The following is a 57,671-nucleotide window of genomic DNA, read 5'->3' as shown; positions in this document are numbered from 1 at the left end:
CGTCTCCGAGGTCGGCCGGGTGCTCTCCGCGGTCGCCGACGGCGATCTGGAGCAGCGCATGGAGCTGCGCGCGCAGGGGGCGGACGGCAGCGGCCATCCGCTGCGCGGCGAGTTCCTGAAGGTCGGGCGGACCGTCAACAACCTGGTCGACCAGCTCTCGACGTTCACCGACGAGGTCACGCGCGTGGCCAGCGAGGTGGGGACGGAGGGCAAGCTGGGCGGGCAGGCCCGGGTGCGCGGGATGTCGGGTTCGTGGAAGGACCTCACGGACTCCGTCAACACGATGGCGTACCGCCTGACCGCGCAGGTGCGGGACATCGCGCTGGTGACGACGGCGGTCGCGAAGGGCGACCTGTCGCGGAAGGTCACGGTGCACGTGGCCGGGGAGATGCTGGAGCTGAAGAACACCGTCAACACGATGGTGGACCAGCTGTCCTCGTTCTCCTCCGAGGTGACGCGCGTCGCGCGCGAGGTCGGCACGGAGGGCGAGCTGGGCGGGCAGGCCCGGGTGCCGGGCGTCGCGGGCGTGTGGAAGGACCTCACCGACTCGGTGAACCTGATGGCCGGGAACCTGACCGCGCAGGTGCGCGGCATCGCCCAGGTCACCACGGCCGTCGCCAACGGCGACCTGTCGCAGAAGGTGCGGGTGAGCGCGCGCGGCGAGATCGCCCAGCTCGCCGGGACCATCAACCAGATGACGGAGACGCTGCGGACGTTCGCCGACGAGGTGACGCGCGTCGCCAACGAGGTCGGCGCCGAGGGGCAGCTCGGCGGGCAGGCCAACGTGCCGGGCGCGGCCGGGACGTGGAAGGACCTCACGGACTCCGTCAACACGGTCTTCCGGAACCTGACGACGCAGGTGCGGGACATCGCGACGGTGACGACTGCGGTGGCCAACGGCGACCTGTCGCAGAAGGTCACCGTGGACGTCGCGGGCGAGATGCTGGAGCTGAAGAACACCGTCAACACGATGGTGGACCAGCTCTCGTCGTTCGGTGACGAGGTGACGCGGGTGGCCCGCGAGGTGGGGGCCGAGGGGCAGCTCGGCGGGCAGGCGCAGGTGCCGGGCGCGGCGGGCACCTGGAAGGACCTCACCGACTCGGTGAACACGGCCTTCCGCAACCTCACCGGCCAGGTCCGCAACATCGCCCAGGTGACGACGGCGGTGGCCAACGGCGACCTCTCGCAGAAGGTCACCGTCGACGTCTCCGGAGAGATGCTCCAGCTCAAGAACACCGTGAACACCATGGTGGACCAGCTCTCCTCCATGGCCGACCAGGTCACGCGGATGGCGCGGGACGTGGGCACGGAGGGGCGCCTGGGCGGCCAGGCGCGCGTGGACGGCGTGAGCGGTACGTGGAAGGAGCTGACGGACTCCGTCAACTTCATGGCGGGCAACCTGACGTCGCAGGTGCGTCAGATCGCCCAGGTGACCACGGCGGTGGCCCGCGGTGACCTCTCCCAGAAGATCGACGTGGACGCCCGCGGCGAGATCCTGGAGCTGAAGAACACCATCAACACCATGGTCGACCAGCTCTCGGCCTTCGCCGACCAGGTGACGCGCGTCGCCCGCGAGGTCGGCACCGAGGGCAGGCTCGGCGGTCAGGCGCAGGTGCCCGGGGTGGCCGGGGTGTGGCGCGACCTGACGGACTCCGTGAACGGCATGGCGGGGAACCTGACCACGCAGGTCCGCAACATCGCGCAGGTCGCGACGGCGGTGGCGCGCGGCGACCTGTCGCAGAAGATCGACGTGGACGCGCGCGGCGAGATCCTGGAGCTGAAGAACACCCTCAACACGATGGTGGACCAGCTCTCGGCGTTCGCCGAGCAGGTGACCCGGGTGGCCCGCGAGGTCGGCACCGACGGCATCCTGGGCGGCCAGGCCGAGGTGCAGGGCGTGTCGGGCACCTGGAAGGACCTGACGCAGTCGGTGAACGGCATGGCGAACAACCTGACCCTCCAGGTGCGCAACATCGCCGAGGTCACCACGGCCGTCGCCCGCGGCGACCTGTCCAAGAAGATCACCGTCGACGCCAAGGGCGAGATCCTCGAACTGGTCACCACGGTGAACACGATGGTCGACCAGCTGTCGTCGTTCGCCGAGCAGGTCACGCGGGTGGCCCGCGAGGTGGGTACGGAGGGCAAGCTGGGCGGTCAGGCCCGCGTCCCCGGCGTCACGGGCATCTGGAAGGACCTCAGCGACAACGTCAACCTGATGGCCAACAACCTGACCATGCAGGTGCGGAACATCTCGCAGGTCGCCGCGGCCGTGGCCAACGGCGACCTGACGAAGACGGTGACGATCGAGGCGCGCGGCGAGGTCGCGCAGCTCGCGGACACCTTCAACACCATGGTGAAGACGCTGAGTTCGTTCGCCGACCAGGTCACCAAGGTGGCCCGCGAGGTGGGCACGGACGGCATCCTCGGCGGCCAGGCCCGCGTCCCCGGAGTGTCGGGCACGTGGAAGGACCTCACCGAGTCCGTGAACGGGATGGCGTCCAATCTGACCGGTCAGGTCCGCAACATCGCGATGGTCACCACGGCGATCGCCAAGGGCGACCTCACCAAGAAGATCGACATCGACGCCCGGGGCGAGATCCTGGAGCTGAAGACGACGATCAACACGATGGTGGACCAGCTGTCGTCGTTCGCCGAGGAGGTCACCCGCGTCGCCCGCGAGGTGGGCACGGAGGGCCAGCTCGGCGGTCAGGCGCGGGTGCGGGACATCGACGGCACCTGGCGGGACCTGACGGAGTCCGTGAACGAGATGGCCGGGAACCTGACCCGGCAGGTGCGCGCGATCGCCGCCGTGGCCACCGCGGTGACCCGCGGCGACCTCAACCTGAAGATCGACGTGGACGCGGCGGGCGAGATCCAGGTCCTCCAGGACAACATCAACACGATGATCGCGAACCTGCGCGACACCACCCTCGCCAACAAGGAGCAGGACTGGCTCAAGGGCAACCTGGCCCGGATCTCCGGCATGATGCAGGGCCGCCGCGACCTGGAGGCCGTCGCCTCGCTGATCATGAGCGAGCTGACGCCGGTCGTCTCGGCCCAGCACGGCGCGTTCTTCCTCGCCGTGCCCACGGACGACGCGACCGACCTCTCGGGCGCGGACGACGCGTACGAACTGCGCATGCTCGGCAGCTACGGCTACTCGATGGGCTCGATGCCGACGTCGTTCCGGCCCGGGGAGACGCTCATCGGCACGGCCGCCAAGGAGCGGCGCACGATCCTCGTGGACAACGCGCCGTCCGGCTATCTGCGGATCGCCTCCGGGCTCGGCGAGGCGCCCCCGGCGCAGGTCATCGTGTTGCCGGTGCTCTTCGAGGACAACGTGCTCGGGGTGATCGAGCTGGCGTCGTTCCAGCCGTTCACACAGATCCAGAAGGACTTCCTGAGCCAGATCGCCGAGATGATCGCCACCAGCGTCAACACGATCAGCGTCAACTCCAAGACGGAGATGCTGCTCAAGCAGTCGCAGGAGCTGACCGAGCAACTGCGCGAGCGCTCCGCGGAGTTGGAGAACCGGCAGAAGGCGCTCCAGGAGTCCAACGCCGAGCTGGAGGAGAAGGCCGCGCTGCTCGCCCAGCAGAACCGCGACATCGAGGTGAAGAACACCGAGATCGAGGAGGCCCGGCAGGTCCTGGAGGAGCGCGCCGAGCAGCTCGCGGTGTCGATGCGCTACAAGTCCGAGTTCCTCGCCAACATGTCGCACGAGCTGCGTACGCCGCTGAACTCGCTGCTCATCCTGGCCAAGCTGCTCGCCGACAACGCCGACGCGAACCTCACCCCCAAGCAGGTGGAGTTCGCCGAGACGATCCACGGCGCGGGCTCGGACCTGCTCCAGCTCATCAACGATATCCTCGACCTGTCGAAGGTCGAGGCGGGCAAGATGGACGTCAGCCCGACGCGCATCGCGCTCGTCCAGCTCGTGGACTACGTGGAGGCCACCTTCCGTCCACTCACCGCCGAGAAGGGGCTGGACTTCTCCGTACGCGTTTCGCCGGAGCTGCCCGCGACGCTGCACACGGACGAGCAGCGGCTGCTCCAGGTGCTGCGCAACCTCCTCGCCAACGCGGTGAAGTTCACCGACAGCGGGGCGGTGGAGCTGGTCATCCGGCTCGCCAGCAACGACGTGCCCCACGCGATCCGGGAGCAGCTCCTGGAGGCCGGGTCGCTGCGCGAGGCGGACGCCGACCTGATCGCGTTCTCGGTGGCCGACACGGGCATCGGCATCGCGGCCAGCAAGATGCGGGTGATCTTCGAGGCGTTCAAGCAGGCCGACGGGACCACCAGCCGCAAGTACGGCGGCACCGGCCTCGGCCTGTCCATCAGCCGGGAGATCGCGCGGCTGCTCGGCGGTGAGATCCACGCGGCGAGCGAACCGGGCCGCGGCTCCACCTTCACGCTGTATTTGCCGCTTCAGCCCAGCGAACTCCCGCCGCAGGGCTACCCGCAGCTCCCGGCGCCGCCCGCGGCACCGGAGCTGTCCGGCCACCCGGCGCCCGAGGGCGGCGCGGAGGCCGGCACGGGGGCGCTGGGCGGCTCCGTGGGCCCCGCGGGCGGCGGGTCGGCCTCCGGGGGCGGCGCGCTGTTCCGGCGCCGTCGGCGCGGGGCGTCCGCGTCCGCCGCCGCGACGCCCGCTCCGGAGGCGGCCGACGCGCTGCCGGGGCAGCCCACGGCCGCGGGGGGCGCTTCGGAGCAGTGGCAGGACGGCGCGGGGCAGGAGGCGCCGCCCGCCCGCGCGAAGTTCCGGTTCGGCGGCGAGAAGGTGCTCATCGTCGACGACGACATCCGCAACGTGTTCGCGCTCACCAGCGTCCTGGAGCAGCACGGCCTGTCCGTGCTGTACGCGGAGAACGGCCGCGAGGGCATCGAGGTCCTGGAGCAGCACGACGACGTCACGGTCGTCCTGATGGACATCATGATGCCGGAGATGGACGGCTACGCCACGACGACGGCGATCCGCCGGATGCCGCAGTTCGCCGGTCTGCCGATCATCGCGCTCACCGCGAAGGCGATGAAGGGCGACCGGGAGAAGGCCATCGACTCCGGAGCGTCGGACTACGTGACGAAGCCGGTCGATCCCGATCACCTGCTGTCGGTGATGGACCAGTGGATGCGCGCGCGGTGACGCGCCGCCGCGTCGGCCGCCGGGCCGCTCCCTAGTGGCGGGACGCGCGTCCCGCCACTACGCGGAGTTGCTGACGGAGTGTGGCCGACGCCGTGTAGAACCGCGGTAATCGGGGAACCTTCTGGTCCGCCACTGCGTTTCTGCTACGTGCACAGTGACATCGCGGTGACAGGGTGTGGCGACAGGCGGGGTGCGGCTACCATGACCGGCACAACGACGGACGGCGCAAGGGAGTCGTCCCCTGGGGCGGCGCCCGGTGTACCGCCGGGGCGAGGAGGGCGGGCCATGGTGCAGAAGGCCAAGATCCTCCTGGTCGATGACCGGCCGGAGAATCTGCTGGCGCTGGAGGCCATCCTCTCTGCGCTCGATCAGACACTGGTGCGGGCATCGTCCGGGGAGGAAGCGCTCAAAGCGCTGCTGACGGACGACTTCGCGGTCATTCTGCTGGACGTCCAGATGCCGGGCATGGACGGCTTCGAGACCGCCGCGCACATCAAGCGGCGGGAGCGGACCCGGGACATCCCGATCATCTTCCTCACCGCCATCAACCACGGCCCGCACCACACCTTCCGCGGCTACGCGGCGGGCGCCGTGGACTACATCTCCAAGCCCTTCGACCCCTGGGTCCTGCGCGCCAAGGTCTCGGTGTTCGTCGAGCTGTACATGAAGAACTGCCAACTGCGCGAGCAGGCGGCCCTGCTGCGGCTGCAACTGGAGAGCGGCGCCAAGGCCGCCGCCACGGACACCAAGGAGCCCGCGGGCCTCCTCGCCGAACTGTCCGCGCGCCTCGCGGCCGTTGAGGAGCAGGCCGAGGCGCTGTCCAAGCAGCTCGACGACGACTCGGCGGACGCCGCGGCCGTCGCCACGGCCGCCCATCTCGAACGCAAACTGACGGGTTTGCGCAGGGCCCTTGACGCCCTGGAGCCGGGCACCGGCAGCGGCGCCCCCTCGGTGCCGTCGCAGAACTGACGGCGCCCTGGCAGAACTGACGGTGCCCTGGCAGAACTGACCGGCCGACAGCTCCCGGCCGCCGGGAGCTGTCGCGGGAAGCGGTTGCCGTGAGGGGCGCGGCGAGCGGTCGCGGCGCGCCCCGGTGAGCGGCCGTCAGTTCGCCGCCCCGACAAGGGCGACACAAACGGGTGAAGCGGTAGGCACACGTGTCCACCGCCGCCTCCCCCGGTAATCTCACACCCATGGCCTCACGTCCCGCAGCCAAGAAGACGCCCGCGAAGAAGGCGGCCGCGCCGACCAAGGCTCCGGCGAAGAAGGCCGCTGCGAAGAAACCACCCGCGAAGAAGGCCCCGGCCAAGAAGGCGCCCGCCAAGAAGGCCGCGGCCAAGAAGCCCGCCCCCAAGCCCGCGCCCAGCTCCGGCAACCCCCTGTACCGCTTCGTGCGGGCCCTGTGGATGGGCCTCGCGCACGGCGTGGGCGCCGTGTTCCGCGGCGTGGGCCGCGGCGCCAAGGGCCTCGATCCCGCGCACCGCAAGGACGGCCTCGCGCTGCTCATGCTCGGCCTCGCGCTGATCGTCGCCGCGGGCACCTGGTCCAATCTGCACGGCCCCGTCGGCGACCTCGTCGAGATGCTGGTGACCGGCGCCTTCGGGCGCCTCGACCTGCTCGTACCGATACTGCTCGCGGTCATCGCCGCGCGCCTGATCCGGCACCCGGAGAAGGTCGACGCCAACGGCCGCATCGTCATCGGCCTGTCGGCGCTCGTCGTCGGCGTACTCGGACAGGTCCACATCGCCTGCGGGTCGCCCGCGCGGTCGGACGGCATGCAGCAGATAAGGGACGCGGGCGGCCTCATCGGCTGGGGCGCCTCGACACCGCTGACCAAGGCGATGGGCGAGGTCCTCGCCGTGCCCATGCTGGTCCTCCTGACGGTCTTCGGGCTGCTCGTGGTCACGGCGACGCCGGTCAACGCCATCCCGCAGCGGCTGCGGGCCCTGGGCGTGCGGCTCGGCGTCATCGAGGCGGTCCCGGAGCACGACGAGTACGGCGCGTACGAGGAGTACTCGGCCGACGACGAGCGGTACGAGGAGCAGTGGCGCGAGGCGCTGCCCGCCCGCTCCCGGGGGCGCAGGGCGTCCGCCGCGGGGGCGCAGGCGGCGTCTCCGGAGCAGGCCGAGGAAGAGGCCCTGTCCAAGCGGCGCAGGCCGCGACGCGGCTCCACGGCACCCGACCCGGACCGGCCCATGGACGCCGTCGACGTGGCCGCGGCGGCCGCCGCCGCGCTCGACGGGGCCGTCCTGCACGGCATGCCGCCCTCCCCGCTGGTCGCCGACCTCACGCAGGGCGTCGCGGGGGAGCGCGCCCCCGAGGAGACGTCCGCGCCGGTGCCGTCGGCGCGCGCCACCGGCGTCACGCCCGGCAAGAAGCGGCCCACCGCCAAGGAGCCCGCGGGCGCCAGCGTCCCCGACCTGACGAAGGCCGCCCCGGACGAGCCCCGCGACCTGCCCCCGCGCGCGGAGCAGCTCCAGCTCTCCGGAGACATCACCTACTCCCTGCCGTCGCTCGACCTGCTGGAGCGCGGCGGCCCCGGCAAGGCCCGCAGCGCCGCCAACGACGCCGTCGTGGAGTCGCTGTCCAACGTCTTCACGGAGTTCAAGGTCGACGCCGTCGTCACCGGCTTCACGCGCGGCCCGACGGTCACGCGCTACGAGGTCGAGCTGGGCCCCGCCGTGAAGGTCGAGAAGATCACGGCGCTCGCCAAGAACATCGCGTACGCCGTCGCGTCCCCGGACGTGCGGATCATCTCGCCCATCCCCGGCAAGTCCGCCGTCGGCATCGAGATCCCGAACACCGACCGGGAGATGGTCAAGGTCGGCGACGTGCTCAGGCTCGCGGACGCCGCCGAGGACGACCACCCGATGCTGGTCGCGCTCGGCAAGGACGTCGAGGGCGGCTACGTGATGGCCAACATGGCGAAGATGCCGCACATCCTGGTGGCCGGTGCCACGGGGTCCGGCAAGTCGTCCTGCATCAACTGCCTGATCACCTCGATCATGATAAGAGCGACCCCCGAGGACGTCCGGATGGTCCTCGTCGACCCCAAACGGGTCGAGCTGACCGCGTACGAGGGCATCCCGCACCTGATCACGCCGATCATCACCAACCCCAAGCGGGCCGCCGAGGCCCTCCAGTGGGTGGTGCGCGAGATGGACCTGCGCTACGACGACCTCGCGGCGTACGGCTTCCGGCACATCGACGACTTCAACGAGGCCGTGCGCGCGGGCAAGGTCAGCCCTCCCGAGGGCAGCGAGCGCGAGCTGCAGCCCTACCCGTACCTGCTGGTGATCGTCGACGAGCTGGCCGACCTGATGATGGTCGCGCCGCGCGACGTCGAGGACTCGATCGTGCGCATCACGCAGCTGGCCCGCGCGGCGGGCATCCACCTGGTGCTCGCCACGCAGCGCCCGTCCGTGGACGTCGTCACCGGCCTGATCAAGGCGAACGTGCCCTCGCGGCTCGCGTTCGCCACCTCCTCGCTCGCCGACAGCCGCGTCATCCTCGACCAGCCCGGTGCCGAGAAGCTGATCGGCAAGGGCGACGGCCTGTTCCTGCCGATGGGCGCGAACAAGCCGATCCGCATGCAGGGCGCCTTCGTGACCGAGGACGAGGTCGCGGCGGTGGTCAAGCACTGCAAGGACCAGATGGCGCCCGTCTTCCGCGACGACGTCACCGTCGGCACCAAGCAGAAGAAGGAGATCGACGAGGACATCGGCGACGACCTCGACCTGCTGTGCCAGGCCGCCGAGCTGGTCGTCTCCACCCAGTTCGGGTCCACGTCGATGCTCCAGCGCAAGCTGCGCGTCGGCTTCGCCAAGGCCGGACGCCTGATGGACCTCATGGAGTCGCGGAACATCGTGGGCCCCAGCGAGGGATCCAAGGCACGTGACGTTCTGGTGAAACCTGACGAGCTGGACGGTGTGCTCGCCGTCATCCGCGGGGAGGCCGACTGAGGCGACGGGCCGACCGGGCGCGCGGCTGTCCGAAACGGGGCTCGTCCGAACGGGGCACGGTTTCACCCGCGCGCGAGGCGCCCACCTGTACGAAGGCGGGCTCACCCGTACGGGAACGCAGGCAACCGTTTCTCTTCGGCGCACGTCAAGTTGAGGGGAAGAACAGCACGATGTCCCACCATCAGGATGTCCGGCCATTCTGATGGCGTACAAAGTCCGTCCGCCCGGTTGCCCCACCCTTTCTCAGCCCCCCTAGACTGAATGTCCGGCAGGTGGCTACACGCTCGAAAGGCGCACCCGTGTCCATCGGCAACTCTCCTGAAGACGACCACCCTTCAGACGACCGCCTCGCACAACACCGCCCGGCACCGGACGGCCCCGCCCAGGAGCGCCCGGCGGACGACCGCCCCTCGATCGGCCACGTCCTGCGCCAGGCGCGGATCGACGCCGGTCTGAGCGTCGACGAGATCAGCACGTCCACCCGGGTGCGCGTCCCGATCGTGCAGGCCATCGAGCAGGACGACTTCTCGCGCTGCGGCGGCGACGTGTACGCGCGCGGGCACATCCGCACGCTCGCCCGCGCCGTCGGCGTCGACCCGGCCCCGCTGCTCGCCCAGTACGACGAGGGCCGCGGCGGGCGGCCCCCGGCGCCCACCCCGGCCGCGCCGCTGTTCGAGGCCGAGCGCATCCGCTCCGACCCCCGGCGGCCGAACTGGACCGCCGCCATGGTCGCCGCGATCGTCGCCGTCATCGGCTTCGTCGCGTACACGGCGTTCAGCGGCGACGACGGCGACGGCGGTCGGCAGCAGGTCGCCGAGGACACCCCGCCCGCCAGCGGCAAGCCCGCGCCGAAGCCGAGCGCCCCCAAGCCCGCCGACCCCAAGCCGGACCCCTCGGACAGCGCGATCGCCGGGGTGCCCCGGGACAAGGTCACGGTCAAGGTGGACGCGACCGACGGCCGCAGCTGGATCTCGGCCAAGGACCACAACGGCCGACTGCTCTTCGACGGGCTGCTCCAGCAGGGCGAGTCCAAGACGTTCCAGGACAAGCAGAAGATCGACCTCGTGCTCGGCGACGCCGGTGCCATCCAGCTCTTCGTCAACGGCAAGCAGGTCGAGAACGAATTCGAGCCGGGCCAGGTCGAGCGCCTCACGTACACGAAGGGCGACCCGGAAGTCGGCTGACCGGCACCGCCCCGCGCGCCCGTCGCGAGCGCCCGTCGCGAGCGCCAGGAACCCTGGCGGCGGGCGCCGACGCATGGACGAAGTAGTCTTGAGACCATGCCCGAACGCCGCACCGTCGCCCTTGTCACGCTTGGCTGCGCCCGTAACGAGGTGGACTCGGAGGAGCTCGCAGGCCGCTTGGAGGCGGACGGCTGGGACCTCGTCGAGGACGCCGAGAACGCGGACGTCGCCGTCGTCAACACCTGTGGCTTCGTCGAAGCCGCCAAGAAGGACTCCGTCGACGCCCTCCTGGAGGCCAATGACCTCAAGGGTCACGGCCGCACCCAGGCCGTCGTCGCCGTCGGCTGCATGGCCGAGCGCTACGGCAAGGAGCTGGCCGACGCCCTCCCCGAAGCCGACGGCGTCCTCGGCTTCGACGACTACGCCGACATCTCCAGCCGCCTCCAGGTCATCCTGAGCGGCGGCAGCGTCGAGGCGCACACCCCGCGCGACCGCCGCAAGCTCCTGCCGATCAGCCCGGCCGAGCGCCAGGACGCCCAGACGGAGGTCGCGCTGCCCGGCCACGCGCCCGTCGACCTGCCGGAGGGCGTCGCGCCCGCCTCCGGGCCCCGCGCGCCGCTGCGCCGCCGCCTCGGGAGCAGCCCCGTCGCCTCGGTGAAGCTCGCCTCCGGCTGCGACCGCCGCTGCTCGTTCTGCGCCATCCCGTCCTTCCGCGGCTCGTTCATCTCGCGGCGGCCCTCGGACGTCCTGGGCGAGACGCGCTGGCTGGCCGAGCAGGGCGTCAAGGAGATCATGCTGGTCTCCGAGAACAACACCTCGTACGGCAAGGACCTCGGCGACATCCGCCTCCTGGAGACGCTGCTGCCCGAGCTGGCCGCCGTCGACGGCATCGAGCGGGTGCGGGTCAGCTACCTCCAGCCCGCCGAGATGCGCCCCGGCCTGATCGACGTGCTCACGTCCACGGAGAAGGTCGCCCCGTACTTCGACCTGTCCTTCCAGCACTCCGCGCCGGGCGTCCTGCGCGCCATGCGGCGCTTCGGAGACACCGACCGGTTCCTGGAGCTGCTCGACACCATCCGGTCCAAGGCGCCGCAGGCGGGCGTCCGGTCCAACTTCATCGTCGGCTTCCCCGGGGAGACCGAGGACGACGTGGCCGAGCTGGAGCGCTTCCTCACGGGAGCGCGGCTGGATGCCATCGGCGTCTTCGGGTACTCGGACGAGGAGGGCACCGAAGCCGCCACCTACGAGCACAAGCTCGACCAGGACGTCGTCGACGAGCGGCTCGCGCGCGTGTCCCGGCTCGCCGAGGAGCTGACCTCGCAGCGCGCCGAGGAACGCGTGGGCGAGCGGGTCGAGGTCCTCGTCGAGGCCGTCGACGAGGACGAGGGCGTGCTCGGCAGGGCCGCGCACCAGGCGCCCGAGACGGACGGCCAGATCCGGTTCGCGGACGCCACGCCTGGGGACGATCTGCTGGTCGGCCGTATGGTCGTGGCAGAGGTCGTCGGTACGGAGGGCGTGGATCTGGTGGTGAGCACGAGCCTGGGCGGGACGCCCGTCGGAGCCGGCGGGCCGCATGGCGTCGGTGAAGGGACGGTCAGATGACCCAGGTCCCGGCATCCGCGGCGGGCGGCTCCGGCGCGCCGGGCGCGAAGCCGGTGCGGGGCGGCAAGCTGGGCGCCGCCGCGATGGACCAGGCCAGTCTGTGGAACGTCGCCAACCTGCTGACCATGATCCGGCTGCTGCTCGTGCCCGGCTTCGTGATGCTGCTCCTGGGCAACGGCGGGTACGACCCGGCCTGGCGCTCCTTCGCGTGGGCCGCCTTCGCCATCGCCATGATCACCGACTTGTTCGACGGCCACCTGGCGCGCACGTACAACCTGGTCACGGACTTCGGGAAGATCGCCGACCCGATCGCCGACAAGGCGATCATGGGCGCCGCCCTGATCTGTCTGTCCTGGCTCGACGACCTGCCGTGGTGGGTGACGATCGTGATCCTGGGGCGCGAGCTGGGCATCACGCTGCTGCGGTTCTGGGTGATCCGGTACGGCGTCATCCCGGCCAGCCGCGGCGGCAAGATGAAGACCCTCGCGCAGGGCGTGGCCGTGGGCATGTACGTCCTGGCGCTGACCGGCCCGCTCGCGACGCTGCGGTTCTGGGTGATGGCGGTCGCGGTCGTGCTGACCGTGGTGACGGGGCTCGACTATGTGAAGCAGGCCGTGGTGCTGCGGCGGCGGGGGATGGTCGCGGAGACGGGTTCTGGCGGGGGCGCCTCGGACGGGGGGGCCTCGGACGGGGGCGCGTCGGACGGGGGTGTCCTGGACGCGGGCGTCCCGGGTGACGGGGTCGCTGGTGGTGCCGTTTCGGGTGAGGCCGTCCCCGGTGAGGCCGTTTCGGGTGGTGCCGTTTCGGGCGGGGCCGCTTCCGCTGCTGGGTCCCGGGCCGAGGGGACCGGCTCCGCTGCCGGGAAGGAGACGGCGCCGTGACGCCGTCGGTGCCGTCCGGGGCTCAGGAGGCCGGTGCGACCTTCGAGGCGGACGCGAACGGGGAGGCCGGTGCGGGTGTCAAGGCCGCCGCGGAGGCGCTGCGGCTGCTGCGGGAGCGCGGTCAGACGCTCGCGGTCGCCGAGTCCCTGACCGGGGGCCTGGTGGCCGCCGACCTGACGGCCGCGCCCGGCTCGTCCCACGCCTTCCGCGGCTCGGTGACCGCGTACGCCACGGAGCTGAAGCAGCGGGTCCTCGGAGTCGACGGGGCGCTGCTCGCCGCCCGAGGGGCCGTGGACGCCGACGTCGCCCTCCAGATGGCGGCGGGGGTGCGGACGCTGCTCGGGGCGGACTGGGGCGTGGCGACGACGGGTGTCGCCGGGCCGGAACCGCAGGACGGGCAGCCGGTCGGCACCGTCTTCGTGGCAGTGGTGGGCCCCGGGCAGGGGCCCGAATCGGGCGCGGGGCCTGATGCGCAGGGGCCGGATTCTGACGTCGCGGGGCCGGAATCCGGCGCCGGGGGGCCGGAATCGGATGCTCTGCGGCCGGATGCGGATGCTCCGGCGACGGAATTGCCGGGTCCGGCGTCGCTTTCCGGTGAAGCGGGGTATGGTTCCCCACTTCGCTGTGAGGGGAAAGTGGCCGCACTGCGGTTGAACGGAAACCGTACGGAAATCCGTATGGAGAGCGTACGCAGCGTGCTGGAACTGCTCGTCGAGCGGCTCACCGGCGAACGGGCCGGGAATGGGCGGGCACAGGATACGGAACAGAACGGGGGGACTTGATGTTTGCAGCCCTGAGTGAACACGACATCGCTCCCCGCACGGCCGCCGCGCGAGGCGGTACGGTGGGGCGTGAAGGATGCGGCTACGCGGTCCGAGGAGGGAGCCACCGATGATTCTGCTCCGTCGCCTGCTGGGTGACGTGCTGCGTCGGCAGCGCCAGCGCCAGGGCCGTACTCTGCGCGAAGTCTCCTCGTCCGCCCGAGTCTCGCTCGGCTATCTCTCCGAGGTGGAGCGGGGCAGAAGGAGGCTTCCTCCGAGCTGCTTTCCGCGATCTGCGACGCGCTTGACGTACGGATGTCCGAGCTCATGCGGGAAGTGAGCGACGAGCTCTCGCTCGCCGAGCTGGCCGAGTCGGCAGCGGCCACGGAACCGGTGCGCGGCGCACCGGTCCGCCCGATGCTCAATTCCATCTCGGTGACCGGCGTGCCACCGGAACGGGTGACGATCAAGGCGCCCGCGGAGGCGGTCGACGTCGTCGCCGCGTGAGGCTCGGGCGACCGATTGTGCGTACGGGAGGGTCCCGGCTGGTTCAGCCGGGGCCCTTGCTGTTTGTGGGCTGTCGTTTTGGGGCCGTGGGGGGGCGGTGGCGGCGGTGAGGGGCGGGGCGGTCGTGGTGGCTCCGTCGCGGCCCCCTCGTGGCTCTCGTGATCTGTCGTCGCCCCCATGGCGGTAGTGATCGGGCCGTCACCGCCCGAAGTGGCCGTAATGGTGCCGGTGAGCGATGGTTGATGGGGGTTTTGCGTTGGGACGGGTGGGCACCCGCATCCCATACCCCTGGGGTCATGTCACTGAACGACCATCCCTGGACGACACCCGATACCCCGATACGCGGAGGTTGCCGATGAACGTCGTGAAGAGCCCGCTGGCCGATGATGCCCTGAAGACGGTGGCCGAGGCCCTGCAAGGGGCCCTCGTGGACCTGGTCGACCTGTCCCTGGTCGCCAAGCAGATCCACTGGAACGTGGTCGGCCCCCGCTTCCGCTCCATCCACCTCCAGCTCGACGAGGTCGTGGACACCGCGCGCCAGCACTCCGACACGGTGGCGGAGCGGGCCTCCACACTGGGCGTCTCACCCGACGGGCGTGCCGCCACGGTGTCCGCGAGCAGCGGCATCGGCTCGGTCCCCGAAGGCTGGGTGAAGGACGTGGACGCGGTGGGGACGCTCGTGACCGCTCTCGGCGCGGTGATCACGCGGATGCGTGAGCGCGTCGACGCCACCGGCGAGGCCGATCCGGTGAGCCAGGACATCTTCATCGGGATCACGGCGGACCTGGAGAAGCATCACTGGATGTTCCAGGCCGAGAACGGGTAGCGCGGCGCGCGACGCGACGCGGGGCGGGACGCGGTGAGCAGGGGGCCGGGGTGTTGTACCCGGCCCCCTGGCCCGTTCTCAGGCCCCGGGTGGCCCCCTGGACCACGGCCGGTGGAGCGGCGTCGGTCCGCTGCTGATGCGGCTCGTGGTGGCGCGGGGGAGACTCGGAAGCCTGTGGCCTGGCGGCGGCCTAGCGGCGGCGGCCCGGCAGTGGTTCCCGGCGGGAGGTGACGGCCGTGGCGGTCCTGCGGTGGGCGGCCGCTCTGGGGCTCGCCTCGCTGTGGTGGTGGGCGGTGCTGCGCCTCGCGCTGGCGCCGGACGCGGGGGCCGTCGAGGGGGCGGTCGCGGCCGGGGGATGGGGGCTGAGCCTGCTGCCGGTGCACTGCGTGCCCAAGGCGCGGGCCGCGGGGGTGGCTCGGGGGTGGCGGCGCGGGGGTGGGGTGGTGCCGGGGGTGCGGCGGGGGCCGCGCGACGGTATGCGCGGGCGCGGGTGGGGCATCACGGGGCGTGGGCGTGAGCGGGGCGCCGTGGAGCGCGGGCGGGAGCGGGCTGACGCGGTGCGCGGGCCGGACGTCGAGGCGCGGGGCCGCGGTGTTCGCGCTCTTGGGCGGGGCCGCCGTGCCAGGTTCACCACGGCATGGCGACGCCGCCGTTCGGGCGGAGGATCTGGCCCGTGGTGAACGACGACGCGTCCGACGCCAGATAGAGCACGGCGTGCGCGACCTCCTCCGGCGCGCCGACCCGGCCCAGGGGCGCCCGGCGCGCCATGAACTCCTCGGTGTGCGCCTGCGCGGCAGCGTCATGGCGGTCCGTCATCGGCGTACGGATCCAGCCCGGTGCCACCGCGTTGACCCTGATGCCGTGGGCGCCGACCTCCGTCGCGAGCGTCTTGGTGAGCTGCACCACCGCGGCCTTCGCCGCGCCGTAGCAGAGCAGGCCCGGGCCACCGGTGTCGACGGCGCCGGACGCCATGGTGACGATGCTGCCGCCCGAGGCCGCGGCCAGCATGACGCGGGCCGCCGCCTGGCACGCGTACAGCACCCCCTTGAAGTTCACCCCCAGGACCCGGTCCAGGTCCTCGTCGCGGGTCTCCAGGACCGGGCTGCTGTGCATGATCCCGGCGACCGCGGCCACCACCTCCAGGCGGCCCGTCGCGGCGGCCGCCTCGGTGACCGCCTGGTCCACCTGCTCCCTGTCCGTCACGTCCAGCTTGTGCGGGTGCGCGGCGGTGCCGCTCGCCCGGATGGCGGCCACCGTCCCGTCGAGCCCGCGCGCGTCGCGGTCGGCGCAGTGCACGGTGGCTCCCGCCTGCGCGAGGAGGACGGCGGTGGCGCGGCCGATGCCGCTCGCGGCCCCGGTGACGAACGCGGTGCGGCCGGTGAGGTCGTACGCCGTGACGGGCATGGACGGACCGTACGAACAATCTGACGGGCCGTCAATTGGTCGGGGTGGGGCAGGCGGGGCTGGGCTGCGCTGGGATGTGGTGTGGTGTGGTGCTCCGCGGGGCTCTACGACGCAGGGTGCTACGGCGTGGGGCCCTGCGGAGTGGGGCCCTGCTGGCAGGTCGGGCACCAGTACGTGGGGCGCTGGCGGGAGCCGTCGCCCTGGTCCCCCGCGCGCACGGGGGTGCCGCAGCGCAGGCAGGGGCGGGGCGCGCGGCCGTACACGTAGAGGCGCTGGCCCGGGCGGGTGCTGCCCGTGGTGGTGCGGGCCGGGCGGTCGCGGTTGGCTTCCAGGAGCTTCTTGGCCAGCGCGGGCAGGCGGGCCGCCGTCTCGGCGGGCAGTTCGCCCGCGGGGAGCCATGGGGTGGCGCCGAGCAGGAAGCAGAGCTCGCTCTTGTAGATGTTGCCGATGCCCGCGAGGTTGCGCTGGTCGAGGAGGGCCTCGCCGAGGGGGCGCTCGGGCTTGGCGAGGATGTTGCGGAGCGCCTGGTCGGGGTCCCAGTCCGGGCCGAGCAGATCGGGGCCCAGATGGCCGACGGCGCGGTCCTCGTCGGTGGTGCGGAGCAGCTCCAGGACCGGGAGGCGGTAGCCGACGGCCGTGTGCTCGGCGGTGCCCAGGATGGCGCGGATCTGGTGGCCGGGGCCGCCGCGCCAGCGCTCGTGCGGGGCGTACACCCGCCAGGCGCCGTCCATGCGCAGGTGCGAGTGGAGCGTGAGGCCGCCCTCCACGCGGGTGAGGAGGTGCTTGCCGCGGGGGGTGACGTCCAGGACGGTGCGGCCCGTGAGGTCGACTGTGGCCAGCTTCGGTACGCGCAGGTCGGAGCGGGTGAGGGGGTGGTGGGCCAGCGCCTGGTGCAGGCGGCGGGCCGTTTGGTGGACGGTGTCTCCTTCGGGCATGGGGCCAGGGTGGCACTTGGCGGGGCGTTCTGCCGGGGGTCTCCTGCCGGGGGTCTCGCCGGGGGTCTCCTGCTGGCGGTGCCTCTCCTGGTGGGGGCGCCGTACGCGTCGGGGGGGGGCTCGCCTTACGGGCTTACCCCTGGGCCACGGGCTTCGCTATCGCCTTCGCTACGGAGAGCGCTGGTGTCCTAGGGGCGCAGGCGCAGTCCCTTCGGTGTCGCGTGGAAGCCCGCTGTCTCCAGGAGGAGGGCGTACGGGGAGGTCAGGGCCGCCTGGCCGTTGATGCGCTCCACGGTGATCGTGCCGAGGGCCCCTGCCCTGGCTGCGGTGGCCAGGGCCTCGGCGGCTGCGTGCAGGCGCGGGTCCTGGGGCGGGGCGTGATCGCCAGGAGCGGGCTCGTCGGTGCTGGGCCAGGCCAGGAGCGTCTTGCCGCCGCGCTCCATGTACAGCGTCAGCTCGCCGCTCACCAGGACGACCAGGGAGCCCGCCTTGCGGCCCGGCTTGTGGCCCGCGTTGGCGGGCGGGTCGGGCCAGGGCAGCGCGGCCCCGTAGGCGTTGGCCGGATCCGCGGCGGCCAGCACGACCGCCTGGGCGTCCGCCGACGGCGAGTCGCCCGCCCGCTCGCGGGCGTTGGCCGCCGCCCGCAGCCGGTCCACGGCGCCGTCCATGGCGAACTGCGCTGCGCCGAGGCCCTCGATCACGTACCCCCGGCGGGCCTGGCCGCTGTCCTCGAACGCCGACAGGACGCGGTACGCCGCCGAGAAGCCGCCCTCGACGCCCTCGGCCGCGACCGCGCCCCGGGTCACCACGCCGTGCCGGTCGAGCAGGGTGCGGGCCAGGGCGTGGGCGCGCAGCGTCGGGTCCGGCTCGCGGGCGGGCAGCAGCGACCAGCGGCCCGCGACCGTCGGCGGGCCGGTGCGGGAGGTGGGGCGGGCGGCGGCCGTCAGCGTGCCGTACCGGCCGCGTGGGACCGCGCGCTTGGCGCGGTGGGCCGTGGACCCCGCGGTGCGGCCCGAGCCGAGGAGGGAGCGCAGCGGCGCCAGCGTGTCGTTCGTGAGGCGGCCCGACCAGGCCAGGTCCCAGACCACGTCGGCCAGTTGCGGATCGGAGGCTTCGGGGTGGGTCGTGGCGCGGACTTGCTCGGCGATCTGCCGGAAGAACAGGCCGTAGCCTCCGGAGAGGGCGTCCAGGACCGACTGGTGCAGCGCGGTCAGCTCCAGGGGGTGCGGGGGCGGCAGCAGGAGGGGCGCGGCGTCCGCCAGGTAGAGGGAGATCCAGCCGTCCTTGCCGGGCAGGGACCCGGCGCCCGCCCAGACGACTTCTCCGGCAGCGGTCAGCTCGTCCAGCATCGCGGGCACGTACCCGGTGACGCGGCCCGGCAGGACCAGCTTCTCCAGAGCGGAGGCGGGCACGGACGCGCCCTGGAGCTGCTCGACGGCGCGCACCAGGCCGTCGACGCCGCGCAGGCCGTGACCGCTCAGGTGCTGCCACTGCGGCAGGAACTGGGCCAGGGCCGCCGGGGGCACCGGCTCCAGCTCCTGGCGGAGCGCGGCGAGGGAGCGGCGGCGCAGACGGCGCAGGACCGCCGCGTCGCACCACTCCTGGCCGATGCCCGCCGGATGGAACTCGCCCTGCACGACGCGGCCGCTCGCCGCGAGGCGCTGGAGCGCGCCCTCCGTGACGGCGGTGCCGAGGCCGAAGCGGGCGGCGGCCGCGGCGGACGTGAACGGGCCGTGCGTGCGCGCGTACCGGGAGAGGAGGTCGCCCAGCGGGTCCTTGACCGGCTCCGTGAACGCCTCCGGGACGCCGACCGGCAGGGCGGTCCCCAGGGCGTCGCGGAGGCGGCCCGCGTCCTCGATCGACGCCCAGTGGTCGGCCCCGGCGACGCGGACCCGGATGGCGCGGCGGGCGCTCGCCAGCTCCTCGGCCCAGCCGGGGGCGGCGCCGCGCTCGGCCAACTCGGCGTCCGTGAGCGGGCCGAGCAGCCGCAGCAGGTCGGCGACGCCCTCGGCGTCCTTGACGCGGCGGTCGTCGGTGCGCCACTGCAACTCCTGCTCCAGGCCCGCGAGGACGTCCGCGTCCAGCAGCTCGCGCAGCTCGGCCTGGCCCAACAGCTCGGCCAGGAGGCGGGAGTCCAGGGACAGGGCGGCGGCGCGCCGCTCGGCGAGCGGTGAGTCGCCCTCGTACAGGAACTGCGCCACGTACCCGAACAGGAGCGAGCGGGCGAAGGGCGACGGCTCCGGAGTGGTGACCTCGACCAGGCGGACGCGGCGGGACTCGATGTCACCCATCAGCTCCGTCAGGCCCGGTACGTCGAAGACGTCCTGGAGGCACTCCCTGACCGCCTCCAGGATGATCGGGAAGGAGCCGAACTCGCTGGTCACCTCAAGGAGCTGGGCGGCGCGCTGACGCTGCTGCCACAGGGGCGTGCGCTTGCCGGGGTTGCGGCGCGGCAGCAGCAGCGCGCGGGCGGCGCACTCGCGGAACCGGGAGGCGAACAGGGCGGAGCCGCCCACCTGGTCGGTGACGATCTGGCTGACCTCGCCCTTGTCGAAGGTCACGTCGCCCGCGCCCACGGGGGCCTGCTCCGGGTCGAACGCCGCGTCCACGGTGACGTCCACCGGCGCCTGGTCGAGCAGGTCGAGGCCCATCAGGTCGGCGTCCGGGAGGCGGAGCACGATGCCGTCGTCGGCGTGCATCACCTGGGCGTCCATGCCGTACCGCTCGGTGAGGCGGGCGCCGAGGGCCAGCGCCCAGGGGGCGTGCACCTGCGCGCCGAACGGGGAGTGCACCACGACGCGCCAGTCGCCCAACTCGTCGCGGAAGCGCTCGACCACGATCGTGCGGTCGTCCGGGATGTGGCCGCAGGCCTCGCGCTGCTCGGTCAGATACGCCAGGACGTTGTCGGCGGCCCAGGGGTCGAGGCCCGCGGCCCGCAGGCGGTCGCGGGCCTCCTCCTGCGGCAGGGAGCCGATCTCGCGGAGGAACGCGCCCAGGGCGCGCCCCAGTTCGAGCGGGCGGCCCAGCTGGTCGCCCTTCCAGAACGGCAGCCGCCCCGGGACGCCGGGGGCCGGGGAGACCAGCACGCGGTCGCGGGTGATGTCCTCGATCCGCCAGGAGCTGGTGCCCAGGGTGAACACATCGCCCACCCGGGACTCGTAGACCATCTCCTCGTCCAGCTCGCCGACGCGGCCGCCGCCCTTCTTCGGGTCGGTGCCCGCGAGGAAGACGCCGAACAGGCCGCGGTCGGGAATCGTGCCCCCGAGGTGACCGCGAGCCGCTGCGCTCCGGGGCGGCCGGTGACCGTGCCCGCGACGCGGTCCCACACCACGCGCGGGCGCAGCTCCGCGAAGGCGTCCGACGGATAGCGCCCGGCGAGCATGTCCAGGACCGACGTGAACGCCGACTCCGGAAGGGAGGCGAACGGCGCGGCACGGCGCACCAGGGAGAGCAGGTCGTCCACCTGCCAGGTGTCCAGGGAGACCATCGCCACCAGCTGCTGGGCGAGCACGTCCAGGGGGTTCGCCGGGACGCGCAGCGACTCGATGGCGCCCTGGCGCATCCGCTCCGTGACGACGGCGGCCTGGACCAGGTCGCCGCGGTACTTCGGGAAGACGACGCCGGTGGAGACCGCGCCCACCTGGTGCCCCGCGCGGCCCACCCGCTGGAGGCCGGAGGCCACGGACGGCGGCGACTCGACCTGCACCACCAGGTCGACGGCGCCCATGTCGATGCCCAGCTCCAGACTGGACGTGGCGACCACGGCGGGCAGGCGGCCCGCCTTCAGGTCCTCCTCGACCTGGGCGCGCTGCTCCTTGGACACGGATCCGTGGTGGGCGCGCGCCAGGAGCGGCGGGGCCCCCTTGGCCGCGCCCGACTCGGCCATCACCTCGGCCGGGGTGTGGTCCTCGGGCAGGGGCTCGCCCGTGGCGCGCTCGTAGGCGATCTCGTTCAGGCGGTTGCACAGGCGCTCCGCCAGGCGGCGGGAGTTGGCGAAGACGATCGTGGAGCGATGGGCCTGGACGAGGTCGGCGATGCGCTCCTCGACGTGCGGCCAGATCGAGGGGCGCTCCGCCGCCTCGTCCGAGTCCGCCACCGGGGAGCCGCCCAGCTCGCCCAGGTCCTCGACGGGCACCACCACCGACAGGTCGAACTCCTTGCCCGACTCCGGCTGGACGATCTCCACCTTGCGCTGCGGTGAGAGATAGCGGGCCACCTCGTCCACCGGGCGGACCGTGGCGGACAGGCCGATGCGGCGGGCCGGGCGCTTCAGGAGGGCGTCGAGCCGCTCCAGGGACAGCGCCAGATGAGCGCCGCGCTTGGTGCCCGCGACCGCGTGCACCTCGTCCAGGATGACCGTCTCGATGCCCGTCAGGGCGTCCCTGGTCGCCGAGGTGAGCATCAGGAACAGCGACTCGGGGGTCGTGATCAGGATGTCCGGCGGGCGCGTGGCCAGGGCGCGGCGCTCGGCCGCCGGGGTGTCCCCGGAGCGGATGCCCACCCGCACCTCGGGCTCGGGCAGGCCGAGGCGCACGGACTCCTGCCGGATGCCCGTCAGGGGGCTGCGCAGATTCCGCTCCACGTCGACCGCGAGGGCCTTCAGCGGCGACACGTACAACACGCGGCAGCGCTGCTTCGGGTCGGCCGGGGGCGGCGTCGAGGCCAGCTGGTCCAGGGCGGCGAGGAACGCGGCCAGGGTCTTACCGGAGCCCGTCGGCGCGACCACCAGCACGTCCGAGCCCTCCGCGATCGCCCGCCACGCCCCGGCCTGCGCGGACGTGGGCGCGGAGAAGGCCCCCGTGAACCAGCCGCGGGTCGCGGGGGAGAAGTCGTCGAGGGCGTCGCGGTGACTGCGTGCGGACCTGACCATGACCCCATCGTGCACCCCGCCACTGACAATGGCCGTGACCTGCGCGAACGCCAGATGATCGGCGGATGGGCCGACTGGCGCAGAATGGGGGCATGACAGGTTCGGCCGAGCGGGCGCGCCACTGGACCTACGCCGAGCTGCCGGGCGTCGACCTGCTGCGGGCCCGCTACATCCGCAAGACCTTCGTACGGCACACCCACGAGAACTACGTGATGGCCGCGGTCACCGAGGGCGTCGACGTCTTCCACCACACCGGCCACGACCGCCACGCGGGGCCGGGGACCATCGCCGTGATCAACCCGGACACCCCGCACACCGGTCGCGCCGGGGACGCCGAGGGCTGGCGGTACGGCGCCGTCTACCCGGCACCGGACGTCGTCGCCGCCATCGCCGCGGAGACGACCGCCCTGCGCGGGACCCCCGGGTTCGTCCGGCCGGTCATCGAGGACTCGTACTCGTCGGCCCTGGTCCACCAGGTGCTGCGCGCCGCGGACGAGGGCAACGCCCTCGCCGCCGACACGTTTCTGCGGGCCGCCGTGACCCGCCTCCTGCGGTTGAACGGCGGCCTCGTGCCGCGGCGCGCCGTGCGGTCCGCGGGGGAGCGTGTCGCCGCGCGGGCGCGGGCCGTCCTGGAGGAGCGCCTGACCGACCCGCCGAGCCTGGAGCGGCTCGCCACGGACCTCGGGGTCGGCCCCTTCGCCCTGCTGCGCGCCTTCCGCGACACGTACGGCATGCCGCCGCACACCTGGCTCACCGACGCCCGCGTCCGCCGCGCCCGGCACCTCCTGGACGCCGGAGTCAGCCCGGCCGAGGCGGCCGTCGCCGTCGGCTTCACCGACCAGCCGCACCTCAACCGCCACTTCACCCGCATCGTCGGTGTGCCTCCGGGCGCCTACCAGCGCGAGCGCAAGAACGTACAAGACCACGCGCACCGGCTCCTCGTAGCGTCCCGGACGTGGCAGAACGAACAACACCCGCAGAGCGAGCACCCGGGGAGCGAACCTCCGGGGAGCGGACCCCCGGGGAGCGACCCCCTGGGGAGCGGACAACGCCCGCGGACATATCCCGGACGGCAGCGGACGGGCACCCAGTAGACGCGTCTCCCGCCGTCGACGGCGGCGGCGCTCCGGGACCGGACAGGAGTGCTCCAGAGACGGACCGGAGCGCCTCAAGGACGGACCGGAGCGCCCCAGGCCCGGACCGGGTCACCCCGGAGGGCCGCCCCGACTCCGTAGTGGTCCGCGACGCCCTCGGCGTCGGCATCGCCGTAGGCCTCTCCGGGTTCGCCTTCGGCGTGACCTCGGCGGGCAGTGGGCTCACCGTGCTCCAGACCTGCGCCCTGAGCCTGCTGGCGTTCACCGGGGCCTCCCAGTTCGCCCTGGTGGGCGCCCTCGCGGGCGGCGGGAACCCGTTCACCGCCGCGGCGGGAGCGTTCTTCCTGGGGGTGCGCAACGCGTTCTACGGGCTGCGGCTTTCGCAGCTGCTCGCCCTGCCGCGCGCGGTGCGGCCCTTCGCGGCGCACTGGGTGATCGACGAGACGACAGCGGTGTCCCTGGCCCAGCCGGGACGGCGCAGCGCCCGTCTCGGCTTCGTCGTCACCGGACTGAGTCTCTACACCCTGTGGAACCTCACCACCCTGGCGGGCGCGGTCGGCGCCGAGGCCATCGGCGACACCGACGCCTGGGGACTCGACGCGGCGGGCCCGGCGGCCTTCCTCGCGCTGCTCGCGCCGATGCTGCGCACGGCCACGGAGCGCGCGATCGCCGCTGTCGCCGTCCTCCTGGGGCTCGGTCTGCTGCCCGTGCTCCCCGTAGGAGTGCCCGTGCTCGCGTCAGCGCTGGCCGTGCCGACCGTGCTCTACGTAGAGGGTCGTCGGGCCAAGGGAGAGGACCACCAGGCCAGGGGCGAGGACCACCAGGCCAAGGGCGAGGACCACCAGGGGAGGAGCGGCCGATGAACGTCTGGATCGCCGTCGCCCTGACCGCCGTCGGCTGCTACGCCGTCAAGCTCGCCGGTCTCCTCGTGCCCGTGGGCGCCCTGGAGCGGCCCCTCGTGAAGCGCACGGCGGCCTTGCTGCCGGTCGCGCTGCTCGCCGCCCTCACGGCCCAGCAGGCCTTCGGCAAGGGGCAGTCCCTGGTGCTCGACGCCAAGGCCGCGGGGCTCGCGGCGGCCACCGTGGCGCTGCTGCTGCGCGCGCCGTTCCTCGTCGTCATCGCGGTGGCCGTCGCCGTCACGGCGGGGGCGCGGGCGCTGACCGGGTGACCGGGTTCCCCCGCCGACAGCGGGCGGCCCTCCGGAGAGTCGGCAGGAGGCCCACCCGGCGGGCCTCACCCAGGGGGCGCCCGTAGGCCCGCAGGGTGCGCAGCGCCTCGATCGTCACGATGGGCCGACACTCCAGGGCGGTGCCCGGAGCCCACTGCCGCCACCGGATCGGCCACCCCCCGTCCTCCCGCTGCTCACCGGCGAGGAAGTCCAGGGAGCGCCGCATCTCCTCGTCCGTGAACCACGCGCGGGCGAGCGAGTCGGGGGTCCTCGCGAAGTCGTGCGGGAAGTGGTGCTCGCCCGGCGCGTATCCAGGAGACACCGGGGTAGCGTCGGCGCGCTCCGGGTCCAGGACCACCAGGCGCTGGGCGCGCACCAGGCGGCCGAGCCGGTCGGCCGCCGCCTGCGCCCGCGAGCGGTCGGGCACGCCGTCCAGGAAGGCGACCGCCGCCTGGACCTCGTAGGGATGGGTCCGCTCCAGGGACTCGACGGCCGCCCAGCAGAAGTCGGTGGCCCGGAAGAGCCAGGCGTGCCAGACCTCGTTGCGGTGCAGCAGGCCCACCACCGGCCCGGTGGCGAGCAGGTCGCTGGGCGGGGCGTCGACCACGGGCAGGAACGGCGCCCTGGGGTAGCCGCGCTGGCTGGGATGGATCGCCGGAAGCGCCCCGTCCGGCGTCGACACGGCGGTCAGGTACCGGCACACGCGCTCCACCCGCAGGCCGCCGCAGCGCCCGATGGAGTCCAGGACGCGCAGCGCGTGCCCGGCGTGCAGCGGCTGGCTGACGGGGCCGCGCAGATCGGGTTCGAGCGCGTGGCCGTAGCCGCCGTCCCCGTTGGTGTACGCGGCCAGGGCGGTCTCGACCGCGTCGGCGCCGTCACCGCTGCCCGCGCCGCCGCTCAGGAAGTGGTACGCGAACCGTCGCTGTTCGAGGACGCGCGCGGTGAGCCAGACGAACTGCTCGGCGCGGGCGAGCGGGGAGGACGCGGCGTGCGGGGACGCTCCGTTTTCGGCCATGTTCAGACGGTAGGGCGGAACGCGCCTCCGACAAGCCCTCCGGGCTCGGCTGCACTCTCAGGGGCGCGATACTGGAGGCATGCGGTTGACGGTCTTCTGGCAGCGGATGGCGGCTCACTTCGGCGCGGGGTACGCCGACACCTTCGCGCGCGACCACGTGATGTCCGAGCTGGGCGGGCGCACGGTGCACGAGGCGCTGGACGCGGGCTGGGAGGCGAAGGACGTCTGGCGCGCGGTGTGCGCGGCCATGGACGTACCGGCCGAAAAGCGCTGACTCCGGAGTGCGGCCGCCCCTCCGTAGAGGCGGCCGCACCCGTGCGCACCCCTAGGAGAGGCAGGGACGGCGTCCGGATGCCGTCGCTGTGGGCGAGACTGGCACGGTGGCACCCAGAGACGAGACCGCGCAGATCACCCCCCAGGCAGCACCGCCCGGCACCACGCCGCCCGCCCGGCCCCCCGAGGCGGAGCGTGAGTACGGCTCCGGCATGCCGCGCTGGCTTCCGCGAGCCATGGTGCTCGCGCTCGCGCTGGTCGCCTGCTTCCAACTCGGCAGCTGGGCCTTCCACCAGCTCACCGGGCTGCTGATCAACATCCTGATCGCGTTCTTCCTGGCGCTCGCCGTCGAGCCCGCGGTGAGCTGGATGGCGGCGCGCGGGCTGCGCAGGGGCCTGGCCACGGCCATCGTCTTCCTCGGCGTCATCGTCGCGAGCGCGGGCTTCGTCACGATGCTCGGCTCGATGCTCGCGGGCCAGATCGTCGACATGGTCGAGGACTTCCCCGACTACCTGGACAAGGTCATCAACTGGATCAACCAGACCTTCGACACGGACCTGTCCCGCGTCGAGGTCCAGGACAGCCTGCTCCACTCCGACTGGCTCCAGAAGTACGTGCAGAACAGCGCCAGCGGCGTCCTGGACGTCTCCGCGCAGGTGCTCGGCGGCCTCTTCCAGCTCCTGACGATCCTGCTGTTCTCGTTCTACTTCGCCGCCGACGGGCCCCGGCTGCGGCGCGCCCTGTGCTCCGTCCTGCCGCCCGCCAAGCAGGCCGAGGTGCTGCGTGCCTGGGAGATCGCGGTCGACAAGACCGGCGGCTACCTGTACTCCCGCGGCCTGATGGCACTGATCTCCGGAGTCGCGCACTACGTCCTGCTCCAGGTCCTCGAAGTGCCCTACGCGCCGGTCCTCGGCGTGTGGGTGGGCCTGGTCTCCCAGTTCATCCCGACGATCGGCACGTACCTGGCCGGGGCCCTGCCGATGCTGATCGCCTTCACCGTGGACCCCTGGTACGCGCTGTGGGTGCTGGTCTTCGTAGTGATCTACCAGCAGTTCGAGAACTACGTGCTCCAGCCCAAGCTCACCGCCAAGAGCGTGGACATCCACCCGGCGGTCGCCTTCGGCTCGGTCATCGCGGGCACCGCGCTCCTCGGCGCGGTCGGCGCCCTCATCGCCATCCCGGCGGTCGCCACGCTCCAGGCCTTCCTGGGGGCGTACGTGAAGCGGTACGACGTCATGGACGACCCGCGGGTGCACGGACACCGCCGCCGGGACGGCACGCCCGTGCTGGTCCGCCTGCGGCGCGCGCTGATGACGCCGCCGGGCCGCGCGGCGGCGCCGGGGCGCGGGACCGACGGGCCGAACGGGCCGAACGGGACCAGGACGCCACCAGACCGCGAAGGCTGAGGCGCTGCCCGGTCACGGGGCTGCGAAGCACGGGTTCCGCCCACGGGCGCACACTGTCCTGTGCCATCGAAGTTTGAGCGATGGATGCCCCGCCCCCAGTGGAGCGCGGGCCATGAGGCGATCGGGAATACCGGGTGTGCTCACCGGGTCAACGCGAGCAGTTCATCGATCACTGGTTTCTCACCGCCGTTACCGAGGTGGGCGATGGCCGCGAACGGCGCGATCACCTGGCTCCAGGCGTGGAGCCGGTCGCCATCGAGCCCGCATGCCTCCGCCACGCGCGCGCAGCGGGTCTTGATGCCCTCCAGCCCGGCCCCGGCCACGACGTAGTCCACGGCGTCAAAGCACGGATCCCCGACGCAGGCTTTCGGATCGATGGCCATGAGACCGCGCTCCGCGCCGCCGTCGAGCACGTTGCCCAGGTGCAGGTCACCGTGGAGCAACACGGTGGTCGCTTGCGTGTCTAACAGCCGCTCGCACCGCTGGATGGCCCTGTCCCACGCGGTGACGTCCATCTGTGCACTGATCGCAGGCTCGGACAGCCGCCTGCCGACCCGGGCGAAGGCTTCTTCGCACCGGCCGCGCAGCACACGCGTCGGCAGCGGAGGCGGAGCGACCCCGTGCAGGGCGGTGAGCAGATCCGACCACTGTCCCGGAAGCGAAGTGGCAGGCATGTCCTCCGCTGGCGTTCCGGGCACGATCTCCTCCAGCACCATGGCGCCCGCTTCCTCGTCGACGGCCAGCACAGAGGGCACCCGGCCTGAGGCGGCGAACCACCCCAGCATTCCGGCCTGTTCGGTCAGGAAGGCCCGCTCCGGACTGATTTTCAGCACCGCAGGCGTGCCGTCGGGCCAACGGCACCGCAACGCGACCGACGAAGCACCGTCCGGGAGGGGCTCACCGAGCGAAAGTCTCCACTGGGACGTCAACCGCGCGATGAGATCCGGCGTGTCAGCGCACCATTCGGCAACCTGGGGACCGAATCGACGTACTAACCGCGTAGTGACGCTCTCCACATCCACCAGCCCTCGTTCCACACGGGTCAGTGTGCCGCTCGCGTGTTCTGTGTCCACCGCTTTTCCACCGCTCGCTGTGAACGCGGAGCCGACGAGCGAATCGGACCAGATCACGTGAGACTGCGGTTGGCCACGTCCACATCGGGTGGAACAAGGCCGGCAACATCGCAGCAGCGGATCACCACCCGCTCGGCTGCGGGGGAGCATCACCGAAGTTCGAGCGGTCCGGTGGCTGCCTTTAGAAGGTGAGCGTGGGCGGTGGGTGCGGTGCGCGGGTTCGGTTGAGCTGGTGTGTCCTGAAGTAGCGGGTGATGGCGGTCAGGGACAGGGCGATGTCGTGCTCGTCGACGAGGCGATCCCAGATCCCTTTGATGCCGAGTCCTTCCTCGATCAGCGGGTCGATGAGCTCCTTGATCGGATCGGTCGCGGGCACGCGTCTGCGGATGACTTCGTGGGGACGGGGTTGTGGTGCGGCCAGGGCTTGCCGGACAGTGCGGCGGGACACGTTGTGTCGGTTGGCCAGGGTGCGGACTGTGAGTCCTCTTCCTGCGGCATCGGGCGTGTGCTCGTGCAGCAGCAGTGTCTCCTCCAATGCTGCGACCAGGCTTTTCCACTCCGGGCCATAGGGGAAGGGGTGGGTGGGGATGAGGGTGAAGCGTCCGGCGATCTGAGCTCCGCGTGTGCCGGAGAGCAGAGTGGTGCGTTCGATGTTGATGCCGGCGTAGACGAACGTGGCGGGGATCCGCTCGGAGAAGTACTTGAAGGTGTCGGCGACCTCGGTCCCGTGCCGGGTGGTCAGGGAGATGTTGTGGAGCTCGTCGACCAGGACCAGGCCGGTGCGGGTGTCGGTGCAGACGCCGACGACGGCCTCGATGATGTCGGTGATGTTCAGTGTCCTGCGCCGGACAGGGATGCCCAGGAAGCGGGCGAATTCGGCGGCGATCATGCGGGCGGTCGCGGCGGGCGGGACCGTGATGTAGACCACCGGCAAGACCATCGCCCTCACCCAGCTCGGACGCTCTCACGAACTCCTCGACCGGGCCCGTCACCCCCGCCACACCGGCCGGATTCCCGTCGTCGTCCACTGTGCCGTACTTCGGCGTCTTGCGGACCGGCCGGTGATCGGCCAGCCCCAGCACCCCCGAAGTCTCATAACGGCGCCGGTAGTTGCCAACCGTGCTCGCACTCACCTTGTGCCCGGCCGCGGTCACAGCGAACGCGATGGGGCGTACTGGGGTTTCGGCTCCGTGCCCGCCTCAGCGTCTGGCGGCAGCCCGTTGAGGACCTCCAGGATGTGGCCCTCCCACCACAGCGCCCTCTCCAGCGCCGCCTGGGGCAGCGTCTCCAGCAGCGACACCGGCGGCAGCGGCATCCGGCCCGAACTGTCCACGACCTCAAAGTCGCCATTGGCGAACAGCAGGGCCGGAGGAACAGCCCGCGGCGTGCCGCCTATGTCCGACAGCGTCACCGAGCGGCCCGTGACCGCAAGGACCAGCCGGACCTGCCCGTCGAACCGGACCCGTTCCCCGACCGCCAGACCGTCCGGCCGAATCAGCCGCCCCATCACAGCCCCCTTGTCGTCGCGTGCACCAGGGAGTCCGACCCCAGCAGCCGCGCGGACATGTCTGTCGCCAGAACGCCGCACCACAGCAGATGGAACAGCACCGGCAGCACCATCAGCGGATCACCCACCTCCATGGCGCCGACCCGCAAGGGCCCCGGCTCGCAGCCGGTCGGCAACGTCCCGGCGCAGACACCGCCGCCTGCGATAGCGCGACAGCCACCGCATGTTCGCCATCAGTAGCGGATTCGGGACACCGGCCTGCACGAACTCCCAGCCGACCGCCCGGCAGGCCCGTTTCGTTGCTGCGAAAGCCTCGGCAGCAATCTCATCGACGCGGTCGGCCGCCCGGACATCGACAACCCACCCCGTCCCGTCCGCGAGGCGCACGAAGTAGTCGGGAGCGTGGCGGCGCCTGCGGCTGCCGTCATGCCAGTGCAGCCAGAACGGCTGCGAAGCGATACCCGTCACCTGCGGATCAGCGTCGAGGAGGATCAGCCGGTCCCGCTCCAGCCGCGACTCGTACCCGATGTGCTCACCCGTCGTCGCGCAGAAGTGCCAGCCCGCGAAGCTCTCCCGCCCTTGGGCCAGCGGAACGGCCGCACCGGCGCCACCCGCTCGAAACGAACACCCCAGCACGAGGCGAGCGACCGCCGAACCTGTACGCCGCCTTCCAAGAACCTCAGATCAAACGCTCCGAGATCAGGATCCGCGTACGCACCCGCGAGCTCCCCCACTGCCACCCCTGACACACAGGCACCTTGCGTCACTCAAACTTCGGTGGCACAAACCTAATGATCATCAACCTTCGATGGCAATGATCAAGGTTCGATGGCACAGGACACACACCTCGGCCGCGCCCCGCGTGGTGCGCTTGACAGCAAAATCGAACATCCATTCTCATGGGGGCTCCGGCGGCGTTTCCCGGGGGTTCGCGGGGGGATTCCTGGGGCGCGCCGGTGGATTCCGGCGGGCCGGGCGCCCTGAGTTATCCACAGGCCGGGCGGGCGTCGGGGCGCATTGTCAGTGGCAGGCGTTAGCGTCTTTGACGTGAAGCGATCGACTCAAGCAAACCGGGTGGAACCCATGGCAGGAACCGACCGCGAGAAGGCGCTCGACGCCGCGCTCGCACAGATTGAACGGCAATTCGGCAAGGGCGCAGTGATGCGCATGGGCGAGCGGTCCCAGGAGCCCATCGAGGTCATCTCCACCGGCTCGACCGCGCTCGACGTGGCGCTCGGCGTCGGCGGCCTGCCGCGCGGCCGTGTGGTGGAGATCTACGGCCCGGAGTCCTCCGGTAAGACGACCCTCACGCTGCACGCCGTGGCCAACGCGCAGAAGGCCGGAGGCGCCGTCGCCTTCGTGGACGCGGAGCACGCCCTCGACCCGGAGTACGCGAAGAAGCTCGGCGTCGACATCGACAACCTCATCCTGTCCCAGCCGGACAACGGTGAGCAGGCCCTGGAGATCGTGGACATGCTGGTCCGCTCCGGCGCCCTCGACCTGATCGTCATCGACTCCGTCGCGGCCCTCGTGCCCCGCGCCGAGATCGAGGGCGAGATGGGCGACTCGCACGTGGGTCTCCAGGCCCGCCTGATGAGCCAGGCCCTGCGGAAGATCACCAGCGCGCTTAACCAGTCGAAGACCACGGCGATCTTCATCAACCAGCTCCGCGAGAAGATCGGTGTGATGTTCGGCTCCCCGGAGACGACGACCGGTGGCCGCGCGCTGAAGTTCTACGCGTCGGTGCGCATCGACATCCGCCGCATCGAGACCCTGAAGGACGGCACGGAGGCGGTCGGCAACCGCACCCGCTGCAAGGTCGTGAAGAACAAGGTCGCCCCGCCCTTCAAGCAGGCCGAGTTCGACATCCTCTACGGCCAGGGCATCAGCCGCGAGGGCGGCCTGATCGACATGGGCGTGGAGCACGGCTTCGTCCGCAAGGCCGGTGCCTGGTACACGTACGAGGGCGACCAGCTCGGCCAGGGCAAGGAGAACGCCCGCAACTTCCTGAAGGACAACCCCGACCTCGCCAACGAGATCGAGAAGAAGATCAAGGAGAAGCTGGGCGTCGGCGTGCGCCCGGAGTCCGCGGACGCCGAGTCGGGCGCGGACGCCGCGGGCGCGGCTCCCGCCGCCGAGGAGACCGCCAAGACCGTTCCGGCGCCCGCGGCGAAGGCCACCAAGTCCAAGGCCGCGGCGGCCAAGAGCTAGCCCGTGACACGACGAACCGACTGGGCGGACCGCATGGGCCCCGTGGACCCCGTGGTCCACGGCCACGTGGGCGGCCCGGAAGCGGGCGGCGCCGGTCCGGACGGTCTCTCGCCGGACGGCCCGGGGCCTGACGGAGACGGCCTCGGGGTTCCCCGGGGCCGTGACCGGAACGGCCGGGGCGGTGGCCGCCGTCGGCGGCGCGGTGGTTTCGGCGACCCACAGGACAGCGGTTCCCCGCCCTCGTCGAGGGCCGAGGGCGGGGAGCCGCCGACGGGGGACCCGGCTGAGCGGGCGCGGGCGATCTGCCTACGCCTGCTCACCGGGACACCCCGCACCCGCAAGCAGCTGGCCGACGCGCTGCGCAAGCGGGACATCCCCGACGACGTGGCGGAAGAGGTCCTCTCCCGCTTCGAAGAGGTCGGCCTGATCAACGACGAGGCGTTCGCCGACGCCTGGGTGGAGTCCCGGCACCACGGCCGGGGTCTGGCCCGGCGGGCCCTGGCGCGAGAGCTTCGCACCAAGGGCGTGGACCCGGCGCTGATCGACGGCGCCGTCGGACAGCTCGACGCGGAGCAGGAAGAGGCCACCGCCCGCGAGCTCGTGGCCCGCAAGCTGCGCTCCACGCGCGGCCTCGACCGCGACAAGCGGCTCCGCCGCCTCGCGGGCATGCTCGCCCGCAAGGGGTACGCGGAAGGCATGGCGCTCCGCGTGGTGCGCCAAGCGCTGGAGGAAGAGGGAGAGGACACGGAGGAGCTGGGGTACGACGACGGGTTCTGACTCCGGTGACGGGCTCTGCGCCTGGCGACGAGTTCCGACCCCGGCGAGGGGGTCTGCGCATGGCGACGAGTTCTGGCTCGGGTGAGGGGTTCCGCGCCTGGCGACGAGTTCTGACCCCGGCGACGAGGTCTGGGCCCGGGGCCTCAAGCCCATGCAGCCCCGCCCCCCCGGAGCCCGCCCTGGGCGAGGCCCCTATGCCGGAGCATGGTCCCCATGTCCCCATGCCCCCGTGCTCCGCCGGGACCAGCCGCCCCCACCCCCTCCCGTGCCCGCCCCGGGCGCGGGGCCCGGTCTCAGGCCCGGCCCTCGGTCACCGGAAGCCCGGCCGCCCTCCACGCCTGGAAGCCGCCGACGAGGTCGGTCGCGTACCGCAGACCCAGTTGTCGCAGGGAGGCGGCGGCGAGACTCGACGCGTAGCCCTCGTTGCAGATGACGACGACCCGCAGGTCGTGGTCGACGGCCTCGGGGGCGCGATGGCTGCCGAGCGGGTCGAGGCGCCACTCCAGTTCGTTGCGCTCGACGACCAGCGCCCCGGGGATCAGGCCGTCGCGCTCGCGCAGCTCCGCGTACCGGATGTCGACGAGCAGCCCGCCCGACCGGGCCAGGTCGTACGCGTCGCGGGGCGAGACCCGGTCGAGAGTGCGGCGCACGCGCTCCAGCAGATCGTCTATGCCGATGGGCGTCTCGGGTACCTCAGGCACCACGGCCACCTCCCGGGCCTTGGGTACACCCTCCACACCGTTGACCTCAAGGCCCGCGCTCACTGCCAGTCCTCCGGGCGCTCGACGTGCTCCAGACGCAGGACGGCCCCGGTGCGGCTGTAGCGGCGGATCTGCGGCAGCGGAGGGTAGTAGGCGTGGACGGAGATGGCGTGCTCGGTGGGGGACTCGTTGAGCACCTCGTGGACGTGGTTGCGGCCGAAAGCGCGGCCCTGACCGGTGGCCAACTTCCGTTCGCGGTCGACGCCTTCGGTGAGTTCCAGGGTCTTCCAGCCGTCGGTGGGCAGCCGGACGGCGAGCGAGTTCTCCTTCAGGGAGCCCGCGGCGGTGGTGAAGGCGCCGACGGACTCGGCGTGGTCGTGCCAGCCGGTGCCGGTGCCCGGCGGCCAGCCGATCAGCCAAGCCTCGCTGCCGCGGGGCCCTTCGAGGCGCACCCAGGTGCGGCCCTCCGGGTCGAGCGGCAGGGAGGCGACGAGGTCGCTGTCGGCGGCGGTGCGGCGGACGAAGTCGAGGAGTTCGGCGGAGGTGGGCGCGCTGGTGGAGGCGCGGGAGCCGACGGGAGAGGGGAAGCCTGAGGCAGGCGCAGACATGAGAACCGTCCTGTGCGTTCGCGGAACGGCACGCCGACGAACGGGCGTGCGCGAAAAGGAGAGATGGCGAATTCAGCAGGAGGTCTGACACACGCAGCCCGCATAGCGGACGAGGTCCATGTGGACCCTCCGCCACAAGCGGACAGCGGTGTCGGTCATGGTCGGGAGTAGACCATGAGCGGCGGAAGCGGTCAACTCGCGTCCGCCAGCCGGTCGGTCGACCCCTCCCGGTGGACGGAAGTCCTGGTCAGGGCCGTAGCCACCCTTGTACGCATGGCTGAACGGCGACGGTTACACGTACACCGGCGGGCGGCCCGGGGCCAGGGCCGCCCGCCGGTGCGCGGGGCGACCGAGCCGAACGGGCCGCCCGCGCACACACGGCAGGCACCACCGCCGGGCGGCGGTCTCAGCTGCTGCCGGGGCCGTCGGCGTCGCCGTCGGGATCGATGTCGATCTCCGGCGCCGCGGGGATGCTCAGGTCGCGTCCGGCGCCGGGCAGGGCCGGGGCGCCCTCGCCAGGGGAACCGCCGTCGGGACGCGGCGAAACGCGCCCGCCTGAGCGGAGCGCACCGCTGCCGTCCTGGTGGGACGGGACGCTGCCACCGGAACCGGACACGTCGCTTCCGCCCGCGCCGGACGGGCCGCTCCCTCCGGGCCCCGCCGAGCCACCGGCGTCACGGCGGGGCTCCGCCTCCCGCCCGGCGTCGGTGCCCCCTCGGGTGGGGGAGTCGGAGCGCGCCGCGCTGCCAGGCGCCCCCTCTCGCCCTGTGCGCCCCGGCGCACCCTCCGGTGTCCCGCCGCTCCGTACAGCAGCCCCCTTCGACCCCCCACCACCCCGAGCGGCCCCCTCAGGCCCCCCGCCTCCAGGCCGGGCTCCCTCCGCTCCCGCAGCGCCAGACCCTGCCCCCTCGGCCCCCGCCCCCTCAGCCCCCGCACCACCCGGCGAGCCGCCCTCCGCCGCCCGCCGCGCCTCCGCGTCCGCCCGCCGCGCCTCCGCGTCCGCCCGCCGCGCCTCCGCCGCCGCGCGCCGGGCCTCCTCCGCGGCCGCCCCCAGCGCCGCCTCCGCGGCGGCGTACAACTCCGCCGGGCGCACCCCGCCCAGCGCCGTGACCAGGTGGCCGTCGGGGCGCACCAGCAGCACCGTGTGCGCGGCGGCGCCGGGGTAGCTCTCGGCGACGAGGAGTTCGGCCGGGCCCGGCAGCGCCGTGACCGCGGCGGCCAGGCGCGGCATGAGCCCCGCGGACATCCAGTGCCGCCGGTCCCACACCACCGTGCCCGGAGCCACCAGGACGACGAGCAGCTGCCCGAGCCCGAGCCGGTCCCGCAGCCGGACCACGGAACCGTCGGGAGCCGTCACCGGAACGTCGACGACCGGGCCGCCCGGCGCCGTGTCCACCGTCACGGCGGAGTCCGAACGCGGGGGCGTCAGCGGCGAGTCGGCGTACGCCCCCGGCGCGCCGAGCGGGCCGCGCCCCACGTGGCCGTCCATGAGCAGCGCGTCGTGTCCACGGGCGGCGCCCGGCACGAGCGAGCGCAGCCCACCGCCGCCGCGCAGCGCGGGAAGCGCCTGGTCGGTGGTGCGCAGGCGCTGGGCCACCGCCGCGCGCCGCTCGGTCTGGTAGGTGTCGAGCAGCCCGTCACGCGGGCCGTGGTGCCAGGCGAGCGCCAGCTTCCACGCCAGGTTGTCGGCGTCCCGCAGCCCCTCGTCGAGCCCCTGGGTGCCGAGCGCGCCCAGGAGGTGCGCGGCGTCCCCGGCGAGCAGGGCACGGCCGGACCGCCACCGGCGGGCCAGGCGGTGGTGCACCGTGTGCACACCGGTGTCCAGAAGGTCGTACGCGGGCGTGGACCCGCCGCACCAGCCCGCGAGCGTCTCTCGGATGCGCGCGACGAGGGCCTCGGGCGTCACCAGGTCGCCGCGCGGGGGCAGCAGCCAGTCGATCCGCCAGATGCCGCCCGCCAGCGGACGCCCCGTCACCTCGGCACCGCCGCCGCGCCACGGAGGGCTCCGATGCAACAACGCCTCACCGGTCCACGGAAGTTCCGTCCGCAGCGCGGCGACCGCGTGGCGCTCCACCGCCGTGCGCCCGGGGAAGCGGATGTCGAGCAGCTTGCGCACCGTCGACCGGGGGCCGTCGCAGCCCACCAGGTAACTGCCGCGCCACCAGGTGTCCTTGGGCCCCCGGGTGTGGGCCGTCACTCCGGAGGCGTCCTGTTCGAGGGAGTCGAGCTTGCTCTCCACCGCGATCTTCACCAGGTGCTGGTCGGCGATGGCGTCGCGCAGGGCGCCGGTGAGCACGTGCTGCGGTACGTGCAGGGGAGAGGGAGCCTCGTCACTGAACGTGAGCTGACGGGTCACCTGCTTGCGGCGCATCGAGCGCCAGCCGACCCAGCGCGCGCCCGTGTCCGCGCCCCCGAAGGAGACCCCGGCGAGCCGCTCCACCAGGGCTGCCGTGTCCTCCCGCAGGAGCACGGTCCGCGCGGGGCGCTGCTCGTCCTTGCCGGGGCCCTCGTCGAGGACGACGGTGGGGACCGAGTGACGTGCGAGGGCCAGGGCGAGCGCGAGGCCGACGGGGCCCGCGCCGACCACGATCACCGGGTCCACGGCGTGCGGCCTCCTGCCGGGGCTGTCCGCGAGCGCGGGACGTACATACAGGAAATGGCAGTTGAAGCCCGGTGCACGATCACAGAACGTATGCAACCCACTGCTGGTTCCCGCGTCAAGCGACGAAGGCAGTGGCGTGATCGCCACTGCCTTCGTTCTTGCTGATCATCGGCTGAGCGCCGGGCGGACGGCCCGGCGGGCGCCGTAGGGGAGGAGGGCCCGGTGGGCGCCGCAAGGGAGGACGGCCCGGCGGGTCCCACAGAGCGCGCCCAGCGGGTGCCACGGGGCGGCCCAGTGGGCGCCGCCTCAGGTGGCGCCGCCCCCACCACCGATGACACCGCCGCCGATGCCACCGCCTCCGCCACCCGCACCGGTCGCGGCCGTCCCCGCCACGGCCGCCGGGGGCACCACCGCGCCGGTGGACTTCTTGCCCCGCCGCAGCCGCTTCTCCAGCCAGGAGGCGAACGACGTGAGGATGAAGTTCAGCACGATGTAGATCACCGCGACGACGGTGAAGCTGGCGATGACGTTCGCTCCGTAGTAGCCGCTCATCGTGCTGACGGTCGACAGCAGCTCGGGGAAGGTCAGCATGGCGCCGCCGAGCGCGGTGTCCTTCACGATGACCACCAGCTGGCTGACGATCGCGGGCAGCATCGCCGTCACCGACTGCGGAAGCAGCACGGACCGCATGGTCTGCCCCTTGCGCAGGCCGATCGCCTTGGCGGCCTCGGTCTGCCCCTTGGGCAGCGCCAGGATGCCCGCCCGAACGATCTCCGCGAGCACGGAGGCGTTGTACAGGACGAGGCCGGTCACGACCGCGTACATCGGCCGGTCGTCGGAGGTGACGTCGCTGTACTCGGCGAACGCCGCGTTGGCGAACAGCATCAGGATCAGGACCGGGATCGCGCGGAAGAACTCCACGACCGTGCCCGCCACGATGCGCACCCACAGGTGGTCCGAGAGGCGCGCGATGCCGAGGACGGCACCGAGCGGCAGCGCGATGACCATGGAGTACGCGGCCGCCTTGAGCGTGTTCTCCAGGCCGGGCCAGATGTACGTCGTCCAGGCCCGGCTGTCGGTGAAGAAGGGCTTCCACTTCTCCCAGTCGAGCTGGCCCTTGTCGGACAGGGCGTTGTAGACCCACCAGAGCAGCAGGCCGAGGGCGATCACGAAGACCACCGAGTAGACGATGTTCCGCTGCTTGGCGCGGGGGCCCGGGACGTCGTAGAGGACGGAGTTCATCGCTTGACCGCCACCTTCTTGCTGACCCAGCCGAGGATCAGGCCGGTCGGCAGCGTGAGGCAGATGAAGCCGAACGCGAAGACGGCGGCGATCGCGATCGTCTGGGCCTCGTTCTCGATCATGCCCTTCATCAGCAGGGCCGCCTCGGCGACACCGATCGCGGCGGCCACGGTGGTGTTCTTCGTGAGCGCGATCAGGACGTTGGCGAGCGGCGCCACCACCGAGCGGAAGGCCTGGGGGAGCACGACCAGGGTGAGCACCTGGGTGAAGTTCAGACCGATCGCACGGGCGGCCTCGGCCTGGCCCACCGGCACGGTGTTGATGCCCGAGCGCAGCGCCTCGCAGACGAACGCGGCGGTGTAGGCGGTCAGACCGAGCACGGCCAGGCGGAAGTTGATCGAGTCGACGTCCTTACCGCCCAGGTCGATGAGCAGCGTCTGATACAGACCGAGCGACGTGAACACGATGATGATCGTCAGCGGAATGTTCCGCACGACGTTGACGTAGACGGCGCCGAAGCCGCGCATCAGGGGCACCGGGCTGACGCGCATCGCCGCCAGCACGGTTCCCCATATCAGGGAGCCGACCGCTGAGAGTCCGGTGAGCTTCACCGTCTCCCAGAAGGCCCCCCACAGGTCATAGCCTTCAAGAAAGTCGAACACGTTCTCCCGCGCTTCCGCGTAGAGGGACAGCTTCCGCGTAGCGGGCGAAGGGGCGCGCCGCCACGGCGAGCGGCGCGCCCCTCACATCCCGCTTACTTGACGATCACGTCCCGCTTACTTGACGATGTCGCCGATCTTCGGGGCGGGCTCGTTCTTGTAGTTGGCCGGGCCGAAGTTGTCCTTCACGGCCTTCTCCCACGACCCGTCCTTGACCATCTCGGTCAGCGCGTCGTTGATCTTCTTCTTGAGGTCGGAGCCCTTCTTGACGCCGATGCCGTAGTTTTCGTTGGTCATCTTGAAGCCGCCGAGCTTGAACTTGCCCTGGAAGTTCTTCTGCGCGGCGTAACCGGCGAGGATCGAGTCGTCGGTGGTGAGCGCGTCGATGGCCTTGCTCTGCAGGCCGGTCAGGCACTGGGAGTACGCGCCGTAGTTCTGGAGCTGGGCCTTGGGCGCCAGCTTCTCCTTGACGTTCTGCGCCGAGGTCGAACCCGTCACCGAGCAGAGCTTCTTGCTGTTCAGGTCCTTCGGCGACTTGACCGAGCTGTCGTCGCTGCGGATCAGGACGTCCTGGTGGGCGAGCAGATAGGGACCGGCGAAGTCGACCTTCTCCTCGCGCTCCGGAGTGATCGAGTAGGTGGCCGCGATGAAGTCCACGTCACCGCGCTGGAGCATGGTCTCGCGGTCGGCGCTCTTGGCCTCCTTCCACTCGATGTCGCCCTCCTTGTAGCCGAGCTTCTTGGCGACGTAGGTGGCGACGTCGACGTCGAAGCCCTCGTACTTGCCGTCCGGCGTCTTCTGGCCGAGGCCCGGCTGGTCGAACTTGATGCCGATGGTGACCTTGCCGCCCCCGCCGGAGCCCTTGTCGTCCTTGTCGTCGCCGCCGCAGGCGGTGGCGGTGAGGGAGAGCGCGAGCAGGACGGAAGCTGCCGCGGTGACCTTGCGTACCTTCATGGTGAACATCCTTCGTTTCGGCGGAGGTTGAGGGTGACGCTGCCGGGCGTCCACGGGCCCGTACGGCCTCCCGCCCGCCCGCGCGGGCGGGCTGCGCCGGGGAGCCGTCCAGAGGCCGTCAGACGGGCCCTCACGGGCGTCGTCAGTGGTGCAGGATCTTCGACAGGAAGTCCTTGGCGCGGTCGCTGCGCGGGTTGCTGAAGAACTGGTCCGGTACGGCCTCTTCGACGATCCGGCCGTCCGCCATGAAGACGACGCGGTTGGCCGCCGACCGGGCGAAGCCCATCTCGTGGGTGACGACGACCATGGTCATGCCGTCGCGCGCCAACTGCTGCATGACTTCGAGGACCTCGTTGATCATCTCGGGGTCGAGGGCCGAGGTCGGCTCGTCGAAGAGCATCACCTTCGGACCCATCGCGAGCGCCCGGGCGATCGCCACGCGCTGCTGCTGGCCACCGGAGAGCTGCGCGGGGTACTTGTCGGCCTGGGAGCCGACACCCACGCGGTCGAGCAGGCCCCGGGCCTTCTCCTCCGCCTCCGCCTTGGCCGTCCTGCGCACCTTGACCTGGCCCAGCATCACGTTCTCGAGCACCGTCTTGTGCGCGAAGAGGTTGAAGGACTGGAACACCATGCCCACGTCGGCGCGGAGCCGTGCCAGCTCCTTGCCCTCCTGCGGCAGCGGCTTGCCGTCGATGGTGATCGAGCCGGAGTCGATCGTCTCCAGACGGTTGATCGTGCGGCACAGCGTCGACTTGCCCGACCCGGAGGGGCCGATCACGACGACGACCTCGCCACGGGCGATGGTCAGGTCGATGTCCTGGAGGACGTGCAGCGCGCCGAAATGCTTGTTGACGTTCTTCAGCACGACAAGGTCGTCCGCCGCGGGTATCGCGTCCTTGGTCACCGATACTTCGGTCACGGCTTGTTGCTCCATCCTCCTCGGGTTGGGAGGACAGTAGTAACCCGGTGCGACCAGCGTCATTACATCTGAGGGGAAATTGAGCATAACGATCCGGCCGCAACCGGACACTCCGTGTGAACAGGGCGCCCCACGGGCGCCCCGAAGGCCTCCGCGCGTACCGGGTGCATAACGGAACGTGTCCGTGCCCCGAAGGGTCTTGACGCGGTCCTTATCCATCGGCGTGGATGCCTTGGTGCGCATGCGCGCGTACGAGGCGCGCGCCAACGGGCGCGCAGCACCGCGCGAGCGCGAACGGAACGATCAAGGAACGGCCGGTGAACCAGGCGCCCGGTGCACCAGACCGCTGGTGACCCGGGCGCCTGGTGAACCGCACGACCAGGGGAGCCGGATGACCACAGGGGGGCCTACGGGCTGGGGGAGGACCGCATGAGACTGCTGCTCGTCGAGGACGACGACCACGTGGCGGCCGCCCTGGCCGCCGTACTGGAGCGGCACGGCTTCGCCGTCACCCACGCCCGCAGCGGCGAGGAGGCGCTCCAGGCGCTGCTGCCCTGCGACGCCGCGCCCTTCGGAGTGGTGCTCCTCGACCTCGGCCTGCCCGACCAGGACGGCTACGAGGTCTGCGGAAGGATCCGCAAGCGCACCTCCACGCCCGTCATCATGGTGACGGCACGCGCCGACGTACGCTCCCGCATCCACGGCCTGAACCTCGGAGCCGACGACTACGTAGTGAAGCCCTACGACACCGGAGAGCTGATCGCCCGCATCCACGCGGTCATCCGGCGCCCCGCCGCCGACGCCACGGCGACGCCCGCCGAGGCCGAGCTGCGGCTCGGCGGCGTCCACATCGAACTGCCCACCCGCCAGGTCCGTGTGGACGGCGTCGCCGTGCAACTGACGCGCAAGGAGTTCGACTTGCTGGCGCTGCTCGCCCAGCGGCCGGGAGTGGTCTTCCGGAGGGAGCAGATCATCAGCGAGGTGTGGCGCACCAGTTGGGAGGGCACGGGGCGCACCCTGGAGGTGCACGTCGCCTCCCTGCGCGCCAAGCTGCACATGCCCGCCCTGATCGAGACCGTGCGCGGAGTCGGCTACCGGCTCGTCGCCCCGGCGTCGTAGCGGGCCCAGGTGCGCGCCCGCCTCCTGCCGCTGCTCATCGTCCTGATGGCGGGCGTGCTGCTCGCGCTCGGCTTCCCGCTCGCCGTGAGCGTGGCCTCCGCCCAGCAGCAGAAGGTCGTCGTCGACCGCATCGACGACACCGCGCGCTTCGCCTCCCTCGCGCAGTTCGTCACCAAGCGGCCCTCCGGCTCCCGCGTACGGGACAAGGACGAGCGCCGCGCGACGCTCCAGAAGGAGCTGGACTACTACCACGAGGTGTACGGGATCAGGGCCGGGGTCTTCTTCCGGGACCGCTTCCCCATGGCGCACGCCCCCATCGACTGGTTCCTCCCCGAAGAGGGCGACGAGGTGCGCGACGCCTTCGAAGAGGCACTGCGCTCCCGGGGCAGCCACGACCCGGCCCAGGTGTGGCCCTGGGAGGAGGACGGGCGCATCGTGGTCGCGACCCCGGTGATCCGCGACGGGGATGTCGTCGCGGTCGTCGTCACCGACTCGCCCACCGGGCGGATGCGCGCCAAGACGCTGCGCGGCTGGCTGCTGATCGGCGCGGGCGAGTCGGCCGCGATGCTCCTGGCCGTCGGGGCGGCGCTGCGCCTGACCGGCTGGGTCCTGCGCCCGGTGCGCGTCCTGGACGCCACCACCCACGACATCGCGACGGGCCGCCTCGCCTCCCGCGTCGCGCCCGCGGGCGGGCCGCCGGAACTGAGGCGCCTGGCCCGTTCGTTCAACGAGATGGCCGACCACGTCGAGGACGTCCTGGAGCAGCAGCGCGCCTTCGTCGCCGACGCCTCGCACCAACTGCGCAACCCCCTCTCCGCCCTGCTGCTCCGCATCGAACTGCTCGCCCTCGAACTGCCCGAGGGCAACGAGGAGATCGCCTCCGTGCGCACGGAGGGCAAGCGCCTCGCCCAGGTCCTCGACGACCTCCTGGACCTGGCGCTCGCCGAGCACGGCGGCGCGGACCTCCAGCTCACCGACATCGGCGAGCTGGCCGCCGAGCGCGTCGCGTCCTGGCGCCCGCTGGCCGAGGAGCGGGGCGTGCGCCTGGAGGGCGACTGCCCGGCGACCACCGGCTGGGCCGACCCGATCGCGCTGTCCAGCGCCCTGGACGCGGTGATCGACAACGCCCTGAAGTTCACGCCGGCAGGAGAGGGCGTCCAGGTCCGGGTCTCCTCGGCCGACGCGACGACGACGGTCCAGATCACCGACGGCGGCCCCGGCCTCACGGACGAGGAACTGGCCCGCATCGGCGACCGCTTCTGGCGCAGCAACCGCCACCAGAACATCAAGGGCTCGGGCCTCGGCCTGTCCATCTCCCGCGCGCTGCTCGCCGCGGGCGGCGGCTCCATCGCGTACGAGCGCCACGAACCGCACGGCCTGAAGGTGACCGTCGGCGTGCCGCGCCAGGCGCCGGAGGCGCACGTGCACGGGGGCGCGGAGCGCGGGAGGACGGGGCGTGGGGGCGCGCGGCGGTAGGGCGCGAGCGGGCGCGTGAGGTGAACGGTGGTGTGGGGGGAGGGGGAGCGCGGTGTGCTGCGGGCGAGCCGCGGCTTACGGCTTGACGGACCGGTAGTAGCGCCGCGCGCCCTCGTGCAGGGTCAGCGGGTGCGTGTACAGCGCCGTCCGCAGGTCCACCAGCTGGGCCGCGTGCACCCGCGCGCCGATGAGGTCCCGGCTGTCGATCACCGTCCGGGTCAGGCCCTCCATCAGCTTCGGGTCGGCGCGGTCGGTGGTCACCAGGAGGTTCGCCACCGCCAGGGTCGGTACGGGCGCGTTCTGCTGGGCCTTCGGGTAGGCGTCGGCGGGCATGACGGCGGCGCGGTAGTAACCGGAAGCGCCCCCCTGCGCGTGCAGGGCGTCCACCAGGTTGCCCAGCGGGACGAGCCGGATGGGGAAGTCCTCCGACAGCTCGCGCACCGAGCTGGTGGGCAGCCCGCCGGACCAGAAGAACGCGTCGATGTCCCCGCGCTTGAGGAGTTCGGGCGCGGTGTCTATGCCCGCGGGCCGGGCCGTCAGGTCCTGGTGCAGATCCAGCCTGGCCGCCTGGAGCACCCGGTCGGCGATCAGGCGTACGCCCGAGCGGGGCGGCCCCACGGCGACGCGCTTGCCGCGCAGGTCCCGGGCGGAGTTGATGTCGGAGGAGCGCCGCACGACGAGCTGGACGTAGTCGTCGTACAGGCGCGCGCAGCCCCGCAGCCGGTCGGCGCCGGGGCGCCCGTCGTCGCGGTACTTCTCCACGGCGTCGGCGGCCGCGATCGTGAAGTCGGCCTTCCCTGTGGCGACCCGCTCGACGTTCTGCTGCGATCCCTCGCTGTAGAGCAGCTCGATGTCGACGTCCGGCATGTCCTCGGCGGCGGCGTTCCGCAGAAGCTTCCCGTACGTCTCGTAGACGGCGCCCTTCACCCCCGTACTGAAGGTCATGCTCCCCCGGGGCGACTCCTTGTCCCCGGGGACGAGCCACCACAGGAGCAGCCCGAACACCACGAGACCGGCCGCCGCGCCCTGGAGGGCCCGGCGTCGGCTGAGGGAGGGCAGGGCCGCGAACATGGGCGCGATCCTGCCACTGCCCGCCCCGGGATGACCAGGGGCGGCACCGCGTGGGCGGGCGGCTCGTGCGCGTGTGGTCGGCGAGCCGCTGGTGGTCACCGGGCCGTCGGCGGACGGCGTCAGCTCGTGCGCGCGTGTCGTCAGCTCGTGCGCGCGTGGTCGGCGAGGACCTCCCGGATCACGTGCCGCGCGTTCGCGGCCATCACCGGGTTCGTGTCCACGTAGTACGGGAGCTGGATGAGCGCCATCGACAGGGCGCGGCCGCGCCCCCGCGCCCATGTGGCGTCGTCGGCGCCGGTGGCCGCGCGGAAGGCGTCGCGCGCCCGGGCGGGCAGCAGGTTCCAGGCGGGGATCAGGTCGCAGGCGGGGTCGCCCGCACCGGCGCACTCGAAGTCGATGACGGCGCTGAGCCGCCCGTCGCGGACCAGCAGGTTGCCCGGCATGAGGTCCGCGTGGACCCACACGGGCGGGCCGTCCCACGCGGGCGCCCGCAGGTCGGCCTCCCAGGCGGCGGCCGCCGCGTCGGTGTCGACCGCGGCACGGGGGTGCCGCAGCGAGCGGAGCTGGTCGATGGCCTCGCGCGTCCCGGCGTCCTGGGCCTTCAGGGGGCCGCCGCGGTACGCGGGTGGCGCTCCGGCCGGGTCGAGGCTCCGCAGGGCGGTGACGAACCCGGCCAGGTCCTCGGCGAGCGCCTGCGGCTGGGCGACGGCGCCCTCTACGGGGTTCACGCCGTCGAGCCAGGCGTGGACGGACCAGGGCCAGGCATAGCCGTCGGCGGGCGCGCCCCGCGCGAGCACCTGGGGGATCGGCACCGGCAGGCGCGGCGCGAGCCAGGCGAGCCACCGGTGCTCCGCGGCGGCGTCCTCGGTGCTCGCCGCGCGGCGCGGCAGGCGCACGGCCATGTCGTCGCCGAGCCGGAACACCTCGTTCACCGTCCCCGCTGACGGGAAGCGCTCGATGGGCAGCGCGGCCCACTGCGGGAACTGGGCGGCGAGCAGGCTCCGGACGAGGGGGACGTCGATGTCCGGCTTGTCGGCGTGCGCCTTGGTGCGTTCTCCGGCGTGCTCCTCGGTGGACGGGGGCGGCTCGCTCATGGACGTCATGCGGGCCATCCTGGGCGTGCCAGAGCCCACGGCGAAACCGAATATTCTCCGGGGCCCTTTAGCGCACCACGGCCCGCCCCAGGAGTGCGTGGAGATCGGCCTGCTCCCGCTCGGAGAGGGGGCTCAACGGCGACTCCTCGGCGAGCAGGGCGAGCAGGCGCTCCCGCAACTCGGTGCCCTTGGGCGTGAGGACGAGCTGTTTGGCGCGGCGGTCACGGGGGTGGGGGCGGCGCTCGACGAGGCCCTGCTCCTCCAGGCGGTCGGAGACGAACGTGGCGTTGGACGGCTCGCAGCTCATCCGCTCCGCCAGCTCGCGCAGCGTCATCGGCCCGGACAGCTCCCGCAGCGCGATCGCCTGCGGTCCGGTCAGGCCGAAGGCGGCGGCCCGCTCGCGCACGTGCGTCTCGATCCGCCGGGCCAGGGCGTTCACGAGCCCGCAGATGCGCCAGTCGCCTGCCGTGGGGGCGTCGGCCGTCTCCGCAGGGGTGCTCTTCGCAGGGGCGCCCTCCGTAGGGCCGCTCTCCGTAGAGGCGCTCTGCGTGTCAGAGGCCCCGGCGGGGCCCGCCCCGTCGCCCTTGTGCGCGTGCCCGCCTGTGTTCGCCATGGGCCCAGCCTACTGAACCCCATCCAACTTGAATGGTTGCAGTTCGAATGATTCTAGCTCTAACGTTTCTCGCGGTGCGGCGGCATCCGTCCGCACCGGCTGACCCGCCTGCCCTGGCTGACCCGCCTGCCCTGGAGGACCCATGCCCACGTCCCGCACCGACGCCCCGACGCCCGGGGACAGCGCCGTCGAGCGGCTCCACCGGCCCGCCCGCACACGCACCGTCGACCTCGGCGACCTGCGGATCAGCTACGTGGTGGACGGTGCCGTCGGCCTCAAGCCGCGCGGCTGGCTGCCCGCCTCGACCGCCGCCGACTGGGAGGCGTACGCGGACCACTTGGACGAGCACGGGCACCTCGTGGCGAGCGTCGGCGGACTGCTCGTCGAGCGCGGCGACCGCGCCCTGCTGGTCGATGCCGGATTCGGCCCCAAGACCGCCCCGGACGCCCCGGACAACCCCCTGATCGGCGCCGCCCGGAGCGGCACCCTCCTCGCCAGCCTCGCCGAGGTCGGCCGCGCCCCCGACACGATCGAGGCCGTGGCCTTCACGCATCTGCACGGCGACCACCTCGGCTGGGCCTGGAACCCCGCCCCGGGCAGCGCCGAGCCCGCCTTCACGCGCGCCGCCTACCTCTTCGCCGAGCCCGAGTGGGAGCAGCGCCACCTGGCGGCGGACCACGGGGCCACGGAGGACGTCCTGGCCGTCCTCGCGCCCAAGGTGCGCACGATCAGGGACGGCGAGGAGGTCTTCCCCGGAGTGCGGGCCCTGGTGCGGCCGGGGCACACCGTGGGGCACGTGACCTACGAGATCACCTCGGGCGGACAGCGGCTCCTCGCCTTCGGGGACGCGCTGCACACCCCGGTCCAGGTCACCCACCCGGAGTGGTCGGCCGCCGTCGACCACGACCCCGTAGTGGCGGCCGAGTACCGCCACTGGCTTGTCGGTGAGCTGGCCGAGCCCGGCACGCTGGGCTTCGGCATCCACTTCGCGGACGTGCCGTTCGGCCGGGCGGAACGGGACTCCCAGGGGCGCGCGGTCTGGGTGCCGCTGCCCTGACCGCGCCTACGGAGCTGTGCCTACGGAGCCTGGCCTACGGAGCCTGGCCTACGGAGTCGTGCCTACGGAGCGCCGTGCCCCCGGGAGTCGCGCCACGGAGCCAGCCGTGCGGAGCCGCGCCTCCGAAGCCACGGGTGCGGAGCAGCCGCCCCGCTGCGGAGCCACCCCAGTCCCGCCTCTACGGAGAGGCCGGTCTCACCCCTTGCGCGCCACACCCGCGTACATCGCCACCTCGTCCGGCAGCTCTTGGCCGTCCCCGTCGGGGCGCCAGCGCGAGCAGGAGACCACCCCGGGGTCCAGCAGGTCGAGCCCTTCGAAGAAGCGGGCGACCTGCTCGGGCGTGCGCTGGGTGAGCTTCGGGGTGCCGTGCTCGTTCCAGAAGGCGACCGCTTCGTCGACGTCCGGCATCGCCGGGCTGGTGATGGTGTGCGAGAGGACCAGGTGGCTCCCGGCGGGCAGGGCGTCCATGAAGCGGCGTACGAGCCCGTAGGCCTCCGCGTCGTCCTCGATGAAGATCACGACGCCCAGGAGCATCAGGCCGACCGGGCGGCTGAGGTCCAGGGTCTTGGCCGCGTGCTCCAGGACGGCGTCGACGTCCCGCATGTCGGCGTCCAGGTAGTCGGTACGGCCCTCCGGAGAGCTGGTCAGCAGGGCGCGCGCGTGCGTCAGGACGAGCGGGTCGTTGTCCACGTAGACGATCCGTGACTCCGGAGCGAGGCGCTGGGCCACCTCGTGGGTGTTGTCCGCCGTCGGCAGCCCGGTGCCGACGTCGAGGAACTGCCGCAGCCCCTGGTCGGCCACCAGGTGGCGCACGGCACGGCCCAGGAACTGGCGGTCGGCGCGCGCGTAGTCGCCGATGCCGGGGTGCAGCTCCCGGATGCGGTCGCCCGTCTCCCGGTCGACGGGGTAGTTGTCCTTGCCGCCGAGCCAGTAGTTCCAGATGCGGGCCGTGTGCGGCTGTGCCGTGTTGATCCGGCTGCGTACGGCGTCGGCTGCCTCCTGGGGGACGGGGCGTGGACGGGCCGTTCCTGAGGGGCCTGAAGGGTCTGAGAGGTCTGAGTGTCCTGAGGAGCCTGAGGGTCCCGAGGGGAGGGGCTCTCGGTCACGTGATCGCCTCCTGGTGCGCCGGTCGGGGCCGACGGATCGTGCCGTGCGCTGTCAACGGGCAATCTAGCCGGGCGACTTGTCGTGCTGGCGCCCGCCCATCCGCTCCGGAGGAGGGCATCGCCGGAGGCGGTCTCCCCGTAGAGGGCGGACGGCCCCCGGGAGCGGCGCCCCGGGCGCGGGCCGCACGGCGTACTGATCCAAGCCCTTACCCTGGACGGGTGAGCGGTGACGACGTGGCTGGTGGAGCAGTGGCCGGATTGAAGACCTACGAGGTGCGCACCTACGGGTGCCAGATGAACGTCCACGACTCCGAGCGGCTCTCAGGCCTCCTGGAGGGCGCCGGTTACGTGCGCGCCCCCGAGGGCTCCGACGGCGACGCCGACGTGGTGGTCTTCAACACCTGCGCGGTCCGGGAGAACGCCGACAACCGGCTGTACGGCAACCTGGGCCGCCTCGCCCCGAAGAAGGCCTCGCGCCCCGGGATGCAGATCGCCGTCGGCGGCTGCCTGGCGCAGAAGGACCGCGACACCATCGTCAAGAAGGCCCCCTGGGTCGACGTCGTCTTCGGCACGCACAACATCGGCAAGCTGCCGGTCCTCCTGGAGCGCGCCCGCGTCCAGGAGGAGGCGCAGATCGAGATCGCCGAGTCCCTGGAGGCGTTCCCCTCGACGCTGCCGACGCGCCGCGAGAGCGCGTACGCGGCGTGGGTGTCGATCTCCGTGGGGTGCAACAACACCTGCACCTTCTGCATCGTGCCCGCCCTGCGCGGCAAGGAGAAGGACCGCAGGACCGGCGACATCCTCGCCGAGATCGAGGCCCTCGTCGCCGAGGGCGTCTCCGAGATCACCCTGCTCGGGCAGAACGTCAACGCGTACGGCTCGGACATCGGCGACCGCGAGGCCTTCAGCAAGCTCCTGCGCGCCTGCGGCACGATCGAGGGACTGGAGCGCGTGCGCTTCACCTCGCCGCACCCGCGTGACTTCACGGACGACGTGATCGCCGCGATGGCCGAGACGCCGAACGTGATGCCGCAGCTGCACATGCCGCTCCAGTCCGGCTCCGACCCGGTCCTGAAGGCGATGCGCCGCTCCTACCGCCAGGAGCGCTACCTGGGCATCATCCGCAAGGTGCGCGAGGCCATTCCGCACGCCGCGATCACGACCGACATCATCGTGGGCTTCCCCGGGGAGACCGAGGAGGACTTCGAGCAGACGCTGCACGTGGTCCGCGAGGCCCGCTTCGCCCAGGCCTTCACCTTCCAGTACTCCAAGCGCCCGGGCACCCCGGCCGCCGAGATGGACGACCAGATCCCCAAGGAGGTCGTGCAGGCCCGCTACGAGCGTCTGGTCGCCCTCCAGGAGGAGATCTCCTGGGAGGAGAACAAGAAGCAGGTCGGCCGCACCCTGGAGCTGATGGTCGCCGAGGGAGAGGGCCGCAAGGACGGCGCCACCCACCGCCTGTCCGGCCGCGCCCCCGACAACCGCCTGGTCCACTTCACCAAGCCCGACACCGAGGTCCGCCCCGGCGACGTGGTGACGGTCGAGGTGACGTACGCGGCGCCGCACCACCTGCTCGCCGAGGGCCAGGTCCTGGACGTCCGCCGCACGCGCGCGGGCGACGCCTGGGAGAAGCGCAACGCCGCCGAGGCCGCCAAGCCCGCCGGTGTGCTCCTCGGCCTGCCCAAGGTGGGCGTGCCCGAGCCGCTCCCGGCGGCCACGGGCGGCGGCTGCGCCCTCGGCTAGCCGCGGCCAGCCCGACCGGCTCCCCGCTGTCGGCGGGGGGCGTTACGCTGCGGATCATGCTTGTCGCCGCAGCCGTCTGCCCCTGCCCGCCCCTGCTCGTGCCCGAGGTCGCCGCCGGTGCGGCACCGGAGCTGGACGCCGCCCGCGCGGCGTGCACGGACGCCCTCGGGGTGCTCGCGGCCTCCCGGCCCGACCGGCTCGTCGTCGTCGGCCCCGCCGCCCCGAGCGGTCGCGGACCGCACCCGCAGGGCGCCCGCGGCTCGTTCCGCGGCTTCGGCGTGGACCTCGACGTGCGTCTGGGGGCGCCGGACGGGGACGGGGAGGCGACTGAGCGCGAGCTTCCCGCCTCCCTCGCCGTCGCCGGATGGCTCCTGGAGCGCACGGGGTGGTCGGCCGCGCCCCTGGAAGGACTCGGGGTCGGGGAACCGCTCGCGGCCGAGCGGTGTATTCAGACCGGACAGCAGATCGCCGGGAGCGCGGACCGGGTGGCGCTGCTGGTGATGGGCGACGCCAGCGCGTGCCGCACGCTGAAGGCGCCCGGCTACCTCGACGAGCGGGCGGCCGACTTCGACGCGGAGGCCGCGCGGGCCCTGGGCGCGGCGGACGTGGCCGCGCTGAAGGCGCTGGACGAGGAGCTGGCGTACGAGCTCAAGGTGGCCGGACGCGCCCCGTGGCAGGTCCTCGCGGGCGCGGCCGAGGGCGCGGACCTGCGCGGGCAGCTGCTCTTCGACGACGCTCCGTACGGCGTGGGCTATCTGGTGGCTGCGTGGTCGTAGGCGGCTTCGCCTGGGGAGGGGGTGCGGTCTGAAGAGGGGGGCCTTCTGAGGAGGGGGGCTGCGCCCCGGAGCGTCGCCGCCCACCGGCGCCCCGAAGCGTCGCCGTCCACCGGCCCCCAGAAGCGTCACGGGCCACGCACGCCCCGACGCACCGGCACCCGCGCGAACCGCAGAGCCAAGAGCCACGCCCCAGGCCCCCCGTGCCACGCACACCCCGGGCACGCACACCCTGGGTACGCACACCCCGGGTACGCACACCCCAGCCACGCCCGGCTCCGGCCCACGCCCACTTCCAGCCCACGCCCGCCCAGATACCCCGACGGCCGCGCACGCCCGGAGACGCCCGGACACCCCCGGACACGCCGACGGCCGTGAAGCCAGCGCGCTTCACGGCCGTCCGCCGGTGGCGTGCGATGTCCTTCAGGGCGACGGCGGGGGAGCGGTGCCGTCGCGGAGGTCCTTCTTCCCGCACGGGGGAGTCACTTGCGGGCGCCCTCACCGGCCTCGTTGTCGGCCGCCTCCTGAGCGGACTGCTGCTTGGGGATGTCCACGCTCTCCTTGGCGGTCGCCTCGGCGGTCTCCGCCTTCTCGCCCGCCCCGCCCTCGGGGCCGCTCGTCGCCTCGGCCTTGGCGTCGCCCTTGGCCTCGGTGGCGCCCGCATCGGCCCCCGCAGCCTCCGAGGCGTCCGAAGCCTCCGCGGAGCCCTCGGACTCCGCGGTCAGCGTCGCCGCGGCCGCCTCCTCGGTGCTCGCCTCGGACTTCTTGCGGCGGAACCGTGAAAAAACACCCATACCTACTCCATACGTGACTCGTGTGGGCGAAATCCCGCGTCGCCCGGAGCGTCCGATTGCGTCGCCCGGGCCGCCGGTCCTCGAAACCGGCGGTCGGAACCTCGCAACAGGCAACGACCCCGAGGGCGCCCCGTCACGTAGCTCGTTCGGGCAGTCCCCGGGTGATTTGCGAGACTGGGGCGGTGAGTAGTGCAGCCCCCGCCCCGCGGGTCATCGCCGTCGTCGGACCGACCGCCGCCGGAAAGTCCGATCTCGGTGTCTTCCTGGCCCAGCGCCTCGGCGGCGAAGTCGTCAACGCCGACTCGATGCAGTTGTACCGGGGGATGGACATCGGTACCGCCAAACTGACGCCCGCCGAGCGCGGCGGCGTTCCCCACCACCTCCTCGACATCTGGGACGTCACGGAGGCGGCGAGCGTCGCCGAGTACCAGAAGCTCGCCCGCGCCGAGATCGACCGGCTGCTCGCCGAGGGGCGCTGGCCGATCCTGGTCGGCGGCTCCGGGCTCTACGTGAGGGGGGCCGTCGACCACCTGGAGTTCCCCGGCACCGACCCCGCCGTACGCGCCCGTCTGGAGGACGACCTCGCGGCGCACGGCCCCGGCGTCCTGCACGCCCGCCTCGCCGCCGCCGACCCGGACGCGGCGAAGGCCATCCTCCCCAGCAACGGCCGCAGGATCGTGCGGGCCCTCGAGGTCATCGAGATCACCGGAAAGCCCTTCACGGCCAACCTGCCGAGCCACGAGTCCGTGTACGACACCGTGCAGATCGGCGTCGACGTGGGACGGCCGGAGCTGGACGCCCGCATCGCCACCCGCGTGGACCGCATGTGGGAGGCGGGCCTGGTCGACGAGGTACGCGCACTGGAGGCACAGGGGTTGCGACAGGGGCGCACGGCGTCCCGCGCGCTCGGCTACCAGCAGATTCTCGCGGCGCTCGCCGGGGAGTGCGACGAGGACGAGGCGCGCGCGGAGACCATCCGCGCGACCAAGCGCTTCGCGCGCCGCCAGGACACCTGGTTTCGCCGGGATCCACGGGTGCACTGGCTCAGTGGAGCGGCCGCCGACCAGCGGGAACTGCCGGGACGCGCACTGGCGTTGGTCGAACGAGCGGTCACAGCCTGATCACGTGATGGCATCGGGACGCTCCGCCGGTCATCGTGGCACCTGACGGCGTGCCATCATCGACCATCGATCGACCAGTGGAGTCCGAAGTGGGAGGGCGCGTGGCGATGGAGGCCAGCCCTCGTGACACCGCACATGACGGCGAGCAGCACACCGCACAGGACGGCGCGCTCAGCACGGACGGCCCGGACGCGACCACGGGCGGCGTGACCGACGACGGCCCCTCCGAGGCGGAGCTGGCCGCCGAGCCCGAGGTCGAGGTCGAGCTGCGACCCCAGCGCAGGCTGCGCATCTGGCAGCTCGCCCCCATCGTGATCCTCGCCGCCGTCGGCTCCCTGATGTTCGCCTTCCCGCTGGCCTTCGAGTTCGGCGACGGCGGCGCCGTCGTCGCCATGCTGGGGCTGCTGATCAGCTCCTGCGCCGCGGGCTGGGGCATGATGGCCGCCCGCCGCGTGGGATACACCTGGCCCGGCCTGCCGGAGCGCGGCTCGGGCCGCCGCCCGGACTGGCGGGTCGTCTCCGCGTACACGCTGGTGGTGGCGGGCGCCGCCGTCCTCGCGGTGTGGCGGGTGGCCCGGCTCCGCTGAGCCGAAGCCCCGAAGCCCCGAAGCCCCGAAGCCCCGGAGCACCGGCGCAGTCGGTGTCGTACCCACCCCGTACGATCGAGGAATGAGCACGCGGATCGCCTTCCTCAAGGGGCACGGGACCGAGAACGACTTCGTGATCGTCCCCGACGCCGACAACGCCATCGAGCTGCCCCCGGCCGCGGTCGCCGCCCTGTGCGACCGCCGCGCGGGCATCGGCGGCGACGGCCTGCTGCACGTCGTGCGCTCCGCCGCCCACCCCGACGCCCAGCACCTGGCCGCCGAGGCCGAGTGGTTCATGGACTACCGCAACGGCGACGGCTCGATCGCCGAGATGTGCGGCAACGGCGTGCGCGTCTTCGCGCGCTACCTCCAGCGCGCCGGACTAGTCAGCGAGGGCGACCTGGCCGTCGCCACCCGTGGCGGCGTCAAGCGCGTGCACATCGCCAAGCCCGACGCTTCCACAGGCGCCGACGGTGACATCACCGTGGGCATGGGCAAGGCCACGCTCCCCGAAGGCGACGTCACGGTCTCCGTGGCCGACCGCCAGTGGCCCGCCCGCAACGTGAACATGGGCAACCCGCACGCCGTCGCCTTCGTGGCGGACCTGGCCCACGCGGGCACCCTGTACGAGGCCCCGTCGTTCGCCCCGGCCACCGCGTACCCGAACGGGGTGAACGTGGAGTTCGTCGTCGACCGCGCCCCCCGGCACGTCGCCCTGCGCGTGCACGAGCGCGGCGCCGGAGAGACCCGCTCCTGCGGCACGGGCGCGTGCGCCGTGGCGGTCGCCGCCGCCCGCAGGGACGGCCTCGACCCGACAGTGACCGGCGCCCCGGTGACGTACACGGTGGACGTGCTCGGCGGACGTCTGGTGATCACCGAGCGGCCCGACGGCGAGATCGAGATGACCGGGCCCGCGGTGATCGTCGCCGAGGGCGAGATCGACGGGGAGTGGCTGGCCGCAGCGTCGGCCTCCTGACCGCCCCTGCGCCGGGCTCCTGACGGGCCCCGTGCCTCCTGACGGGCTTGACGGGCCGCTGGCGACCACCAGCGGCTCCGCCCGCCTCGTACGCGGCCACCGGTCCGCGTGCGCCCCACGCACGCCACCTTCGCTCCGTACGTCTCGTACGCCGCACGGGCCCTGTACGCCTCGTACGCCGCCGCGAACCCGGGCGCCCCGGAGAGGTGCCCCTCCGGGCCCCGGAGAGGCGTACAGGCGCCGCCCAGGCGTCCCGCCCGCCAGGACGCCCGGTACCGCGCGCGAGCGGGGCGACCAGGGCTGAAGGGGCCCACGAGGCGCGTGCCACCCCTGGGAAACCCGAGGCGCCACACCAGGCCACCCGATCGCGAAAGGGCACCGAAGAGTCGAATCGACGCTCGCCCCGGTCGCATCATCAGTCGAAACAGGACTCGACAGAACTGTCGCTCGAATGGGTGATCCGTTTCACGCTCGGCGAGAGCGGGTCAGCCCCGCGTGATGGGCTCGGTAGCATCAAGCACCGGCCCGGACGGAGCAGGCTGCCGTCCGCTCACCGCCGGTCGGAGCTGCCGGAGGTGCCCATGAGTGCGGAGGCGACGAATCCCGCGACGCCCGGCCCCATCACGCCCTCGGGCCTGAGACGCCGCGCCCGCCCCGGGCTCGACCTGCGCAGGCTCGGCCGCGCCGCCCTGCTGGGGCCCGCCGCCCGCGGCCGCGTCCCGGACGCCATCAGCCACGTCGCCGAGGCCCACCGCGGCCACCACCCGGACGCCGACCTCGAACCCCTGCGCCGCGCCTACGCCCTCGCGGAGTCCTCGCACCGAGGCCAGACGCGCAAGAGCGGCGAGCCCTACATCACCCACCCCCTCGCCGTCACGCTGATCCTGGCCCAACTGGGCGCGGAGACGACGACCTTGACCGCCTCCCTGCTCCACGACACGGTCGAGGACACGGACGTGACGCTCGATCAGGTCCGCGCGGAGTTCGGCGACGACGTCTGCTATCTGGTCGACGGCGTCACCAAACTGGAGAAGGTCGACTACGGAGCGGCGGCCGAGCCCGAGACGTTCCGCAAGATGCTCGTCGCCACCGGCAACGACGTACGCGTCATGTCGATCAAGCTCGCCGACCGGCTGCACAACATGCGCACCCTCGGCGTCATGCGCCCCGAGAAGCAGGCCAGGATCGCCAAGGTCACCCGGGACGTGCTCATTCCGCTCGCCGAGCGGCTAGGCGTCCAGGCGCTGAAGACCGAGCTGGAGGACCTGGTCTTCGCGATCCTCCACCCCGAGGAGTACGCCGAGGTCAAAGCCCTGATCGCGGCGAAGGACGCCCAGGGCTCCGACCCGCTCGCGGACATCGCCGAAGAAGTGCGGGGCGTGCTGCGCGAGGCGGGCATCGCGGCGGAGGTCGTCATCCGGCCCCGGCACTTCCTCTCCGTCCACCGCGTGCACCGCAAACGCGGATCCCTGCGCCCCACCGACTTCGGACGCCTGCTGGTCCTCGTCTCCGAAGACGCCGACTGCTACGGAGTGCTCGGGGAGCTGCACACGTGTTTCACGCCGGTGGTCTCCGAGTTCAAGGACTTCATCGCCGTACCGAAGTTCAACCTCTACCAGTCGCTGCACACGGCCGTCGCCCGGGGTGACGGCGAGGTCGCCGAAGTCCTCATCCGCACCCACAAGATGCACCGGGTCGCCGAAGCGGGCGTCGTCGCCCTGCGCAACCCCTACGCCGCGCCCCCGGACGAGCAGTCGGTGGAGGAGCGGCCCGCCGAGTCGGCCGACGGCGAGCGCGTGGACCCCACCCGTCCCGGATGGCTCTCCCGCCTCCTCGAATGGCAGCAGGCCGCCCCCGACCCCGACACGTTCTGGTCCACCCTCCGCGAGGACCTCGCCCAGGACCGGGAGATCGCCGTCTTCCGCACCGACGGCGGCACCCTCGGCCTGCCCGCGGGCGCGAGCTGCGTCGACGCCGCCTACGCCCAGTACGGCGAGGACGCGCACGCCTGCATCGGGGCGCGCGTCAACGGCCGTCTGGCGACGCTCAGCACGGTTCTGCGGGACGGCGACACCGTGCAGCTCCTCATGGGCCAGGACCCGGCCTCCGGGCCCTCACGCGAGTGGCTGGACCACGCCCGCACCCCCGCCGCGCGGATCGCCATCCGGCGCTGGCTCACGTCCCACCCGGCGCCCGCCCCCGTCCCGCCCATGGCGCCCGGACCCACCCCCGTGACCGTCCCCGCCGCCCCGCGCCCCCAGGTGTCGGCGGCCCTGCGCCCGGAGGCCGTCAACGTCGTGGTCCTGGACCGCGAAGGCGCCGCCGTACGTCTCGCGGGCTGCTGCACGCCCGTACCGCCCGACGAGATCACCGGCTTCGCCGTGCGCGGCGGCGTCGTCACCGTGCACCGCGACACCTGTCCCGCCGTGGCCCGCATGAAGAACGTGGGGCGCCCGGAGGTCGGCGTGCGCTGGGGAGACGGCGCCGAGTGCCGGGTCACCCTGATCGCCGAGTCCTTCGGCCGACCGCACCTGCTGGCCGACCTCACCGAAGCCATCGCCCTGGAGGGCGCGGCCATCATCTCGGCGACCGTGGAGCCCCCCAGCGAGCAGCGCGTGCGCCACACGTACACACTTCAACTCCCCGACGCCGCCCACCTCCCCGGCCTGATGCGCGCCATGCGCAACGTGGCCGGGGTGTACGACGTGAGCCGCGCCCAGCACCGGGCGGCGGCCACACGGTAAAGGGCGTCACTCCGTAGGGGCGGCGTCACTCCGCAGGCGTGGCCGCGCGTCTCCGTAGAGGGCGGATGCCGCGTCCGTACGCCGCTCGTTCGGGTGGCGCCGCGCGTCCCGCCGCTGCGGGGAAGGCGCGCGCTGGTAGCGGTAGTTCATGCCGCACACCCCTCGCATCCGCGCGTCGCACGCGCACGCCGTCGCCCCTCGCACCCGGGCGCCGCGCCCCAAGGCCGTCCGCGTCGCGGTCGCCCTCCTGGCCACCGCCACCTCCGCCGCCCTGCTCGCCGCGAGCGCCCCGCAGCCGGTCACCCCGCTCGGCATCGGCGACCGGCTCTACCCGCACCTGGGCAACCCCGGATACGACGTGCGGGCGTACGACATCGCCTTCACCTACGGAGGGGACAACAGCAAGCCGCTCGACGCCCTCACGAAGATCGACGCCCGAGCGACGGCTCCCCTGGAGCGGGTCAACCTGGACTTCGCACACGGCGCCGTCCGCTCCGTCGACGTCAACGGAGCGCCCGCCTCCTTCGCCACCGCGGGCGAGGACCTGGTCATCACGCCGCCCACGCGCGTGGAGGCCGGACAGCGCCTGTGGATCACCGTGCGGCACACCAGCGACCCGGTGCCGGGGCAGGAGGAGGGCGGCTGGCTGCGCACCCGCGACGGCCTCGCCATGGCCAACCAGGCCGACGCCGCACACCGCGTGTTCCCGTGCAACGACCACCCCGCGGACAAGGCCCGCTTCACCTTCCGCGTGACCGCTCCGAAGGCACTCACCGCCGTCGCCAACGGCCTCCCCGTGGCCAAGGAGCGCGCCGGATCCCGCACCACGTGGACCTACCGCACCCACCACCCCATGGCCACCGAACTCGCCCAGGTGTCCATCGGCCGCTCCACGGTGCTGCACCGCACCGGCCCGCACGACCTCCCCCTGCGCGACGTGGTGCCGACCAAGGACCAGGCGAAGCTCAAGCGCTGGCTCGCCAAGACGCCGGACCAGATGCGCTGGATGGAGACCAAGGTCGGCCGCTACCCCTTCGAGACGTACGGGCTGCTCGTCGCCGAGGCGCGCACCGGCTTCGAACTGGAGACGCAGACCCTGTCGCTCTTCGAGAAGGA

Annotated in this window: 43 protein-coding genes and 6 pseudogenes (2 of these 49 only partly in view); 27 read left to right on the top strand and 22 right to left on the bottom strand. The window is 72.6% G+C overall.

Annotated features, from left to right (window positions below; translation table 11 throughout):
* The 9 genes and pseudogenes from ACOBQU_RS10405 to ACOBQU_RS10365 form a co-directional block, all read left to right on the top strand.
* Positions 1-5,140 carry the 3' portion of a HAMP domain-containing protein gene (locus ACOBQU_RS10405; RefSeq protein WP_423626021.1) on the top strand. It extends 389 nt beyond the left edge of the window, so only the last 5,140 of its 5,529 coding nucleotides appear in the window; the start codon falls outside the window, past its left edge; the stop codon is at positions 5,138-5,140.
* A 285-nt stretch (positions 5,141-5,425) separates the two neighbouring features.
* The gene (locus ACOBQU_RS10400; RefSeq protein WP_423626019.1) at positions 5,426-6,109 is read left to right on the top strand and encodes a response regulator; all 684 of its coding nucleotides are present in this window, start codon (positions 5,426-5,428) and stop codon (positions 6,107-6,109) included.
* Between the two features lie 224 nt (positions 6,110-6,333).
* Positions 6,334-9,102, top strand: a complete 2,769-nt coding sequence (locus tag ACOBQU_RS10395) for a DNA translocase FtsK (protein WP_423626017.1) — start codon at positions 6,334-6,336, stop codon at positions 9,100-9,102.
* Between the two features lie 299 nt (positions 9,103-9,401).
* The gene (locus tag ACOBQU_RS10390) at positions 9,402-10,286 is read left to right on the top strand and encodes a helix-turn-helix domain-containing protein (protein WP_423626015.1); all 885 of its coding nucleotides are present in this window, start codon (positions 9,402-9,404) and stop codon (positions 10,284-10,286) included.
* Positions 10,287-10,382: 96 nt separating this feature from the next.
* Entirely contained in the window at positions 10,383-11,888 is a 1,506-nt protein-coding gene (rimO, locus tag ACOBQU_RS10385; RefSeq protein WP_423626013.1) for a 30S ribosomal protein S12 methylthiotransferase RimO, read from the top strand.
* Positions 11,885-12,769: a CDP-diacylglycerol--glycerol-3-phosphate 3-phosphatidyltransferase gene (pgsA, locus tag ACOBQU_RS10380; protein ID WP_423626012.1), complete on the top strand. Its 885-nt coding sequence runs from the start codon at positions 11,885-11,887 to the stop codon at positions 12,767-12,769. The genes rimO and pgsA overlap by 4 nt, the downstream gene beginning before the upstream one ends.
* Before the next feature lie 98 nt (positions 12,770-12,867).
* The gene (locus ACOBQU_RS10375) at positions 12,868-13,551 is read left to right on the top strand and encodes a CinA family protein (protein ID WP_423634391.1); all 684 of its coding nucleotides are present in this window, start codon (positions 12,868-12,870) and stop codon (positions 13,549-13,551) included.
* 109 nt (positions 13,552-13,660) lie between these two features.
* Positions 13,661-14,037: pseudogene (locus ACOBQU_RS10370) on the top strand (helix-turn-helix domain-containing protein).
* Between the two features lie 355 nt (positions 14,038-14,392).
* The gene (locus ACOBQU_RS10365; RefSeq protein WP_423626010.1) at positions 14,393-14,863 is read left to right on the top strand and encodes a Dps family protein; all 471 of its coding nucleotides are present in this window, start codon (positions 14,393-14,395) and stop codon (positions 14,861-14,863) included.
* 627 nt (positions 14,864-15,490) lie between these two features.
* Here the strand turns inward: ACOBQU_RS10365 and ACOBQU_RS10360 are convergent.
* The 3 genes and pseudogenes from ACOBQU_RS10360 to ACOBQU_RS10350 all read right to left on the bottom strand — a co-directional run bounded on the left by ACOBQU_RS10360 (position 15,491) and on the right by ACOBQU_RS10350 (position 22,072).
* The gene (locus tag ACOBQU_RS10360) at positions 15,491-16,267 is read right to left on the bottom strand and encodes an SDR family NAD(P)-dependent oxidoreductase (protein ID WP_423626008.1); all 777 of its coding nucleotides are present in this window, start codon (positions 16,265-16,267) and stop codon (positions 15,491-15,493) included.
* A gap of 119 nt (positions 16,268-16,386) precedes the next feature.
* Positions 16,387-17,202 (bottom strand): Fpg/Nei family DNA glycosylase, encoded by an 816-nt coding sequence (locus ACOBQU_RS10355; protein ID WP_423626006.1) that lies wholly within the window; start codon positions 17,200-17,202, stop codon positions 16,387-16,389.
* A gap of 188 nt (positions 17,203-17,390) precedes the next feature.
* Positions 17,391-22,072: pseudogene (locus ACOBQU_RS10350) on the bottom strand (ATP-dependent helicase).
* Between the two features lie 92 nt (positions 22,073-22,164).
* Between ACOBQU_RS10350 and ACOBQU_RS10345 the strand changes: the two are divergent.
* From ACOBQU_RS10345 to ACOBQU_RS10335, 3 genes are all read left to right on the top strand, one after another.
* On the top strand, positions 22,165-23,166 hold the full coding sequence (locus ACOBQU_RS10345; RefSeq protein WP_423626004.1) for an AraC family transcriptional regulator: 1,002 nt from the start codon (positions 22,165-22,167) through the stop codon (positions 23,164-23,166).
* 140 nt (positions 23,167-23,306) lie between these two features.
* Positions 23,307-24,029 carry an AzlC family ABC transporter permease gene (locus ACOBQU_RS10340; protein ID WP_423626002.1) on the top strand — a complete coding sequence of 241 codons (723 nt, stop codon included), beginning with the start codon at positions 23,307-23,309 and terminating at the stop codon, positions 24,027-24,029.
* Entirely contained in the window at positions 24,026-24,334 is a 309-nt protein-coding gene (locus ACOBQU_RS10335; protein ID WP_423626000.1) for an AzlD domain-containing protein, read from the top strand. The genes ACOBQU_RS10340 and ACOBQU_RS10335 overlap by 4 nt, the downstream gene beginning before the upstream one ends.
* Here the strand turns inward: ACOBQU_RS10335 and ACOBQU_RS10330 are convergent.
* The gene (locus ACOBQU_RS10330; RefSeq protein WP_423625998.1) at positions 24,303-25,349 is read right to left on the bottom strand and encodes a hypothetical protein; all 1,047 of its coding nucleotides are present in this window, start codon (positions 25,347-25,349) and stop codon (positions 24,303-24,305) included. The genes ACOBQU_RS10335 and ACOBQU_RS10330 overlap by 32 nt on opposite strands.
* A 79-nt stretch (positions 25,350-25,428) precedes the next feature.
* On the opposite strand from ACOBQU_RS10330, the gene ACOBQU_RS10325 reads away from it, so the two are divergent.
* Positions 25,429-25,623 (top strand): DUF3046 domain-containing protein, encoded by a 195-nt coding sequence (locus ACOBQU_RS10325; protein ID WP_423625996.1) that lies wholly within the window; start codon positions 25,429-25,431, stop codon positions 25,621-25,623.
* Between the two features lie 106 nt (positions 25,624-25,729).
* Positions 25,730-27,028: an AI-2E family transporter gene (locus tag ACOBQU_RS10320; protein WP_423625995.1), complete on the top strand. Its 1,299-nt coding sequence runs from the start codon at positions 25,730-25,732 to the stop codon at positions 27,026-27,028.
* Between the two features lie 140 nt (positions 27,029-27,168).
* On the opposite strand, the gene ACOBQU_RS10315 is transcribed toward ACOBQU_RS10320, so the two are convergent.
* Positions 27,169-28,044: an aminoglycoside phosphotransferase family protein gene (locus ACOBQU_RS10315; RefSeq protein WP_423634389.1), complete on the bottom strand. Its 876-nt coding sequence runs from the start codon at positions 28,042-28,044 to the stop codon at positions 27,169-27,171.
* A 556-nt stretch (positions 28,045-28,600) separates the two neighbouring features.
* Positions 28,601-29,035, bottom strand: a pseudogene (locus ACOBQU_RS10310) (TniB family NTP-binding protein); the annotation flags it as partial.
* Here ACOBQU_RS10310 and ACOBQU_RS10305 point away from each other — a divergent pair.
* Positions 29,028-29,123: pseudogene (locus tag ACOBQU_RS10305) on the top strand (ATP/GTP-binding protein); the annotation flags it as partial. The pseudogenes ACOBQU_RS10310 and ACOBQU_RS10305 overlap by 8 nt on opposite strands.
* Before the next feature lie 128 nt (positions 29,124-29,251).
* Here the strand turns inward: ACOBQU_RS10305 and ACOBQU_RS10300 are convergent.
* From ACOBQU_RS10300 to ACOBQU_RS10290, 3 genes are read right to left on the bottom strand one after another with little or no spacing between them, the layout of a single operon-like run.
* On the bottom strand, positions 29,252-29,608 hold the full coding sequence (locus ACOBQU_RS10300) for a hypothetical protein (protein ID WP_423625992.1): 357 nt from the start codon (positions 29,606-29,608) through the stop codon (positions 29,252-29,254).
* On the bottom strand, positions 29,608-29,742 hold the full coding sequence (locus ACOBQU_RS10295) for a hypothetical protein (protein WP_423625987.1): 135 nt from the start codon (positions 29,740-29,742) through the stop codon (positions 29,608-29,610). Before ACOBQU_RS10295 ends, ACOBQU_RS10300 begins: the two co-directional genes overlap by 1 nt.
* On the bottom strand, positions 29,729-30,244 hold the full coding sequence (locus ACOBQU_RS10290) for a TnsA-like heteromeric transposase endonuclease subunit (RefSeq protein ID WP_423625985.1): 516 nt from the start codon (positions 30,242-30,244) through the stop codon (positions 29,729-29,731). Before ACOBQU_RS10290 ends, ACOBQU_RS10295 begins: the two co-directional genes overlap by 14 nt.
* Before the next feature lie 447 nt (positions 30,245-30,691).
* On the opposite strand from ACOBQU_RS10290, the gene recA reads away from it, so the two are divergent.
* Together recA and recX are read left to right on the top strand one after the other, a co-directional pair.
* Positions 30,692-31,819 carry a recombinase RecA gene (gene recA, locus ACOBQU_RS10285; RefSeq protein ID WP_423625983.1) on the top strand — a complete coding sequence of 376 codons (1,128 nt, stop codon included), beginning with the start codon at positions 30,692-30,694 and terminating at the stop codon, positions 31,817-31,819.
* Between the two features lie 3 nt (positions 31,820-31,822).
* Positions 31,823-32,596: a recombination regulator RecX gene (recX, locus tag ACOBQU_RS10280; protein ID WP_423625981.1), complete on the top strand. Its 774-nt coding sequence runs from the start codon at positions 31,823-31,825 to the stop codon at positions 32,594-32,596.
* 293 nt (positions 32,597-32,889) lie between these two features.
* On the opposite strand, the gene ACOBQU_RS10275 is transcribed toward recX, so the two are convergent.
* From ACOBQU_RS10275 to ACOBQU_RS10240, 8 genes and pseudogenes are all read right to left on the bottom strand, one after another.
* Positions 32,890-33,300: a rhodanese-like domain-containing protein gene (locus ACOBQU_RS10275; RefSeq protein WP_423625979.1), complete on the bottom strand. Its 411-nt coding sequence runs from the start codon at positions 33,298-33,300 to the stop codon at positions 32,890-32,892.
* A 56-nt stretch (positions 33,301-33,356) separates the two neighbouring features.
* Positions 33,357-33,905: a cysteine dioxygenase gene (locus ACOBQU_RS10270; protein WP_423625978.1), complete on the bottom strand. Its 549-nt coding sequence runs from the start codon at positions 33,903-33,905 to the stop codon at positions 33,357-33,359.
* A 72-nt stretch (positions 33,906-33,977) separates the two neighbouring features.
* Positions 33,978-34,064, bottom strand: a complete 87-nt coding sequence (locus tag ACOBQU_RS10265; protein WP_324607508.1) for a putative leader peptide — start codon at positions 34,062-34,064, stop codon at positions 33,978-33,980.
* 853 nt (positions 34,065-34,917) lie between these two features.
* Positions 34,918-36,507 (bottom strand): annotated as a pseudogene (locus ACOBQU_RS10260) (FAD-dependent monooxygenase); the annotation flags it as partial.
* Positions 36,508-36,813: 306 nt separating this feature from the next.
* Entirely contained in the window at positions 36,814-37,749 is a 936-nt protein-coding gene (locus tag ACOBQU_RS10255) for an amino acid ABC transporter permease (RefSeq protein ID WP_423625976.1), read from the bottom strand.
* Positions 37,746-38,411 carry an amino acid ABC transporter permease gene (locus tag ACOBQU_RS10250; protein WP_423625974.1) on the bottom strand — a complete coding sequence of 222 codons (666 nt, stop codon included), beginning with the start codon at positions 38,409-38,411 and terminating at the stop codon, positions 37,746-37,748. Before ACOBQU_RS10250 ends, ACOBQU_RS10255 begins: the two co-directional genes overlap by 4 nt.
* Positions 38,412-38,525: 114 nt before the next feature.
* Positions 38,526-39,362, bottom strand: a complete 837-nt coding sequence (locus ACOBQU_RS10245) for a glutamate ABC transporter substrate-binding protein (protein ID WP_423625972.1) — start codon at positions 39,360-39,362, stop codon at positions 38,526-38,528.
* Between the two features lie 142 nt (positions 39,363-39,504).
* On the bottom strand, positions 39,505-40,281 hold the full coding sequence (locus ACOBQU_RS10240; protein WP_423625970.1) for an amino acid ABC transporter ATP-binding protein: 777 nt from the start codon (positions 40,279-40,281) through the stop codon (positions 39,505-39,507).
* Between the two features lie 429 nt (positions 40,282-40,710).
* Between ACOBQU_RS10240 and ACOBQU_RS10235 the strand changes: the two genes are divergently transcribed.
* Both ACOBQU_RS10235 and ACOBQU_RS10230 read left to right on the top strand, forming a co-directional pair.
* Entirely contained in the window at positions 40,711-41,400 is a 690-nt protein-coding gene (locus tag ACOBQU_RS10235; protein WP_423625968.1) for a response regulator transcription factor, read from the top strand.
* A 9-nt stretch (positions 41,401-41,409) separates the two neighbouring features.
* Positions 41,410-42,876 (top strand): ATP-binding protein, encoded by a 1,467-nt coding sequence (locus ACOBQU_RS10230; RefSeq protein ID WP_423625966.1) that lies wholly within the window; start codon positions 41,410-41,412, stop codon positions 42,874-42,876.
* A 75-nt stretch (positions 42,877-42,951) separates the two neighbouring features.
* Here ACOBQU_RS10230 and ACOBQU_RS10225 read toward each other — a convergent pair whose 3' ends face one another.
* The 3 genes from ACOBQU_RS10225 to ACOBQU_RS10215 all read right to left on the bottom strand — a co-directional run bounded on the left by ACOBQU_RS10225 (position 42,952) and on the right by ACOBQU_RS10215 (position 45,492).
* Complete coding sequence (locus ACOBQU_RS10225; protein ID WP_423625965.1) at positions 42,952-43,947, bottom strand: TAXI family TRAP transporter solute-binding subunit; 996 nt, start codon at positions 43,945-43,947, stop codon at positions 42,952-42,954.
* Positions 43,948-44,087: 140 nt separating this feature from the next.
* Positions 44,088-45,041, bottom strand: coding sequence for an aminoglycoside phosphotransferase family protein (locus ACOBQU_RS10220; RefSeq protein WP_423634387.1), 954 nt, complete (start codon positions 45,039-45,041; stop codon positions 44,088-44,090).
* Between the two features lie 67 nt (positions 45,042-45,108).
* Entirely contained in the window at positions 45,109-45,492 is a 384-nt protein-coding gene (locus ACOBQU_RS10215) for a MarR family winged helix-turn-helix transcriptional regulator (protein ID WP_423634385.1), read from the bottom strand.
* Positions 45,493-45,796: 304 nt separating this feature from the next.
* On the opposite strand from ACOBQU_RS10215, the gene ACOBQU_RS10210 reads away from it, so the two are divergent.
* On the top strand, positions 45,797-46,711 hold the full coding sequence (locus tag ACOBQU_RS10210; RefSeq protein WP_423625964.1) for an MBL fold metallo-hydrolase: 915 nt from the start codon (positions 45,797-45,799) through the stop codon (positions 46,709-46,711).
* A 195-nt stretch (positions 46,712-46,906) separates the two neighbouring features.
* Here ACOBQU_RS10210 and ACOBQU_RS10205 read toward each other — a convergent pair whose 3' ends face one another.
* Positions 46,907-47,683 carry an SAM-dependent methyltransferase gene (locus tag ACOBQU_RS10205; protein WP_423634383.1) on the bottom strand — a complete coding sequence of 259 codons (777 nt, stop codon included), beginning with the start codon at positions 47,681-47,683 and terminating at the stop codon, positions 46,907-46,909.
* Positions 47,684-48,051: 368 nt separating this feature from the next.
* Between ACOBQU_RS10205 and miaB the strand changes: the two genes are divergently transcribed.
* Entirely contained in the window at positions 48,052-49,560 is a 1,509-nt protein-coding gene (miaB, locus tag ACOBQU_RS10200; protein ID WP_423634381.1) for a tRNA (N6-isopentenyl adenosine(37)-C2)-methylthiotransferase MiaB, read from the top strand.
* Between the two features lie 56 nt (positions 49,561-49,616).
* Complete coding sequence (locus ACOBQU_RS10195) at positions 49,617-50,336, top strand: class III extradiol dioxygenase subunit B-like domain-containing protein (protein WP_423625963.1); 720 nt, start codon at positions 49,617-49,619, stop codon at positions 50,334-50,336.
* A gap of 479 nt (positions 50,337-50,815) precedes the next feature.
* Here the strand turns inward: ACOBQU_RS10195 and ACOBQU_RS10190 are convergent, their stop codons facing one another.
* Positions 50,816-51,127, bottom strand: coding sequence for a hypothetical protein (locus ACOBQU_RS10190; protein WP_423625962.1), 312 nt, complete (start codon positions 51,125-51,127; stop codon positions 50,816-50,818).
* 182 nt (positions 51,128-51,309) lie between these two features.
* Here ACOBQU_RS10190 and miaA point away from each other — a divergent pair, with 182 nt between their 5' ends.
* From miaA to ACOBQU_RS10165, 5 genes and pseudogenes are all read left to right on the top strand, one after another.
* The gene (gene miaA / locus ACOBQU_RS10185; protein WP_423625961.1) at positions 51,310-52,248 is read left to right on the top strand and encodes a tRNA (adenosine(37)-N6)-dimethylallyltransferase MiaA; all 939 of its coding nucleotides are present in this window, start codon (positions 51,310-51,312) and stop codon (positions 52,246-52,248) included.
* A gap of 107 nt (positions 52,249-52,355) precedes the next feature.
* The gene (locus tag ACOBQU_RS10180; RefSeq protein WP_423625959.1) at positions 52,356-52,835 is read left to right on the top strand and encodes a hypothetical protein; all 480 of its coding nucleotides are present in this window, start codon (positions 52,356-52,358) and stop codon (positions 52,833-52,835) included.
* Between the two features lie 82 nt (positions 52,836-52,917).
* Complete coding sequence (gene dapF, locus ACOBQU_RS10175) at positions 52,918-53,811, top strand: diaminopimelate epimerase (protein ID WP_423625957.1); 894 nt, start codon at positions 52,918-52,920, stop codon at positions 53,809-53,811.
* A gap of 581 nt (positions 53,812-54,392) precedes the next feature.
* On the top strand, positions 54,393-56,555 hold the full coding sequence (locus tag ACOBQU_RS10170; protein WP_423625955.1) for a RelA/SpoT family protein: 2,163 nt from the start codon (positions 54,393-54,395) through the stop codon (positions 56,553-56,555).
* 148 nt (positions 56,556-56,703) lie between these two features.
* Positions 56,704-57,671 (top strand): annotated as a pseudogene (locus ACOBQU_RS10165) (M1 family metallopeptidase); it runs 576 nt beyond the window's last position.

This window comes from Streptomyces sp. G45 (genome assembly GCF_049542095.1).
Taxonomy (GTDB): Bacteria; Actinomycetota; Actinomycetes; order Streptomycetales; family Streptomycetaceae; genus Streptomyces.
The sequence above is the reverse complement of the archived record's forward strand: the minus strand, read 5'-3'. Positions and strand labels throughout refer to the sequence as shown.

What these genes read in the sequence shown, in the direction of transcription:
- ACOBQU_RS10270 (WP_423625978.1), bottom strand. Translation starts at nt 33,905, where the DNA reads ATGTCTGCGCCTGCCTCAGGCTTCCCCTCTCCCGTCGGCTCCCGCGCC.
- ACOBQU_RS10330 (WP_423625998.1), bottom strand. Translation starts at nt 25,349, where the DNA reads ATGGCCGAAAACGGAGCGTCCCCGCACGCCGCGTCCTCCCCGCTCGCC.
- ACOBQU_RS10190 (WP_423625962.1), bottom strand. Translation starts at nt 51,127, where the DNA reads ATGGGTGTTTTTTCACGGTTCCGCCGCAAGAAGTCCGAGGCGAGCACC.
- ACOBQU_RS10355 (WP_423626006.1), bottom strand. Translation starts at nt 17,202, where the DNA reads ATGCCCGAAGGAGACACCGTCCACCAAACGGCCCGCCGCCTGCACCAG.
- ACOBQU_RS10325 (WP_423625996.1), top strand. Translation starts at nt 25,429, where the DNA reads ATGCGGTTGACGGTCTTCTGGCAGCGGATGGCGGCTCACTTCGGCGCG.
- ACOBQU_RS10265 (WP_324607508.1), bottom strand. Translation starts at nt 34,064, where the DNA reads ATGACCGACACCGCTGTCCGCTTGTGGCGGAGGGTCCACATGGACCTC.
- ACOBQU_RS10335 (WP_423626000.1), top strand. Translation starts at nt 24,026, where the DNA reads ATGAACGTCTGGATCGCCGTCGCCCTGACCGCCGTCGGCTGCTACGCC.
- rimO (WP_423626013.1), top strand. Translation starts at nt 10,383, where the DNA reads ATGCCCGAACGCCGCACCGTCGCCCTTGTCACGCTTGGCTGCGCCCGT.
- dapF (WP_423625957.1), top strand. Translation starts at nt 52,918, where the DNA reads ATGAGCACGCGGATCGCCTTCCTCAAGGGGCACGGGACCGAGAACGAC.
- ACOBQU_RS10225 (WP_423625965.1), bottom strand. Translation starts at nt 43,947, where the DNA reads ATGTTCGCGGCCCTGCCCTCCCTCAGCCGACGCCGGGCCCTCCAGGGC.
- ACOBQU_RS10170 (WP_423625955.1), top strand. Translation starts at nt 54,393, where the DNA reads ATGAGTGCGGAGGCGACGAATCCCGCGACGCCCGGCCCCATCACGCCC.
- ACOBQU_RS10180 (WP_423625959.1), top strand. Translation starts at nt 52,356, where the DNA reads ATGGAGGCCAGCCCTCGTGACACCGCACATGACGGCGAGCAGCACACC.
- ACOBQU_RS10360 (WP_423626008.1), bottom strand. Translation starts at nt 16,267, where the DNA reads ATGCCCGTCACGGCGTACGACCTCACCGGCCGCACCGCGTTCGTCACC.
- ACOBQU_RS10300 (WP_423625992.1), bottom strand. Translation starts at nt 29,608, where the DNA reads ATGGGGCGGCTGATTCGGCCGGACGGTCTGGCGGTCGGGGAACGGGTC.
- ACOBQU_RS10400 (WP_423626019.1), top strand. Translation starts at nt 5,426, where the DNA reads ATGGTGCAGAAGGCCAAGATCCTCCTGGTCGATGACCGGCCGGAGAAT.
- ACOBQU_RS10210 (WP_423625964.1), top strand. Translation starts at nt 45,797, where the DNA reads ATGCCCACGTCCCGCACCGACGCCCCGACGCCCGGGGACAGCGCCGTC.
- ACOBQU_RS10195 (WP_423625963.1), top strand. Translation starts at nt 49,617, where the DNA reads ATGCTTGTCGCCGCAGCCGTCTGCCCCTGCCCGCCCCTGCTCGTGCCC.
- pgsA (WP_423626012.1), top strand. Translation starts at nt 11,885, where the DNA reads ATGACCCAGGTCCCGGCATCCGCGGCGGGCGGCTCCGGCGCGCCGGGC.
- ACOBQU_RS10365 (WP_423626010.1), top strand. Translation starts at nt 14,393, where the DNA reads ATGAACGTCGTGAAGAGCCCGCTGGCCGATGATGCCCTGAAGACGGTG.
- ACOBQU_RS10220 (WP_423634387.1), bottom strand. Translation starts at nt 45,041, where the DNA reads ATGAGCGAGCCGCCCCCGTCCACCGAGGAGCACGCCGGAGAACGCACC.
- ACOBQU_RS10245 (WP_423625972.1), bottom strand. Translation starts at nt 39,362, where the DNA reads ATGAAGGTACGCAAGGTCACCGCGGCAGCTTCCGTCCTGCTCGCGCTC.
- recA (WP_423625983.1), top strand. Translation starts at nt 30,692, where the DNA reads ATGGCAGGAACCGACCGCGAGAAGGCGCTCGACGCCGCGCTCGCACAG.
- ACOBQU_RS10395 (WP_423626017.1), top strand. Translation starts at nt 6,334, where the DNA reads ATGGCCTCACGTCCCGCAGCCAAGAAGACGCCCGCGAAGAAGGCGGCC.
- ACOBQU_RS10295 (WP_423625987.1), bottom strand. Translation starts at nt 29,742, where the DNA reads ATGGAGGTGGGTGATCCGCTGATGGTGCTGCCGGTGCTGTTCCATCTG.
- ACOBQU_RS10345 (WP_423626004.1), top strand. Translation starts at nt 22,165, where the DNA reads ATGACAGGTTCGGCCGAGCGGGCGCGCCACTGGACCTACGCCGAGCTG.
- ACOBQU_RS10235 (WP_423625968.1), top strand. Translation starts at nt 40,711, where the DNA reads ATGAGACTGCTGCTCGTCGAGGACGACGACCACGTGGCGGCCGCCCTG.
- ACOBQU_RS10255 (WP_423625976.1), bottom strand. Translation starts at nt 37,749, where the DNA reads ATGAACTCCGTCCTCTACGACGTCCCGGGCCCCCGCGCCAAGCAGCGG.